The organism is Parathalassolituus penaei (assembly GCF_026626885.1).
Classification (GTDB): Bacteria; Pseudomonadota; Gammaproteobacteria; order Pseudomonadales; family Oceanobacteraceae; genus Oceanobacter; species Oceanobacter penaei.
The window spans coordinates 1-57,252 of record NZ_JAPNOA010000027.1 but is presented as its reverse complement, the minus strand read 5'-3'; the positions used below and the strand labels follow the sequence as shown (position 1 = coordinate 57,252).

The following is a 57,252-nucleotide window of genomic DNA, read 5'->3' as shown; positions in this document are numbered from 1 at the left end:
ACACCAGCAGACTGGTCAATCCCAGCGCGCTGTTAAGGCCGCGGATCAACTTGACAATCATCCCCATCGAAATCGGGTCGAGACCGGTAAACGGTTCGTCGTACATGATGAGTTCCGGGTCCATGGCGATGGAGCGCGCCAGCGCCACACGGCGGGCCATACCACCGGACAGTTCGGCCGGATTGAGATCACGCGCACCACGCAAACCAACCGCTTCCAGTTTCATTAATACCAGATCACGGATCACGGACTCCGGCAGCGACGTGTGTACGCGCAGCGGGAAAGCAACATTGTCAAAAACGGATAAATCCGTAAACAGCGCACCGGTCTGGAACAACATGCCCATCTTCTGCTTGCGCAGTTCAAACAGCTGTTGACGGCGCAGTTTGCCGATCTCCTGACCGTCGACCACGATGGTTCCGGAATCCGGAGTCAACTGGCCGCCGATCAGACGCAACAGTGTAGTTTTGCCGGTGCCACTGGGACCCATAATGGCGGTCACCTTGCCACGCGGAAAATCAACGCTGAGGTTGTTATAAATAAGGCGGTCTCCCCGACTGAAAGTCAGGTTACGCACGGATACATAAGGCTGGTCAGTTGCCATGCAAACGTCCTTTGCGGGACCAGAAAATTTCGGCGTAGCATAACGGATCGGCGAATGATAACCAACGCAGCAGCTCACAAGCCGCTCGACGGTCACAAAACGCATTGTTCCGATTGCGCATCCATCCCCCTTGGGTACAATGCCCGCTCACTTACGCAAACCACAGGAATACTATGCTTTCAGCACTGTTTGCGGTTGTTATCGGACTGATGGTTCTGGTCTGGAGCGCCGACAAGTTTGTCCTGGGTGCCGCGGCCACGGCTCGCCGCCTCGGCATGTCTCCTTTGCTGGTCGGTCTCACGATTGTGTCGATTGGTACGTCTGCCCCTGAACTCTTTGTATCTGCCGTTGCGGCCCTTGACGGTGTCGGCAACCTGGCCATCGGTAACGCGGTTGGCTCCAACATCACCAACATTGGCCTGGTACTGGGTGTTACCGCCCTGATTGCACCAATTCCACTGCAACAAAAACTGCTGCGCAAGGAACTGCCTTTAATGCTGCTGGTGACCGTTCTCGCCAGCCTGACGCTGGTGGATCTGGAGTTGACCCTGATGGATGCCATATTCCTGATGATTGGCATGGTGGTCGCCATGTACATCCTGTTCCAGGAATCTGACGATGCAGGCGAAGCACTGGTCGATGAAGACGAAGCCGCAGCGATTGAATCGCTCTCCTCCCAAATGGCCATGATGTGGCTGGTCGTAGGCCTGCTGGCACTGATGGCCAGTTCCAAGGCACTGGTCTGGGGAGCTACGATTATTGCGCAGAGTTATGGCGTCAGTGATCTGGTGATTGGCCTCACCATTGTTGCGATTGGCACCAGCCTGCCAGAACTGGCGGCCTCTGTTGCTTCGGCCATCAAGGGACATCACGAGATTGCTATTGGCAACGTGATTGGTTCCAATATTTTCAACCTGCTGATGGTCATGCCAATTCCAGGTCTGCTGGCCGGCATCAAGGTTGAACCCCTCGCGCTTTATCGCGACGTTCCGGTGATGATTGCCTTCACGGCAGCTCTGCTGGTTCTGTTTATCCTCAGTCGCAAGAGAGGCCAACTCGGACGTGGCAGCGGTATTTTGCTGTTAGGTTCGTTTGTTGGTTACCTGCTGTCCCTGTTTTTATTGGCTAATGAATAAGATGAGCATCAATTTCGACTTTGATTTTTTGGGTTCAGCCCATCGCACCATCCGTCTGGAGCAGGAAGCTATTGGCGGTCTTGTCAGCCATTTTACCGAAGACTTTAGCCACGCCTGTAGCCTGATTCTGAACTGCAAGGGCCGTGTTGTCGTAACCGGCATGGGCAAGTCCGGTCACATCGGTAACAAAATCGCAGCAACCCTCGCCAGCACCGGCACTCCGGCGTTTTATGTACACCCGGGTGAAGCCAGCCACGGTGACATGGGGATGATTACCCGTGATGACGTAGTGATTGCCCTGAGTAACTCCGGCGCCACCAACGAAGTGACCAGTCTGCTGCCACTGCTGAAACGTATGGCTACCCCACTGATCAGCATCACCGGCAACCCGGAATCACCGCTGGCCAAAGCAGCCGAAGCGCACCTGAACGCCGCCGTTGCCCAGGAAGCGTGCCCGCTGGATCTCGCTCCAACCTCCTCTACTACCGCCGCTCTGGTACTGGGTGATGCGTTGGCAATTGCCCTGCTGGAAGCACGTGGTTTTACCGCAGAAGACTTCGCCTTCTCTCATCCGGGTGGCAGCCTCGGCCGTCGCCTGTTGCTGAAAGTGGAAGATATCATGCACACCGGCAGCCAGATTCCGGTTGTCAGCGAACAGACCAGTCTGTCCCGCGCGCTGCTGGAAATGACATCCAAGGGGCTAGGCATGACCACTATCCAGAACGCGGCCGGCGAACTACGCGGTATTTTTACCGACGGCGACCTGCGTCGTGCCATCGACCATGGTATCGATATTCACACCGCCTCTATGGGTGAACTGATGAACCCCGGATGCAAAACAGTGGATCAGAACACCCTGGCGGCAGAAGCTCTGAGCATGATGGAAAGCAGCAAGATCAACGCTCTGGTTGTTCAGGAAGAAGGCCGCACGGTTGGCGTGGTCACCATGCACGACATGCTGCGTGCAGGCGTGATCTGATGCGCAAACGCTGGTTACTGTTACTGCTGGCCGTCCTGTTTGCTACAGCACTGCTGATGGTCGAACGGTATACCGGCGAACTGGGCATCAGTGTCGGCTCCGTCAGTAACGCGGAGCCCGACTATTACGGCCAACAGCTGCAGCATCGCCGCTACGATGTCAGCGGTCGATTACAACAGACCCTGTTATCCCAGGGGTCGAGCCACAATCCCCATACTCGCCAGACCCATCTCGAACAACCGGTTATCCTCACCCGGGATGACCAGCAGCAGACCTGGCGGGTCAGTGCTGCCGATGGCTACATCGGTGATGGCAACAGTCTGATTGAGCTTGCCGGTGGCGTTCTGGTCGATTCCCAACCCACCCGCGCCAACCAGCAGTTTCTGACCATCAGCACCGAACGCCTGATGTATTCTCCCGACGATACCACGGCGTGGTCAGATGTTCCGGTTCATCTCAACAGCAACAGCGGCAACTCCGATGCTGGCGGCATGAAACTGGACCTCAATCGTCAGCGCCTTGAGCTGACCGGAAAAGTGAGTACCCGATATGCAAAACCCTGAACGTCTCCTCACCACCCTCTTGTTATTACTGGCCAGCAGCTTCACCCAAGCGCTGCAGGACGACTGGCAACAGGAAATGATTATCCAGTCCAACAGCGCCGAACTGGATCGCAAAAGCGGAATGGTCGTGTACGAAGGCAAGGTACAACTGACCCAGGGCACGCTGAAAATCGAGGCCGACCGTCTGGTTCTGATGTTTGAAGGCAAACACCTGCAGCAAGCGATTGCCAACGGCAACCCGGCCAACTACGAGCAAAAAGTCAGCAAGGACAAACCGGTGACAAGGGCCTCTGCAGAACGCATCGACTACTTTGCTACCAGCCGAGAGGTCGCCTTTACAGGAAATGCGGAACTGCGCCAGGACAGCAACCTGTTCAGTGGTGAAGTGATTCGTTACAACATCAACACCGAAACCGTCACTGCACGAGGTGCAGAAAGCACCACGCCAGGCAAGCAGGAAGAACCGAAACAGCGCATCCGGGTCGTCATCCAGCCCGATGACGCCGGCCCAGCGGAGTAAATCGGTATGAAAATTCTGCGCGCCCAGCATCTGGCCAAAAGTTACAACGGCCGAGCAGTCGTCAAGGATGTATCACTGGAAGTCCACAGCGGCCAGATTGTCGGCCTGCTTGGCCCCAACGGTGCAGGCAAAACCACCTGTTTTTATATGATTGTGAATCTGGTGCAGGCCGACAAGGGCCGCATCAGCATCAATGATGAAGACATTTCCCATCTGCCCATGCATGGCCGCGCCCGCCGCGGCATTGGTTATCTGCCACAGGAAGCCTCGATTTTTCGCAAGCTGAGCGTCGAAGACAACATCATGGCGATTCTGGAAACCCGCTCCGACCTCAACCGGCAGGAGCGCCAACAGGCTCTGGAAGACTTGCTGGATGAGTTTCATATCCAGCACATCCGCAAAAGCGCCGGCATGGCGCTGTCCGGTGGTGAACGCCGACGGGTCGAGATTGCCCGGGCACTGGCGGCAGAACCCGCATTTATCCTGCTTGATGAACCCTTTGCCGGTGTTGACCCGATCTCGGTATCCGACATCATGGACATTATCCGTCAGCTCAAGGCGCGCGACATTGGCGTACTGATCACCGACCACAATGTCCGCGAAACCCTCGCCATTTGCGAAAAAGCCTATATTGTTGGTGGAGGCCACATCATTGCAGAAGGTGATGCCGAAACGGTGCTGGCCAACGAACAGGTTCGTGCGGTATACCTTGGCCAGGACTTCCGACTTTGATTGTCGGCTTGTTCTGGCGCTATGATGCAGGACAAGCAAACAATAACAGTTTTACGAAAGGGGCATTTGCAGGCGACACGCCTTCCGTATAATGCACAGTTCATGCCGACAACCTATGACGTATAACGCTGTATGAAAGCATCGCTTCAGTTAAAGATGGGTCAGCAACTGACCATGACCCCTCAGTTGCAACAGGCTATCCGGTTACTTCAGCTCTCTACTCTGGATTTGCAACAGGAAATCCAGGAAGCGCTGGATTCCAATCCCATGCTGGAAGCCGAAGATCCAGATTACGAAGAATATGGCGAAAATAGCGTTCATCAGGATCTGAGCATCAACACCGACGTGTCGACGACGACCGACCATGACGAAACCCAGGAACTGGGTGATCAATGGTCCGACGACAAGATGCCGGATGAACTCCCTCTCGACAGTCAGTGGGATGACACATTCCAGACCACCGCAGGAGTCAGCAGCGGCAGCGGCGCTTCCGGTGACGACGACTACGATTACGACTCCCGTCACGCCACCACCGATGACCTCCAGGGTCATCTCGAATGGCAACTCAACCTGACACCGATGACTGACACCGATCGCGAGATCGCCATCATGCTGATTGATGGTGTTGATCAGGACGGTTACCTGCACACCACCATCGAAGACGTTCTGGGCTCCATGGATCCTGAGCTCGGTGTTGAAGAAGACGAAGTCCGCGCCGTACTCAAGCGCCTGCAACAATTCGACCCGGCCGGTGTATTTGCCCGCGACCTTCGAGAATGTCTGCTGCTGCAACTCAACCAGTTGCCAACCAACACCCCCTGGCTAGAAGAAGCCAAACTGGTAATTGGTGAACACATTATCCTGCTAGGCAACAAGGATTACCCAACCCTGATGCGCAAGGCCCGCCTGAAAGAGGAAGACCTCAAGGCCGTGCTGCGACTGATCAAGGAACTCAACCCTAAGCCGGGCGCAGGCATCAGTGCCGAACAGCCGGAATACGTAGTGCCGGATGTCATCGTCCGCAACGTGCGTGATGAATGGCGGGTTGAACTGAACCCGGAGATTGCGCCCAAACTGCGCGTCAATGCCGACTATGCCTCGCTCGTTCGTCGCTCCGACAGCAGCGCCGACAACGCCTTCCTGAAAGACCACCTGCAGGAAGCACGCTGGTTCATCAAGAGCCTGCAGAGCCGTAACGAAACCCTTTTGAAAGTCGCCACCAAGATTGTTGAATACCAGATCGAGTTCTTCGAAGAAGGCGAAGAAGCCATGAAGCCGTTGGTATTACATGACATCGCCGAAGCCGTTGGTATGCATGAATCGACCATTTCACGGGTGACCACCCAGAAATACATGCATACCCCGCGTGGCATTTTTGAACTCAAATACTTTTTCTCCAGTCACGTCAGCACGGATGCCGGCGGAGAATGCTCATCCACCGCTATTCGTGCCATGATCAAGAAACTGGTATCAGAGGAGAACCCACGCAAGCCGCTCAGCGACAACAAGATCGCCAGTCTGCTGGGAGACAAGGGCATTCAGGTTGCCCGTCGTACCGTTGCCAAATATCGGGAAGCCATGCTGATTCCGCCATCCAACGAGCGTAAACAGCTGGTCTGATTATCATGAGGGCAGAGAGCCCGGAGGAGTTGTTATGAATATTAATATCAGTGGCCACCACGTCGAAATCACCGAATCCATGGAAGCTTATGTTCTGGAAAAGATGACCCGTCTGGAACGTCACGCCGAGTCTATTACCTCCGCCCAGATTACCCTGACCGTAGAGAAAGAACGCAACATGGCCGAAGCTACTATCCATGTTAGCGGTACCGACCTGCACGCCACCGCCGAAAGCGACAACATGTACGCCGCCATTGACCAGATGGCGGACAAGCTGGACCGTCAGGTCCTGAAGCACAAGGAAAAACTGGTAGCACGCCACCACGGTCAAGGTTGATCTCATGAGTATAGAAGTCGCCGACATTCTGAGCCCGGCCCGGACACTGTCCGCGGTCAACGTCACCAGCAAGAAAAAACTGCTGGAGTTGCTGGCATCGGTAGTAGCCGAAGAAGTTGAAGGCAGTTCTGCTGACGACATCTTCGACCGCCTGCTGGGACGAGAACGCCTGGGAAGTACCGGTATCGGTTCCGGTATCGCCATTCCACATTGCCGCCTGCGTCAATGTGAACAGGCTGTCGGCGTACTGCTGCACCTGCAGGAGTCCATCGACTTTGACGCCATCGACCACAAGCCAGTGGATCTGGTCTTTGCCCTGCTGGTGCCAGAAGAAGCAACCGGTGACCATCTGCAGATTCTGGCCACCCTGGCCCGAAACTTCAGTGACAGCGACTACTGTAGTCGCCTGCGCGAAGCGCTCGGAGACGAGCAGCTCTACGTTCAGGCAATCAAGAGCGTTCAATAACGCCCGAGGAGACGACAGTATGAGACTAGTCGTAATCAGTGGTCGTTCCGGTTCCGGAAAATCCAGTGCGCTGGCCGTACTGGAAGATCTCGGTTTTTACTGTATCGACAACCTGCCAGTAGATTTGTTATCCGCCCTGTCATCACTACCTTACGCTGCCGAAAAACGCACCCGGGTAGCCGTCAGTGTCGACGTACGCAACCTGCCAGACAATATCGAGCAGCTCACCGCCGTCCTCAACGATTTGCCTCGCCAGTATCAGCAGCTGGACATTGTTTTTCTCGACGCTACCGAAGAAGTACTGCTACAGCGCTTCAGCTCGACCCGGCGTAAACACCCGCTCACCAACGCAGAAGTATCTCTGGCGGAAGCAATTGAGCGCGAGACCCACTTGCTGGAACCCATCGCCAATCTGGCCGACCTGACGTTGGATACCACACGAATATCCGTTCACGAACTACGCAGTCTTATCAAACTGCGAGTGGCGGGGAAAAACAGCCCCGACATGGCCGTCCTGTTCCAGTCGTTTGGTTTCAAACAGGGAATCCCGCTGGATGCCGACTTCGTCTACGATGTTCGCAACCTGCCGAACCCTTATTGGGATCATCAGCTTCGCCACCTGACCGGTCAGGACGAGGCTGTTATTGAATTTCTTGGCAAACAGCCAGAGGTAAACGCCATGTTTGCCGACATCTGCCAGTATCTGGAGCGCTGGTTGCCCGAGTTCGAAAAAAATAACCGCAGCTACCTCACCGTCGCCATCGGTTGCACCGGTGGTCAGCACCGCTCGGTTTACTTGTCGGAACGTCTTGCTAAAGCTTTCCGCGGCCATTTCACCAATGTTCAGGTTCGCCACCGCGAACTGCGCTGCTCATCCGGCAGCAATTAATCACCCCCCTCCGGGCTGGAGAATAAAAACAGCATGATCAGCGTAGAGATCACCATCATTAACAAACTGGGTCTGCATGCCCGTGCCGCAGCCAAACTGGTTACATTGGCCTCTGCCTATGGCAGTGTTATCCGCATCGGTTATCCAAACCGTATGGTCGATAGCAAAAGCATCATGGCCGTAATGATGCTGGCAGCCGCCAAAGGCACTGCACTGCAATTACAGGCCGAAGGTGATGATGAAGCTGCAGCTGTCGAAGCCATCTCCGATCTGATCAATCGTCGTTTTGACGAAGAAGAATAATCCCATCCGGTCATTTACCGGCCTGAAATCCACCTGAAAAATCAGGCACATGGCGCAACACTGCGGGCGCATTCGTGGTATCTGCTGATAAATCAGGCTATGATTGCGCTGAATCAATTCCAGTACCCAGCATCGTTAACAGCAGTCCGGGAATCCGATGGCAGAACCCAGCGAAAAGGCCAGAGCCAAACTTTTAAGCCTCAATGAAGCGCTGGAATCCGGTGCCATCAGCCGCGTGCGCCGGATCATCAACTCGGGTCTGGCACCTGTTGACGTTGCCCACCTGATCGAGTCCTCACCGCCGCGCGACCGTAAACTCCTGTGGGATCTGGTCGACAAGGAAATCGAAGGTGAGGTACTGCAATACCTCAGCGATGATATCCAGAGCCAGTTCCTGAGCGACATGAGTGCGGCCGAAGTAGCCGACATGACTGCCGATCTGGATGCCGACGATGTCGCCGACATGCTGCAGCAGCTGCCGGAACGGGTGATTCAGGAAGTTCTCGACTCCATGGATCACCAGGATCGTTCGCGCCTGGAAGCCATTCTCGGTTACCCCGAGGACAGTGCCGGTGGTCTGATGAACACCGACACCATCACCATCCGCCCCGACATCACCCTCGACGTAGTGCTGCGTTACCTGCGCCGTCACCAGTCACTGCCAGACATGACGGATAACCTGCTGGTGGTGAATCGTCAGAGCGAATTTATTGGTGTATTACCCATTCGCAAACTGCTGGTGAGTGATCCGCAACAAACCGTACGTGAAGTGATGTCGACCGGTGGTGTCACCGTGATTCAGGCCACCCAGCATGAAACGGAAGTTGCGAAACTGTTTGAACGCCACGATCTGGTATCGGCACCAGTGGTTGATGCCAATGGCATCCTGCTCGGCCGTATCACCATCGACGACGTGGTAGACGTAATCCGTGAGACCGCTGACCACTCCCTGATGAGTATGGCTGGTCTGGACGAAGACGAAGATACCTTTGCTCCGGCGCTTAAAACCGCACGCCGACGTGCCGTCTGGCTGGGCATTAACCTGATCACCGCCTTTATTGCCTCAGCGGTGATTGGCATGTTCGACAAAACCATCCAGCAGGTAGTGGCATTGGCGGTTCTGATGCCCATTGTTGCCAGCATGGGCGGGATTGCAGGCAGCCAGGTATTAACCCTGGTGATTCGCGGTCAGGCGCTTGGACACCTGAGCAGTGCCAACTTTACCTGGTTATTCAATCGCGAGCTGATTGTCGCTGCTCTGAATGGCGTGCTCTGGGCTATCGTTATTGCGATCATTACCTGGTTATGGTTTGGCGACGAAATGATTGCGGTGATAATAGCGGCTGCGATCATCATTAACCTGATGGCCGCGGCAGTAACCGGTGCTGCATTACCCCAGATTCTGAAATCCCAGGGCATTGATCCGGCTTTGGCCGGCGGGGTGATTCTCACCACCGTGACCGACGTGGTCGGCTTTATGTCATTCCTTGGCCTGGCGACCCTGTTTTACCTCTGATTTTCCGGCTGTCATGCGTGGCAGCCTTACCTGTGAGTTTGACAATGAAACACTACGAAGACGATTACCAGGATGATGAAGTCAGCAAGTCCGCGGTGAAACGCGAGATGGAACGCTGGCAGAAACTGGGTGAACGCCTGACGGAACTGAACCAGTCCGTTTGGGCGCAGATGCCAATTTCTGAAACCCTGCGTGTCGCTCTGGAAGAAAACAAACGCCACAAGCAACACGGTGCCCGTCGTCGTCACCTGCAGTACATAGGTCGTCTGATGCGCGACGAAAACGTCGACGCGATTCAGGAAAAACTGGATCTGATGGACCCATCCAGCGAAGCCTATGGCCGCCGTCAACGTCAGTTTGAACTGTGGCGTACTCGCCTGGTAAACGAACCGGATTCACTCAACGAATATATCGAGCTGAACCCGGAAGTAGATCGTCAGCAGTTACGCAACCTGGTGCGTAATGCCCAGAAAGAAGTGGCGGGTGAAAACGGTCGTCCTGGCACAGCCTTCAAGAAACTGTTCCAGTTCATCAAGGGCGAAGCGTCGGAAGACTGAGCCCCGCTGGGAGACTCATCATCAAGAGTGGCAACCGTCATGCGGTTGCCGATTCCTTACGCAGGTGTTTCATCAAGGCACCAATCAGCGAATGATTACGGTGTTGCACCAGTTTCACCGGCTCCGCAACACGGTTAACCCGAGTCACCAGTCCTGCGGACCAGGCTGCCGAATAAAAACGCAGCACCTCACATTCGTTAATCCCCAGAATTTTACCCGCCAGAGCAATCGACGTTGGACGTGCAGAAAACAGCGCCGCCAGACGAAAGGTATTACGTGATGCCGGCACCCGGGTCAGGTTTGGCCAATGCTGCAGACGCACCACGTCATCACGACGACAACCCATATGCATACAATTACGCTCTTCTGTGTATGAATTGAATGCCAGAGTCCAGAGCAGATCTTCCAGATTGCGACCACTCTCCGCCGACAACAATTTCAGCGATGAATCACCGGCATCCAGACGCTGCCAGTCACACTGACCTTCCAGTACCAGCTCATGCAATGTCGGCAGCAGATTATCGGGATCAAAATAACGACCGATATCGCCGCGAATTACCAGCCGCTTGCTAGCGCATACAAGTGCGGCACACTGATGCGACTCCGCCAACCCGCGAATCCGCTGAACCAGATTTTCGCTGGCAGCAAGGTGCTGGGTACGCATAAACGATACGATTGAAGCCATGATAATCTCCTGCTGATGAAGGTGTTGTCCCACCACCCTGCATCCGCTTGCCGCTCTGCCCTGTAACCGCCTTCAGGCCCAGAGAGAAAACGACTGCTGACAAAATTCTGAGGATGCGTATGTGGTTAACGTTTCGGTACACTGACCGGACCGGGCTTTATGTAGGAATGTCCTACAATCCATACGCAATAAATAATACTCCATAATAATGAACGCTCACACCCGCCGAATAACCTGTTCTATTACTGAACTGTCGTGCAATTCATAAAAATAGAAAAAACCACACGGTTTCAATTGGATAGAAAGCCAGCGCGCTATTAGTCAAAAAGTATCAAGACCAGTATTCCGACTAACGGCGTAGAGACAACGACCGCCATCAATCATGGTGCCGCCAAAATGAGAAATAAATCACAAATTACTGCCATATCAATATCGGCCGAAAATAAATAAAATCGCCAGGCACAAAGTCCTGGCGATTTAAAAAAGACACCGAAATCAATCGAAAACAATCAGCCCTTGTCGGCCAGCAGCAGAACACCAGCTCCAGTATTGGAGATCGGCGCGTGGTAATGCTTGTGCAGCACATCCACTTCTTCCGACAGCGCACCGCGCATCACCAGCCACATGATCACTTCGATACCTTCAGTACCGGCCTTTTCCATGATCTCGGAATTGGATTGGGCGCACAGCCATTCCGGATTATTGATTACAGCTTCCATACACTGAATGTCGTAAGCCACATCAATCAGACCAGAACGCTCACCCTGCAGCTGGTGAGACAGACCACCGGTGCCGATAATCACCACTTTCATATCTTCCGGGTAAGACTCAACAGCTTTACGCAGGGCCTGACCCACCTGGAAACAACGACGAGCACTGGTCAGCGGATGCTGAACGGTATTCACCGCAAATGGCATGGTCTTGACCGGCCACTCTGGCAGATGACGCCAGAACAGGCCCATCGGCACGGTAAAACCGTGGTCGACCTTCATTTCCTGACAGGTGCACATATCCACACCCTGGTTGATCAGGCTTTCTGCCACGTGCCAGGAGAACGGCGCGTCCCCCTTGAACGATGGCATGATCGGAATGCCCCAGCCTTCATCCGCGTTCTGATACTCATCAGAGCACCCCATTGCAAAGGTTGGCACCTGATTCAGGAAGAAATTCAGGCCATGGTCGTTGTAAACGATGATTGCCATGTCCGGCTGAACTTCATCCAGCCATTTTTTGACTGGTTCATAACCGTCGAAGAAACGCTTCCAGTACGGATCATTTTCCAGCTTGCTGGCCATGGCATTGCCGATAGCCGGGATGTGAGAGGTAGTGATACCACCGATGATCTTAGCCATGCCAGAAACCCCCTGCCTGTTTCAGTTGTTCTTCGAAACCCGCTGCGTTATCCAGCAGCAGTTGTTTGAATTCCGGAGTGGTGATGCCGTGGAATTTTGCACCCGCATCCTGCACATTCAGACCATGGAACACCGCAATCTTGGCCAGGTAATACACATTACCGCCCAGATGCATCAGCTTCAGGAAGTCACCCGCCAGCACCGCCTCACGCTGCTCATCACTCAGCTCATACTTGCGGCAATAAGCGTCCATATCGGCCGCAAACTCATCACGGTTTGCCTTGTCGATAAAGGAATAGGCCATACGATTCAGGTTGTAACCGGCATGTGAGCGCTTGCCATCAAACACATAAGTGCCGGGTATCTTGTCATAATCATGGGCTTGCCAGTTCATGCCAGTTACCTCTGTTGTTGTTCTGTGAGGCCATTCTTGCCGGTTTCTGCCAACTGAAGAATGGAATAAACCCGGCACAAATTGCACTTTTCGCAGATCCACTCAAAAGCCTATTATTCCCTGACTCAGATCAAGAGATGGCAATATGACACGGCAGTCCGATAATGCAGGCCCACGTACAGCAACCCCCGGTAACCAGGTTCCAGTCGTACATCAGTACGGAGACAACAGCCTCGGCTTCGGGACCGACCAGCTTCATTGCGAACGCCTGAGCGTGCGCAGCCGCCAGCATCAGTTCAAGATTCGCCCACACCGACATCGCGGATTAACCCAGATATTTCTGGTCAGTCACGGCAGTGGCCAGGCGGTGGTCGATGGTCGTCAGACCAACGTGCAGGCACCTGCAGCCCTGGTGATTGCCGAATTATGTGTGCATGACTTTATCTGGTCGGAAGATGTTGAAGGCTACGTACTGTCGATATCACATGGCTTGCTGGAGCAACTCAGCATGGAACAGGCTGCCAGCGTGTTCTTGCATACCCGGGTTCTGCAAGATGCCACTGCAGTACAGGAACTGGCGCTGCTACTGAAACAGCTGCATGACGAATACAGCACCCCACCAGACGAGTTACGAGCACAGGCACTGCTTAACTGGGTGCGTCTGAGTGCGATCCGGCTCTATCGTCAGGCACGAGAGGTCACAGAGGCACCAGGCAACGACACCTCACGGGGGCTGCAATGGTTGCAACGTTTTACCAGCCTGATTAACCGGGACTATGCCTTGCAACGAACCGTCGAAGACTACGCATCTGAGCTGGGCATATCCGCCGCCCACCTGAATGCTATCTGTCAGACACACACGCGTCGTAACGCCCTGTCGCTGGTACATGAGCGGGTAATTGTCGAAGCCTGTCGTTATCTGAACTACACGGTTCAACCGGTCAGCAGCATTGCCTATCAACTGGGTTACAGCGACCCGGCATACTTCACACGATTTTTTCGACGGCAGATGGGAGTATCACCGCGTGAATATCGTAATAGCAGTGACAGCGGGCATATGCCCGCTGTCATTGAGGAAGGGATTAAAGACGGAGCAATTACCAGCAACCGCTCATAGTCCCGGTAATGGAGCCATTAGCCTCCAGACCTTTGGCCCCGGCGTTGTTGTAAGTGAGAATCCCGCACTGGGTATCTTTCAGCGGCGTTGCCTTGAGGGTATAACTCTGGGCCACAATTGTTGAGCTGAAGGTGTAATACTCTTTCAGATCAGTCTGACATCCGAGTGCAGGCATGGCGCCAGCGTAACTGGAAGCTCCCGCATAACGACGCTCCAGTGACTGCCCGGTTTCCAGCAAACAGCCTTCTGCTGCTGAACGGTTGGTTTTGACCATCTGGTTTTGATAACCAGGAATCGCCACCCCGAATAAAACCGACACAATCACCACTGTAATCATCAGCTCCACCAGGGTAAAACCCCGGTGGAGCTGGAATGGTTTCCGATTACTCATACTGCTTTCCTTAACCAGAGATATAGTCACATTTATTCGTCCAACAGCTCGCGCCAACCAGAAATACCATTTTCGCCCTTGGTAAAAGTAAACGGATCGTCCAATCCCAGATTGGTAACACCGGATTTATCGATATTTCTCTCACTATGCCCTTCCAGAGTCACCTCACCACCAATAATGGTGATACTTGGTTTATAGGCTTTACCTGTTCCCACCAACACGTTATCCGTTACCGGAGTTTTGGTGTGCAGGGTGTTATATGGGAAATAACCTTTATCCAGACGGTACAGGTAGTAATAGGCGTTACAGACCTGCTCTGTTCCAGACGTTTCTTCCACCTGTACCGGCAGGAACACCACACTCTCAGCAATCTCTACCTGATCGGTGATTGTGGCCAGCGTTGGCAGCTTCTGAATATGCTCACTTTTTGGTGTAAACAGGGTTTCCTTGGTGTAAGTGCCGGAATCACTCCAGGAACCGGACTCACCGACCCGGCTGATCCAGCGTGATGCCCAGGTGCTGGAATTCGGCAAGCGGAAGGTTTTCAAACGGGTGGTCGTCTGCGCCGTTACATAATCGTAGCCCCCCAGCGTCGCGGTTTGCAGGTATTTCACCGGGTCCGCAACCGTACTGGTGGTGCCCATATTGCCAACGGTCACCTTGGAGGGGCTGTTAATCAAACTACCACCGGATGCAATTTTGTATTCATAGACATTACCGTCGGCATCCCCCACATACATGGTTAAATTCTGTACCCGGTTTTTGCCAGAGGTATCAAAGGATTCCAGAACAATTGGCGCTGCGGTTAATGTACCGGTTGCCAATGTGTACTGCTTGGCAGTCGCACCGGATGTCAAAGCACGAACATTAACGGTGTTGGTGCCGGTCAGATACAGTGCGTAATAGGTACTACCCACCTGGAAGATAACCGGACGATGTGGAACAGAACCAGCTGCAGAGTCAGCCCATAGATTGGTAAGCGTTCCACTACTGCTAACATTCAATGCATAGTGAATGCTCCCTCCCTTGGCCGAACCCACCACATAGGCGTTTTTGGTACCGCCGGAGGTATATTCCTGAACTGCAATCTGACCTTCCATCGCATGGCTTTTATAAAAAGTACCGTAATCCTTCAAACTCGCAACCAGATCACCAGGCATAAAGCCCCATTTCAGCTCACCAGTCGTGGAATCAACGGAATACAGAAAACCATCATCGGTATGGAACATCACCTGTCCGAGATTCTCGGCAATCACTGGCTGGGTGCTGTACGGCCGACCAATCATGGTATTCGGGTCACGCTTGCCCAGGAAGGTAGCCGTATAAGACGGATTCAGGGTATAGCTGATGATCTCGGCGGACGTTGGTGACGTCGATCCGAATGCTGCGCTATCCAATAAAGCGAACTTCGTAAGAGCACCAGAGCTATTGATGGAATACAAACGATCGGTACGTTGGGCAACCGTCATCAAGGTACCGGCATCCCATTGCGCCGTCGTTTCCGTAGTGCCATCCGCTTTCAGCTTGAATGCCATCAGATGGCCACCGTAATAGGAATAGGAACCGTCATCCTTCAGATAATAATCAGTCTGATACGGCACATACACCAGATTACCAGACGTGGTTTCACGTGGCACGGCCGGAGCAGCCAGGCTGTAGGTGCCTTTCTTGATAACTTCAGTAGTAACGCTAGAGGTGGAATACAGACTCGAGAAAATGCCAGTGTCCTTATAGATAATATCCATCGGATCACTGCTGGATCCGCCGTTTTGCAGCAAGATATTCTTGGCCAATGCTTCACCAATAAAAGTGGCATTGTTGTTGCCCATAGTCAGGGTACCCTTTTGGACATAAATACCTGCAGCCATACTCACACGGTCATTCAGAGTAAAGTCACTACTCAGAACATAGATATAAAGACGTTCAGGATGCTCAGCATCAGCCGTTGTATTCAGAACACCAGAAGATGGGCAAGAAGATACGTTAATGCAACTTCCATTAAGGTTGTTCATACTCATATTGTCGACATAAAGCTTGACCTTGCCAGTGCCATCACCACCACTGGATGCCACTTTTATAACAAACTTGCTGGTTGTTTCGAGCGTGCCGATGTAATACGTGCCAGGTTCAAAGGTTACCGTTGCGTTATCAGCAGACAAACGAAGCTTGCTAATTCTATAAGGACTGGCAGCAGAGTCATATTTAAAGTAGACCTCATTACCAGTATTCACATCAACCAGTTCGTACCCATAAAGATCCTGATATGCTGTATCAGACTTGGAAAGGTACACTTTCTTACTGGTCAAAGCATCGTTGGTTAATGTCAACCTAGTTGACCCATAAACAGGAAATGTTCCCCAGTCCGAATTAAGGTGCGAATCATAAACGATATAATCACTACCTTTCTGATTATTATCACAACCATTCCCGGTGCCATTTTTACACCAACGATATTTTGAGCTGCTTGAAGAGTCCTTTAACGCATACGAATGTTCAACGCTGCTACTGGTGAATTTAATCACACCCCCACTATTAGCGTAAGTAACCTTTGCGGCATTGGCAGATGGGCCAGTGTATGACATGGGTGACAAAGCATTCAGGTATTCGCCGGTCTCAGCAACCTTGCCACCGGAAGACGTCGAACAGCCAGTACCACGAGTGGTATATTTACCTGTCTGGGCATTAATGACCGTGCTATTACCACCAAACAGAATGGCACAGTTGGACTCGCCGTTAGACTGAACCGTAATAGTACCGTCCTTGAGTACCCCCAAAGCCCCCGGCATTGGCCCACTGGCTGCCACCAAGGTGTCACAGGCCCCAGCCAGAACCTGTAACGGAAATACCACTGCCATTAAAAAAGCTGTGAATTTATATACCATCTGTTTATAACGCATATCGCTCTTCTCCCTTACAGCAACGCGTTGAATGTCGCTTGCAAGCGAACACGGGTATTAGGCTGTGCACCGTAACCAATTACGGTGATAGTGAACCGCTCAACATGCAGAGGCTCACCAGCACTACCAATACTATTGGAATAACCTTCCGGGCTGACGTCGGCATAACATGGGCTGGTTTCATCCACCTCACTGTCATAACCGATCATATAACGTGGAACCTGACTCAGACCGAGTTGTTTTAACGGTGCGTTTTCAGCCGATGTCAGAGCAATCGAATCGGAATTATCCCAGGTCGCTACACCAGTAAGCCATGGCAATGAGGTTGAACAGTCACCACCGTTACCACCACCAGAGCTGATGGTCAGGGTTTTGTAATACCAGGGATAAGCCTTGTTGCCAAAATAGGTAGCGTAGTTACCGTTTGATACCATTTCCGAAACTTTTGCCTCAGCCACTTTCAGGGCATATTCAGCCGCCTGGAACGCACGGTTACGGTCTTCAGCGTTGGCCGCCATCCGGATTTCCAGAGTCGAACTCTTGATCCCGGAAATACCCAGCAAGGTCAGGATCACCAGCATCACCAGGCTGATAATCAAGGCCGAACCCTGCATCAATGAACGATTTGTTTTCATGTCACAGGTCCTTATTGCAAACGACCACGAATGGCCACCACAAAGCTGACTTCGCGGTACATTCGTTTGTCGGTCGGCGTTATGGTTTTGCCGTTAAAGGTGTAGGAAGAAATACTATCTACCACGTTGTCATCGATACTGCGCACCAGCAGATTGATACGAGCGCTGATCGCATCCGACCATTCAGCACCAATCGAACCATCGGTAATCTGGGTCGGGGTGTAATAACCTTCCGGTAAACCGTCATCATTGGTATCCACACCAAAGGTCAGCTGCATATCCTGGATGCCTTCAACCACTTCAATGGTGTCAGAGCTACCCTGATCGGTGGCGCGCTGGAACAACGCCGATTCACCATTGGCGTTGGTGCCGATGTAATAGGCAATCGTGCGAGTCTTGATAACCGTGGCACCAGCCTGGAACGGATAAATAAAGTTTTTGGTCTGGTTGCCCGGCGTGCCGGTACCGGTGTTGTGAACCACGTTATCGGAACCGGAGTTACCATTGCCTGAAAAGTTGGTGATCTGGAAAATGGATGCCGTACGGCAATCGGTTACCACTACAATGTCATCCACTCCCATTGGCGGAGGATCAATAGAGGTTACTTTCAAGGAGGCCGACGGGTTGTCCAGTTCGGTTTCCAGTTTGGCACCGACACCATAAGTTCCGCGCACCACCAGTGCATCCGTACCGGATTTAACCACCCCCGATAGCGCAGCAGGCAGATTATTGCCGTTATCGTAAGCTTCCAGCGGCTGGGCAAAGTTAAAGTCGAAATCAGTAGAGTTAAGCATGTTCTGCACGGTAGTTACGTTGGCCAGACAGGAATAACCCGATCCCGCCATTCGCACTTCACGGGCGATATAGTCATAGGCAATACGCACGTTTTCCTGAATTTCGGCCAGGGCATCACCGGTGATATAGGTACGTTTATTACTCTGGAATACCGAAACCACACCGGCAATCAATACCAGGCTGATGACCATACTGATCATCAACTCGATCATCGAGAATCCCGACTGTTTTGCGCGCGCAGACCACTTGTCAGAAAACACTGTCATGTCCTTATTTCCTTCACAGAGTGGACGCGAGGGTGATGGAGGTAACCTTGTCCTTGTCATCCACCACTCCGTCCTCATTGACATCTTCAGTGACCGAGTTATCAAACCACTGGACGATCACCGTACAGTTGCCGTTTGAGTCGCAGTCCACTGAACCATCGCCAGATGGCAGCAGGCTGGTAAGGTTGGCAACCCAGTCCTTAAGATCGGTGTCAGCCATGCTGTTACCGGTTGAGAATTTGCGCGTGCCCATCGACATGTCGTATTTCCCAGCAATCGCGGCATCACTATTGGCACGGATCCGTTCGAGGATGTCATAGGCCAGAATACTGCCCTGCGAGCGCAGATAAGCGCCGCGGTTCTCCTGCAGCGAGCGTGCCTGCAAGGCCGCCATTCCCAGCAAGCCAACCGACAGCACCACCACGGATACCATCACTTCAACCATACTGAAACCGCGCTGAAGACGGTTTTGCCCCAGAGCAACTGAGCGTTTCATGAGAGTTCTCACTGGCAAGTTACCGTGCTGGAATCCACGCGGGTGCGACCACCGGTAGTCATGGAAATCACCCTGGCATTAGGCGATACACCGCTGGCCACCGTACAAATGGTGACGGTGCCGGCATCACTTTGCAGTGCGCCATCGGCCTTATAGCGAATAGAGGTCGCCAGTGCGGTATTACCGGCGATACGAATATTACCCTTGGCGGCTTCACCAACAGCGAATACTGCTTCAGTACCGTCAGTGGCCAATTTGCCATCGGAGTTGGCATCGTTGAAGGCAATCCAGCCGGAAGTCCAGGAACTGGCATTGCAGGAAGTACCGTTACTGCTCGGGCATAGCATGGTTTGCATGTTGCGTTTGACTGCTTCCATACGCACCGATGCCAGCTGGCCGTTGACACGATTGGTTTCGGTAATCAGGGCATTGCTTTCAATAAAGGTACGGAGTGCCGGAGCACCAACAGCAATCAAAATGGAGAAGACCCCAAGAGCTGTCATCAGCTCAATCAGAGTAAAGCCGCGACAGCGGTTCAAGATCCGATAATTGTGGGTCGGTATTGCAATCATGATGCGTTCATCCATTTACGGTGTGATCAGGTTCAATCTATGCAGAGATTGTGTCGGGGTCGGATTGTCGGATCAACGGACCTGCATCACAGAACAGTCATAAGGCGGAAAAACTGGGATAAACGGGCGTTGCACAATTGTTACCGAATGTGATTTACAACTGATTATTTACGTTCTATTGATATATATCAAAATCAGCCAGCTAATAGAAAACAGCTTTTACTGTCATCACAAATGCTGATTTTCTGTCGACTCTCGAATCTCCTATAGTCAATTCAGAGGGTCCAAGGAGCACCTGTGATGACAACTCTGAATAGTCCATCCGAAAGCTGGTTCAGCATCATTAGAGCCACTGCGTTTGAACATCCACGCACCAGCATTGCCCTTGCGGCCGCTCTGGTGCTGACCATTATTCTGTTACTACAGGGTATGTTGCATTCACTGGCCAGCAGCACCGACGGCTTTAGTCGTTACGCACTGCTGGGCGGCACTGCCGGCTTTCTCGCCACCACACTGGGCGCTGCTCCGGCTCTCTTTCTGCGTGGCATTCGCCAGTCTACGGAAGACGTCATGCTGGGGTTTGCCGCTGGCATGATGCTGGCAGCCTCCTGTTTTTCACTGATTCTGCCCGGGCTAGATTCCGGTGAAGCCATCACCGGCTCGGCTGTTGGCGGAGCCGCACTGGTGGTTCTGGGAATGGCCTTTGGTGTGGCGTTGATGTTGGGGATTGATAACCTGACGCCCCACGAACACACCAATACCGGCCCTTGTGGCCCCGGCCATGAACGCTGTGATCGCGCCTGGTTGTTTGTGCTGGCGATTGCCATTCACAACCTGCCGGAAGGTATGGCAGTTGGGGTCAGTTTTGCTCAGGGCGATATGAGTGTTGGCCTGCCGCTGGCCACTGCAATTGCCCTGCAGGATATTCCCGAAGGTCTGGCGGTAGCCCTGACCCTGCGAGCGGTTGGTATGTCCCCGATGTTAGCCGTGGTCGTTGCAGGAGCCAGTGGATTGCTGGAGCCTGTTGGTGCCCTGTTGGGGGCTGGTCTGGCCGGTGGATGGCTGTTCGCCTACCCGATCGGGCTGGGTCTTGCCGCGGGCGCCATGCTGTTTGTGGTGTCTCACGAAGTGATTCCGGAAACCCATCGCAATGGCCACCAGACACTGGCAACCCTGGGATTGATGGCCGGATTCTGTCTGATGATGGTGCTGGATACCACACTGGGATAAATCCCCAACTGCCGAAACCAACTTGCAATGCTGACCTGTCGCAACACAAGCGAGATCCAATCAGCCTATAAATAGAAAATACTCTCACCTGCAAATGAGACTTTCGATAACAACGACACCAGAACCTGTTCTGACCAGAGGAATTCGACCATGACCAAACCCATGAGTATCAATATCGGTATCAGCGACGAGCACCGCGAACAGATTGCCGACGGGCTGGGCCGTTTGCTGGCCGATACCTACACCCTGTATCTGACCACTCACAACTTCCACTGGAACGTCACCGGGCCAATGTTCAACAGCCTGCACGACATGTTTATGGTGCAGTACACAGAACTCTGGAATGCCGTTGACCCGATTGCTGAACGTATTCGCTCGCTGGGCCATAAAGCCCCAGGCTCCTATTCACAGTTTGGCAAACTGACATCGCTGCCAGATGCGCCGGAAGTGCCGCCCAAGGCACTGGAAATGGTGGCGATCCTGGCTCAGGGCCACGAAGCCACTGCCCGTACAGCACGCAGTCTGTTCCAGCTGGTTGACGAAGCCAGTGATGAGCCAACCGCTGATCTGCTGACCCAGCGTATTACCGTACACGAGCAAACCGCCTGGATGCTGCGTTCCTTGCTGGAAGAATAACGCTACCCGCTTTATGGCCCACGGCTCCGTTTATCCCGGCATACCCCGGCATAACGGAGCTGCAACAGGCCAAACCCGCGACGTTGGGATTCACACTTGTGCAGCGCATGCAGTTGCACACTCTTCTCGTACAACTTTTGTACATTTTTTAGCAATTAGCTACGTTCTGATATACAGCCCAAACGGCAGCATTGCTGTCACCTGCACGCCATCCTTCACGCCGTCCTTCACGCCATCCTTCGCGCTCACGCATCCTGCAGCGTACGTGCCTTGGCGGCTATCCAGAGGCTGATCGGCCACTATTAACAATTCCCTTATTTTCCACATGTCTTACCCGACCATAACCGTCGACCATTGCCCGCCCACCTTGCAAACAGGCCATCTGCTTCTAGCGTAAATAAAGAATGCGGCGTTATGGCCGACACAAGGTCTGGCTCCCTGAGCCGTCCCTCAAATTTGATCGACCTGCCCCGGTACTCCGTTCGCCGCCGCAGATTATCCAACCCCGGCAAGCACGAGAGTTTGGCCACCGCTTGCTGATGGAGAACGTTATGGCACTTGTCAAAAAAACAGTGATGGCTCCACGTCAGAGCACCTCCAAAACCACCACCCAGATCAACCGGGAGGCGGAGCAACAGCGCAAACGCGCCCGTACACTGGCCAAACAGCAACAGGCGGCAGAACGGATCGCCGCGGCCTCTGGCGAACTGTCGTCGGGCATTTCCGAATCATCGGCGGCGGCAGAAGAACTCAACCGTGCCGCGACCCAGATCGCCGCGGGTGCCGAAGAAGGCAGCGCCGCCGCCCAGCAATCTCTGGTGGCGTTCCAGCAAGTCACACACGCGATCCAGCGCCAGCTCAATAATGCCGAAGCCAACCGCGAACACTGCACCAACCTGTCCATGCTGGCCAACGCCACCTCACGCGATATCGAGCGTCTGGTGCAGAAAGTTGGCGAGTCAGCGCGCCGTCAGGAGCAATCGGTACTGCTGGTTTCGGAGCTGGAAAAACAGGCCACCCGCATTGGCGACATCGTCAAAGCCGTGGTCAAGATCGCCGATCAGACCAACCTGTTGGCCCTGAACGCTGCCATCGAAGCGGCACGTGCCGGTAAACACGGCAAAGGATTTGCAGTGGTTGCCGATGAGGTTCGCACCCTCGCCGAAACCTCCGAACAAAGTGCCAACGAAATCCAGTCGCTGGTCTCTACCATCCAGAAAGAAGTGCTGTGTATCGCCGAAGGCATCAGGAACGCCTCCAGTATCGTGGAAGGAGAGGTACGCAAAGGCCAGACCATCAGCGAGCAACTTGACGTGATCCGCGAGGAAATGAGCGATGTGATTCATGGCTCCGAAGAAATCTCCTCGGGTGCCGAACAATCCTCCCGCGCTGCTAGCGAAGCCCTTAAAGGCATGGAAGATATTGCTGCAGCCTCGGAAGAACAATCATCTGCTGCGGTTGAAGCCGCGCGCCTGGTGAATGAACAGGCCCAGGCTCTGACCGAATGTGAAGTCGCGGCCCAGACCCTGTTTGATCTGTCGGAAGAACTGCGCAGCTCCACTGAACTGACCAAAAGCGCCGAGGAAGTCGCCTCCTGTGCCGAAGAACTGTCCTCGGTTGTACAGGTCATCAGTCAGGCTGCACATCAGGTTATGACTGGTATTGAGCAGATTCGCAGAGGCGCTCAATCCACCGCCGCGGCTACTGAAGAATCCTCAGCCGCCATTATCCAGATCGAAAAAGGTCTGGATGTCTCGCAGGCGCGCGCGCGCCAGAGTCGCGACATGGTGACACGTATTCGCGAAACCCTGCGCGGCAACAAGGGCTCGGTTGATGAACTGATCAATGGCATCCGCTTGTCCGTAACCAACACCAACAATAGCGTCAAACAGGTGCGGGAACTGGAAAAACTGTCACGCCGGATAGACAAGATTGTTGAATCCATCGCCACCGTCTCCATCCAGACCAACATGCTGGCCGTCAGCGGTTCTATTGAAGCCGCCCGTGCCGGTGAATCCGGCAAGGGATTTGTGGTGGTCGCTACCGATATCCGCAACCTCGCCCGTGATTCCGCCGAAAATGCCGAGCAAATCAAGGAGCTGGTGCGTTCTATTCAAGAGCAAATCCGACTGGTTAGTGACGATCTCAGCAACATCGCCGCAGAAGCCTCAGAAGAAGCGATACGAGCTAACGAGTCCACTCGCAATCTGCTTGCCATCGATAAGGACATCGAATCGGTGGAACGCGGTGCCGATGACATTCTGTCGGCGGCCACCGAAATCGCCGCCGCCATCCTGCAAATCAAACGTGGTGCAGAACAGATTGCCTCCGGAGCCCAACAGTCTGAACACGCCGCCGACGAGGCGGCGGCGGCGGCCGAACAACAATGCCAGGGCGCCGAAGAGCTGGCCTCCGCCATTGAAGAAATCGCCTGTCTGGCGGATGAATTGCAAAGCGCCTGAGAACACACCCGATGCCAACCGAGCTGCTGAACAATTACGAATACCAGGAGGACGATGACCTCGCGTTACGTCTTCACGTGGTGTTTAACCTGGGGCCTGAAGCCTGGGCCCTGCCCATGGCGGCTGTCCGGGAAATCGTACGGGTTCCGGCGGTTACCCGAGTGCCCCGCTCCCCCTCCAGCCTGCTGGGCCTGGCCAATCTGCGCGGTAATGTCATCCCAGTATTCTCCCTGCGACGCCTGATGGGACTGGAAGACATCAACGACCAGGATTGCAATCGGGCGATAGTGCTGGAAGGTGATGAACCCATGGCACTGGTCGTCGATCGTATCAGCCGGGTCAGCATGATTGATCAGCTCGAACCCCTTACCAGCCACCAGCAACAGGCCGATCATCTGATTGCAGGCGCCTGCCGCCTGTGTGCCGGTTTTCCGCTGGTGATGGTGCTGGATCACACCAGCCTGCTGGGGTTATGCCACAGTTACCAGAGCGCGCCTCACGAAAGCCGACTGTCAAATCCCGATAGCAGCAACAACGACCAGGCCCAGAACGACGATGCCGACCAGGACCTGTGCCAGTTTGTGTGCTGCCGGATTGCCCATCAGGAATTCGCCATTCCGATCGAGCAGATCCGTCGCATTATTGAACCCGGCACAGGTATCAGCAGCCTGCCCAACAGCCCGCTGGGGATTCTCGGTGCGCTGAATGTGGGTGATGAAACCCTGATGTTGTTGCACATGGCCGAGCTGTTCCGCCTGCCTCGCGAGCCCTTTCCAGAACGTGCTCGCATTCTGATTACCGACTATCCCGGCCGTGGTTATGGCCTGCTGGTTGATCAGGTCATTGGTGTGCTGCGCCTGCATGCCAACCAGATTCGCAGCATCGGCAACATCATGAGTGGCGACCGCGATATGGCGCAATTCTCCGGGCTGTGCCAACTGCAACAGGGCAAACGCCTGATCGCCATCATCGACCTGCAACGTTTGCTGCTACTGCATGGACTGCCCGTCAACGACTCACAACATCTGTCGGCGCCGGAACGGCAAGCGTTGGACATGGATGCCGACAACAATGATAACGACTCCGACCTTGTGCACATGGTGGTCTATCGCCTTGGCAACGAAGAGTTCGCCTCGCCGGTGAGTTGTATCCATGAAATCGTCCGTATGCCGGAGCGTTTGCAACCGGTGCCAACGGCTCGCCAACAGGTCGATGGCCTGATGAACCTGCGTGGCAATATTCTGCCGGTAGCTGACCTCCGTACCCGGCTCGGTATGGCGCGTGGCGAAAGCAACGACCGCCAACGCATTCTGGTGTTTTCTGATCAGAATGAGCGCTCAGGCTTTGTAGTTGATCAAGTAACTGAAATTCTCACAATCCCCCGGCAACCACTGGCCGACGAAAACACTGCCAGAAACCAACACAACAAAGTGATTAATTTACCAGCTAGCGGTCGGCTGATTCAGGTGATTACTCCTGATCGATTGTTATCTCAACACCTCCAGCACGGAGCCTCCTTATGAGTGGAGCAGCCATGACCCGATTGCTGATCGTTGATGACTCTGCCCTTATGCGGCAGCTGATCACTCATATCTTTAGCACCCAGGACGACTTTGAGATTCATACTGCCCGTAACGGTGTAGAAGCAGTCTCCAAGAATCGTCTGGTCCAGCCCGACGTGATTACCCTCGACATCAACATGCCAGAAATGGACGGACTTGATGCGCTGGCGCTGATCATGGCGGAGCGTCCGGTACCGGTGGTGATGCTGTCCTCCCTGACACGACAGGGTGCCTTGGCCACTTTCGAAGCCCTGAATCTGGGGGCAGTTGATTTTATTGCCAAACCCGATGGCACCATTTCCCTCAGTCTGGGAGAAGTCGAAAGCGAACTGATTGCCAAGGTCAAAGCGGCCAGCCGTGCGCGCTTGCGCAAGTTCACCGATCCCAACAAACAGTTTCGCCACCACAAGCTGCCCGACCGCAGTCCGCCACCCGCCACCCAGGAGGTCTCCACCACGTCGTTGGGTGGTCGCCAGTACAGCAGTAACAATCCGTTGGTGCTGATTGGAGTCTCCACCGGAGGGCCACGGACACTGGAAGAAATTCTGCCGCAGATGCCGGCCAATTTTCCGTTCCCGATTGTGGTCGCCCAACACATGCCGGCCAACTTTACCCGTTCACTGGCGGAGCGCCTGAATCGTTATTGCCAGATGGAAGTACTGGAAGCCAATGCCGAACAACCGTTGCTACCCGGCCATATTTACATCGCCGCAGGCAACAAGGATGTGGTGTTGGCCAACCAGAATGGCGGCATGGTCATCAAACCGGTGGCGGAAAGCCCCGATTATACCTGGCACCCATCGGTGGAACGGCTGGCCCAATCGGCACTGCAGTACTGTCAGCCTCGCCGGATCATGGCCGTGATGCTCACCGGTATGGGCCGCGATGGCTCGGAGGCTTATACCAAACTGTTCAACTCGGGAGCCGAAACCATCGCCGAATCAGAAGATACGGCTGTGGTGTTTGGAATGCCTGATGCACTGATTCGGGCCGGAGGCGCCAGCCACGTATTACCCGCCAACGCCATTGCCGAACGTATCGTGCAGTGGTCCAAAACCCAGAAGGCACGATAACCATGGCGCTGTTACAGAAGTCTGGCCAACCACGTCCGGCACCGGATGATCCAACAGGGCGAATACTGGATGTCGAAGCGCTCGAACGCTGTCTGCATGATCCGTCAGCGGATATCCGACGCCGTGCTGCAGCCGACCTTGCCAGTTGTCAGCAGGCCACCCAATGGTTGTTAACCCAGCTCCAGCAGGAAACCATCCCGTCGGTACGGCAGGTCATTATCACCAGCCTGACCCGCATCAATACCACGGAAGCCGTGCAAGGGCTGGCAACCTGCCTGCGGGCCGAGGATGCACGCCTGCGTAACGACGCCATTGAAGCCATGAAACAGATGCCGGATGCCATGGCACCGGTTATCGAAGAGCTGTTACAGGATCAGGACCCGGATATCCGCATTTTTGCGGTTAATATTCTCGAATCACTGTGCCATGAACAGGTAGAAAACTGGTTGCTCGACGTGATGGATAACGACGCCAGCATCAATGTTGTCTGCGCCGCCCTGGATATCATCGGAGAAGTGGGCACGGAAATCGCGCTGCCCGTATTGGAACGGACTGCCCGGCGCTTTAACGACGCCTACGTCGGTTTTGCCTGTGATCTGGCAATCCGTCGTATCGCCGACAGCCGACCAGCATCATGACAGCCATTATCAGCCAGGATGATTTTCTGGTCTTCCGTGAATACTTCTATCGCAAAACCGGCATCCGCTTTGAGTCCAGCAAACGCTATTTTGTCGACAAACGCCTGATCGACCGCATCACCGCCAACGACTGCGCCAGCTTCCGCGAATATTTCACCCGTTTGCGCTTTCAGGCCAATGGTGAGGAATTACAGCGCCTGACCAATCTGCTGACGGTAAACGAAACCTATTTCATGCGAGAGGAGTACCAATTCGATTGTCTGACCAGCCATATCCTGCCAGAACTCAGCGAACACCTGCCGACAGACAAGATCATCAACATCTGGTGCATCCCGTCGTCGTCAGGGGAGGAACCCTACTCCATCGCCATGCAGTTACTGGAGAATTGGCCAATGCTGCGTAACCGCGATGTGCGCCTGCTGGCTTCCGACATCAACACCCGCATGCTCGATATGGCCGAAGAAGGACTGTACAGCGAACGTTCCATACGCAACGTGCCGCCCACCTGGCGTGCCCGCTATTTCAGCCGGGTCGGCGATATGTACCAGATCTGCGATGAATTACGAGCCTGCGTTGAGTTCAGCCACGTCAACCTTGCCAACCCGGTTGAAGTGCGCCGCCAGCATGCCATCGACGTGGTGTTCTGCCGCAACCTGCTGATCTATTTCGACGACTTGTCGCGCAAGGAAGCCGCGGAATCCCTCTACGACGTTATGTCCCCCGGTGGTTTTATCTGCCTCGGGCATTCGGAATCCATGGGCCGTATTTCGCCACTATTCACCGTTCGCAAGTTTCCGGAAGCGATTGTCTACCAGAAGCCCTGGGAGGAATCATGAAACGAGTACTCATCATTGACGATGCCAGCACCATCCGCCTGTACAAACGCTGCATCCTGGAGAAACACGGCTATCTGGTTGAAGAGGCAGTAAACGGTATGGAGGGGCTGGAAAAGGCACTCGAAAGCCATTTCGATCTGTACATCGTCGACATCAACATGCCCAAACTGGATGGCTACGGCTTTTTACAGCGTATTCGTGCGGAAGACATCGACCAGCCTCCCGCCATGATGGTCTCAACCGAATCCGCCGCCCAGGACAAGGAAATTGCCTACCAGTCCGGTGCCAACCTGTATCTGGTAAAACCGGCCAAACCGGCCGAGCTGTTAACGTTTGTGCGTTTGTTGATGGGGGACCACCACTCATGAATCCGCTGTTGCAACAATTTCTTGCTGAAGGCCGGGATCAGCTGCAACAGATGAGTGAATCCCTGCTGGCACTGGAACGCGGCGAACAGAGCAGCGAACATATCAATGAGCTGTTCCGGCTGATGCACACCCTCAAGGGTGCCAGCAGCTTGTTCACCTTTCCGGAAATGACATCGGTCCTGCACATTGCCGAAGACCTGCTGACCGCCATTCGGGAACGGCCGGCCGCCCTTGGCCGCGACCTCACCGACCTGTTGCTGGAATGCCTCGACTTTACCAGCCTGCTGCTGGATGAAATCAACCAGCATGACCAGCCACTGGCCCACGGCGAACAATCCGGACAGCTGTGCCAACGTCTGCAGCAACAGCTGCAAAGCTGGAATACCAAGGTCGGGCAAAACGCACCACTGCAGACACAGGAACAGACAGCACAACCAGTACCAACACAGCAGCCTGCGACTACCGCCACCAGCCGTGCGACCAAACAGGCAGCAGAGCACAGCGATCAATCATCGCTGGCAGATCACCGCATTCTGCAAAGTATTCCCGAAGCGCTGCGGCAGCAGATTCTGATTGAATCCCTGCACGAACCTGAGCTGAACTACATTGTTTACCGCCCTCAGGCGCAGTGTTATTTCTCCGGTGAAGATCCGTTTTTCCTGGCCCGTCAGACCCCGTCCTGCATCTGGGGAACGGCCAGTGGCAGCTCACAGGATCTGGCCAATCTAGACCCCTATGATTGCCAGTTGGTGTTTCATGTGCTGAGCCGCGCCAGCGACATCGAACTGCAACAACACTTCCAGTACGTGGTTGAACAGATTGATGTTGCGCCGATTGATGCCCGCCAGCTGATCTTTCTGAGCAGCCAGGCCGACGATCAGCCACTGTCGCAGGAAACTCTCGACGGCCTGCACAGCCTTTATGTCAGCCGCAATGTCAGCGGCTTGCGCCAACGCCTCATCGACATCCTTGGCCAGATCAAAACCCAGACCACCACCGCCAGTGCCCTGCGCTGGCTGCAATGTGCCGCAAACCATGCCCCGGACTCACCGGTCATGGAACAGACATGGCAGCTGTTAACCCGTCATAGCCAGTATCAACCGACCCAACCCGGCACCATCCAGCACAACGATGTTAACGATGAGATGATGCAGCGTGGCATGCAGGAAGTACTGGCCACCCAACGCCATATTCTCGAACTCGACCACAACACCCCGTGGGCCAAAGGTCGACTCAAAGCCGCCGCCAACAGCCTGGCAAATATCATGGATGCCACCGGGCAGAGTGAGCAGAAACATCACCTGCGGCAGCTGCTGGATGAAAGCCTGCAAGACTTCAACACCCGTTCGATGATCAGCTGGATCGACAATTTGCTCGATCATCCGGTAGCGGCCGATCAGGAGCAGACCGCGGCGACCAGACGTGCCCCGATTACCAGTCAGCAAGCCCAGCAGCCGTCCAGCCCGTCAACAGTCAGCTCGCCAGCGCCTATTGCACAGGGATCCGGTCGACAACGCACCAACCCGCCAGCCCAGCCAACCACCCCGGCTCAGGCTCAGGTTGCCGCCAGCCGATCAGAACACAACGTCGCAGCAGAACACTCCGGTCGCGCGCGTATGGCCGACAACAACGAACCGGAACTCACACCACGCAGTGACAACAGTCCCCGCTATCTCAAGGTGGATCAGGAAAAAATCGACCGCCTGATGGGGCTGATTGGCGAAATGATTGTTGCCCGTAATCGCCTGCCCTTCCTCGCCGCCCGTATCGAACGTATGGAAGGTGGACGGGGAGACCCGGTGTTGCGGGAGCTGTCACGGGATATCAAGGAACAGCACAGCCTGATCAACCGGATTGCCGAAGAAATGCAGGACACCATCATGCAGATCCGCATGATGCCGTTTTCGTCCATTTCCATGCGCTTCCCGCGACTGGTACGCGACATCTCCAATCGTCTTGGCAAACAGGTACGGCTGGAAATGGAAGGTGAGGAAACCGAAGCCGACAAGAACATCATCGAGATTCTGGCCGAACCTCTGATCCACATCGTTCGCAACAGCCTCGATCACGGCCTCGAAACCCCGGAGCAACGCCTGCGCGCTGGCAAACCTGCCGAAGGCCAGCTGCTGATCCGCGCCTCGCAGGAGGTCGATCGGGTCCTGATCGAAGTCAACGATGACGGCCTAGGTATGGACCCCGATGTGCTGCGGGAAAAAGCCGTTGAAAAAGGCCTGATCGACAGTGCTACCGCCGTTCGCCTCAGCCGCCAGGAATGCCTGAATCTGATACTGCTACCGGGCTTCTCCACAGCCGACACCGTCACCGACCTGTCGGGCCGAGGGGTCGGGATGGATGCCGTGCGGCGTGCCATCGACAAGGTTAACGGCGGCATCACCATCAGCAGCGTCCCAGGTAAAGGCACCCGCATCCAGATCCGCCTGCCCATGTCGATTGCCGCTACCAGGGTGATGATGATCGAAACTGATGGCCAGCTGATGGGCATCCCTATGGATCAGGTTCAGGAAACCGTGCGCATCCCGCAATCCGCCATTCATCAGGTCCGTCAGCAGCAAACCACCGTTCTGCGTGAACAGATTTTGCCCCTGGTCGCGCTGAATGACCTCCTGCAATTGCCAATATCAACTAGGCTTAATGAAGATAACGAATACGCCGTCCTGGTGATTCGTAATGGCAGTGAACCGCTTGGCCTTCTGGTCGATAACTTCCGGGGTAGCACCGAAGTGATCCAGAAACCATTGGGCGGTTTGCTGGCGGGAGTAACCGCCTACACCGGCGCAGCGCTGATCGGTGATGGTTCAGTGGTCATGATCCTGAATCTGCGGGCCCTGTTATAACCCTGCCAGAGCCCTGGACTAGCGAGGAGATTTTATGCCCCACAAGCTGTTAAAGCGTCGGGCCGTACTGAGCGGGAACGTCGGCATCGAGGAAACCGATGAAATCCTGCAGTGGTTCCGCGACCGCGAGCAGGAAAAAACCGAATTGGATCTGTCCGACTGTGACCATTTGCACGCCGCCATTCTGCAAGTACTGATGATCGCGCGCCCTCGTCTGTCAGCCATGCCAGCGAATGCCAGCTTCGGAGAATGGGTAGGCAACAGCCTCAGCAGCGGATACGGAGACTGACCAATGGCCAAGTTTATTTACATCGTTGATGACTCACTCACTATGCTGATGAGCCTGCGTGGCACCCTTGAGCTGTCCGGATTTCAGGTTGAAACCGCCGATAACCCGCATGCCGCCCTGCAACGCCTGTCCAGTATCAAGCCGGACCTCATCATCACCGACATCAACATGCCACAGATGGACGGGCTGGAGCTGATTCAGGCCCTGCGCGCTGGCAGCCAGCGCTTTACGCCAATCCTGACCCTGACCACCGAAAGTCAGGGCGCCAAACGGGACGAGGCCAAACGCCTGGGGGCCACCGGTTGGCTGGTCAAACCCATCAGTTCCGCCGATCTGACCGCCGTCATCCGCAAGATCTTACCGGGAGCCTGATCATGCTGCGGACTACCGACCGATTCATCGCCGCGCTCCTCCGGAGGCATCATGAGTAGAAATCCTGTGCCATGGCGCTCATGGTTTTTCGTGTTGCTGACATTGCTGCTGTTGCTGGTTTATCTCACCCCGCAACTGCTGGGTCAGCATTCGTCCACCGCTCTGCTGGCATTGGGGCTTGTTGCCTGTGGCATATCCTTGTGGCCGCACCGCAACCATGCGCCGGTAAAAGTGGAAACGTCAGAATCGGACCAGCAAGACATTCTCGGTCTGCAGCAGACTCCGTCCGCATTGCAGGCATTGCTGACCAGCTTCAGTCCGTTTGCCAGCCTGCTCAATGCCCATCTCGGCACCACCACACGCATGGCCGAAAACGCCGCCACCAGCATTATGGAACGGGTGTTAAAAGTGAACGCCATGTCGGAGGAGTTCCTTGAGAACATGAATCGCTGCCAGGAAAGCACCCGCGAGATCCAGAAAGACGCCGAAGAAACCGTGGCCACCAGCCATCATCTGTTATCCGAAATGACCACCTATCGTGGCCAGCGCGAAGAGCGTCAACAACGCCAGTCGCAGGCCGTGCTGGATATTGCCGCCAAGGTGGAGTCGTTTACACCGCTGATTGAAATCATTCGCAATGTCACCCGCCAGACTAACCTGCTGGCATTAAACGCTGCGATTGAAGCCGCACGCGCCGGTGAAGCCGGCCGTGGTTTTGCGGTTGTCGCCGATGAGGTACGCACCCTGTCCAACCAGATTGAGGAAGCAGCTGCCCGTATTGAAGACAGTGTGCATCTGGTGTCCAGCACGGTGCAGCATCAAGTCACGTTACTCGATGAGGCCAACGCTCACACCCAAGATGAGATGATGTGGCTGGAAAATATCAACCAGTCCGTAGAATCATTGTCAGAGCAGTTCAAGATTTCGGTAAAAGCATTAGGCGATGTATCCAACACTACCTCAGATGCGGTCGGTTATGTGCGTAACTCAGTGTTGGCCATTCTCAGTCACAACCAGTTTCAGGACATTGCCCGGCAGCAAATCGAGCGGGTTCAGGAAGGGCTGTCACTGGCGGAAGAACGCTTTCGCACCATATCCAAAAGCATCAGCCATCACGATGCCGATGCGGATGCGGTTCCCGATCTTAATGATGTGATCGAATCACTGCGTCAGGGCTACACCATGAAGGAACAGGAAGATATTCATCGCTCACTGGTACAGGGCGAGGAAGTCGATTTTGGCAGTCTGCACGGTAAAGACAAGCTCCCGGATATCGAGCTGTTCTGAGTACTCTCTGTTCATGGATACCAGAAGCACAGGGAAAGAGAAGCAACGAAAAAACAGCAGCGACAAGAAACAGAGGAAAAACAGCAACAGAGAAGAGTGCCCGCCGCTGCAGTTCTGAGGATAACCACCTTACCCACAGTTCCACAGCAGCAGGCAAAACCGCAATTACGCTTCTTTTGGCAGCAGCAACTGCACACCAACGGCGGTGTTGGAGATTGGCGATACGTAGTTACGCAGCTTCTCTTCCACTTCACCCTTGATGCAACCACGCATGGCCAGCCACATGGCCAGTTCCACCATCTGCGCACCACCACGTTCGATCAGATCAACGTTGCTGAACTGCAGGATTTCCTCTGGATTGGAAACCAGCTTGTCCATACACCAGTTGTCGAAATCGGCGTTCAGAATACCGGCACGTGGGCCGTCGAGCTGGTGAGACAGACCACCAGTACCCAGCACCACCACTTTCTGCTCACTGTCCCAGCAACGGATCGCATCACCAATGGCCTGACCAAACGCATAGCTGCGGGATGGTTTTGGCATCGGATGACGTTCACAGTTGATGGAGATCGGAATGACCTTGATGCCCTGATAGGTAAAGTTCGGCCACAACAGGGTCAGCGGTACGGTCGCGCCATGGTCAACCTTGATGTCCTGACACACAGTCGGGTCAAAATCGTTTTCGATCAGGTGGTTAACAATGTGCCAGCTCAGCTCGGTTTCACCGGTGACCGGTGGAATCGGCTTGATGCCCCAGCCTTCATCGGCGTTCTGGTATTCCGGCGCACAACCGATGGCGAAGGTCGGCTTCTTGTCCAGCCACATTTCCAGACCGTGGTCGTTGTAGAACAGCACGGCGATATCCGGCTTTTCTTCACCCAGCCATTCACGGATTGGCGGGTAAATCGCAAACAGGTCACGGAAGTACGGTGTTTCTTCCAGTTGTTTGTCCATGGCAACGCCAATGGCCGGGATGTGAGAGGTAGTGATACCACCGATGATCTTAGCCATTGTTTTTGCCCCTGCCCTGACTCTCAAGATATGCCTGGAACTCTTCGGTCGTACGGCCGGATTGCATACCGCCGATTACCTGCATGTTCCAGCCGAAGATACCGGCGAATTTCGCCATGTAATAAATGCTGCCACCCAGCTCCAGCATGCGATTGATGTTGTGATCACGCACGGCCTGTTTCTGTTCTTCGGTCAGCTTGTACTTTTCCATGTAGGCTTCCGCGTCATCACGGAACGCCTGACGGTTTTCTTCGCTGTTGAAGGAGTAACACATCTTGTTGAATGAAAAGCCTTTGGTCGCCATCTCACCATCAAAGTGGTAAGTGCCTTCGACCGGCTTCATTTTGTAATCAGTCATTTCAGTCACCCTCGTGTTTTGGGGTCGATGTCGGACGTCTGAAGTCGGACGCTGGACGTCTGATGTTGGACGCCAGACGCAGCTGCAGGAGCATGCTTGCCCGCGAAACCTGTCGGTTCGGAAGCAAACCCGCTCCTGCGGTGAAAGAGTTCGCGTCAGACTTCCAGCGTCAGACGACAGGCCAATCAGGCCCAGTACAGACGCATCGGGTTGTCGACCAGCAGCTTCTGCTGCAGTTCGGCGGTTGGAGCGATCAGAGGAATCACGTCAACCAGCTTGCCGTCGTCCGGAACATGAGACTTCATGTTCGGGTGCGGCCAGTCGGTGCCCCACAGGCAACGATCCGGGAACTGTTCAACCAGGGTTTTCATGAACGGAACAACGTCGCTGTAGTCTGGCGCAGTCAGGGTCAGACGCTCTGGGCAAGTGGTCTTCACCCAGATCTTGTCGTTGTCTTTCATCAGCTGCACAAAACGCTGGAAGTCAGGGTGATCAACGCCCTTGGCAACGTCTGGACGACCCATGTGGTCAACCACAATGGTGGTATCCAGTTCGTTCAGGAACGGAATCAGACCTTCCAGGTCCTGGGCTTCGAAGTACACAATGATGTGCCAGCCCAGTGGTTTGATCTTTTCAGCAATCGACAGGAACACTTCTTTCGGAGTGGTATCCACCAGACGTTTAACGAAGTTGAAACGCACACCACGTACGCCCGCCTTGTCCATCGCCTGCAGCTCTTCAACGGTAATCGCCGGATCAACCACAGCGATACCACGAGCCAGTTCACCAGCGGCTTCCAGAGCATCCAGCAGCGCGGCGTTATCGGTGCCGTGGCAAGACGCCTGCACGATCACGTTACGCTCGAAGCCCAGGTAGTCACGCAGTTCGAACAGTTTTTCTTTTGGTGCATCACACGGAGTGTATTTACGCTTCGGGTGGTACGGGAATTTGTCGGCCGGACCAAACACATGGCAGTGGGCGTCTACAGCGCCAGCAGGTGCCTTGAATTCAGGTTTGGCAGGGCTAGGGTGAAATGGCAAGTAATCCGGATCCATCATGGCGACGATACCTGTTAATAATTTTAGTTATAAATAAACACAGCGGTCCCCCACGAGACCGCTGCCAGCGGGTTATTCGTTCGGATGAACGAACACTTCGCCGTCAAACAGTTTGCGAGCCGTACGCAGCAGCGCTGCGGTGCCCACCTGACCATCCGCTTCCATGTTGAGAATCACGGTCATTTCACCAATCGGGTGTTCCACCGACAGGGTGATACGTTCACCAGACTCAACATTGGCAACCGCAGCCGCTGGCGAACCAGGCAATACAGCGGCCGTGGCCACACTCACCGCGCCCAACACACCAATCGAGGCGTGGCAGCGGTGCGGAATAAACGTACGGGTCGACAATGCACCACCGTTGGTGGCGGCGCTGACCATGGTCATCTTGGGAACGGACTTCTCTTTGACGTCACCCAGATTCATCAGCGGGCCTGCCTGCAGACGAATGGATTCCAGCTTCGCACGCAGCTCGGCATTGGCTTCCAGTTCCTCGCGGGATTCAGTCCCCGTGATACCCATGTCAGAAGCGCGCATGATCACCACCGGCATGCCGTTGTCGATCAGGGTCACTTCCACACCATCAATCACATCTACCACGTTGCCGGACGGCAACAGGGAACCACAGCTGGAACCCGCGGTATCTGCGAAGGTCACCGGAATGGAGGAAGAAGAGCCCGGCACGCCATCAATTTTGGCCTTGCCGACGTAGCTCACCTTGCCATTCGGGGTTGGAACACGAGCGGTTGCGATCTGCCCGGTGTTCACCATAAAAATCCGGACGTCGGTTTCATCACCGCTCGCCGCTACCAGACCACGCTCAATCGCAAACGGGCCTACGCCTGCCAGGATGTTGCCGCAGTTCTGCGCGTCAGTAACGATGGCCTGATCCACGAATACCTGCAGGAACAGGTAGTCGACATCAGCATCGTCACGGTCGGATTTACTCACGACCGCCACTTTGGCTGTGAGCGGGTCAGCCCCGCCCAAACCATCGATCTGACGCGGGTCAGGTGAACCCATAACCCGCAGCAGAAACGCATCTCTCACAGCCGTGTCGGCCGGGAGGTCTTGCGCCAGGAAGTAGCCCCCTTTTGAGGTGCCACCTCGCATCCACATGCAACGAATGCCCGACTCGGCCGGGTCAAAAGTCGCTGCATCAAACATATTTCAGACCTTTCTCTTCCAGGCGCGGACGCATGTTGTAGATGTCCAGACCCAGTTCACCGTTGGCCAGACGCACACGCTTGGACTCTTCCAGCTCCATACGCTTGCGAGACGCTTCCAGAACGGCAGCGGCGGCTTCGCGACGTACCACGACCACGCCGTCATCGTCAGCAACGATTACGTCGCCTGGGTAAACCAGCGCGTCAGCACATACCAGCGGGGTGTTTACGGAACCAACGGTTTCCTTGATGGTGCCTTCGGCAGAAACGGCCTTGGACCAAACCGGGAAATCCATCTTGCGCAGGTCGCGGGTATCACGCACGCCACCGTCGATGATCAGACCCACAACACCACGAGCCTGGGCAGAAGTCGCCAGCAGGTCACCGAAGAAGCCGTGGTTGGATGGAGAGGTTGGAGCGAATACCAGGATGTCGCCTTTCTGGCACTGTTCAATGGCCACGTGCATCATCCAGTTGTCACCGGCAGCGCCGGAGATGGTGATGGCAGAACCGGCAACACACTTGTCTTGCTGGATCGGGCGCATGTAGTGAGCCAGCAGACCGATACGGCCCTGGGCTTCGTGAATAGTGGCAACGCCACACTGAGCCAGGCCATCAACGATTTCCTGGTCTACACGGGCAATGTTCTGAACAACGACTGTTTCTTTCATGACGTAAGGTCTCCGGAATCTCAGGCTGGCACTTTCAGGCGGCTGAATACGCGACGGATGTTGTGTTCGAAGATGTCTTCTTTCTGAGCCTGGGTCAGCGCAGTGTTGGCATCGATGTAACGCTTGGTGTCATCGAAGTAGAAGCCAGTCTCAGGGTCGATACCACGTACCGCACCGATCATTTCAGACGCGAACAGGATGTTCTTGGTCGGAATGATATCGAGCAGCAGGTCGATACCACGCTGGTGGTAAACACAGGTGTCGAAGTACACGTTGTTCAGTACACGCTCGGCCAGATCAAAGCCCTGGTCCTGAGCCAGACCACGGAAACGACCCCAGTGGTAAGGAACCGCGCCGCCGCCATGAGGAATGATGATCTTCAGGGTCGGGAAGTCCTTGAACACGTCGGACATCATCAGCTGCTGGAAGCCGGTGGTGTCAGCGCCCAGGTAGTGGGAGCCAGTGGTGTGGAAGCAGTCATTGCAGGAAGCAGACACGTGAACCATCGCAGGGATGTCGTATTCACACATCTTTTCGTAAATCGGGTAGAAAGAACGATCGCCCAGAGAGGCACCGTTCCACTTGCCGCCACTTGGGTCCGGGTTCAGGTTGATACCGATGAAGCCCATCTGTTCAACAGTACGTACGATTTCAGCAACCGACTTCGCAGGGTCTACGCCTGGAGACTGTGGCAGCTGGGCAACCGGTACGAAGTTCTGAGGGAACAGGTCACATACACGACGGATCAGGTCGTTCTGGTTTTCAGTCCAGAAACGGCTGGTGTGTTCGTTACCAACATGGTGACCCATCCAGCTTGCGCGTGGAGAGAAGATAGTCAGGTCAGTACCACGATCCTGCTGCAGTTTCAGCTGGTTGTTGGCAATGGATTCACGGATTTCGTCGTCAGAAACAACGAAACCATCCTTGGCGCCGACAAACAGCGGGTCTGCTTTTACGGCTGCTTTCTGGGCATCGCGCCAGGCGCCAACGCCTGGAGGAGTGGTGGTGTAGTGGCCATGGCAATCGATAATCATTGTTCTTTACTCACTGTCTGGACCGCGATGCGGCAGTTGCGGTGGAGCGCCAGGATCCGGCGGTTCGCCAAAAATAAAATTCTGTTATTGGAATAAACGGGTACGCGCAAAGCAGCCGAACGGGGGAGAAATCCGCTCAGACCGCTGCGCTCTACCACAGATCCTCCGGCAGGATCGCTGCCCCCGAGGATCTTTTTCCCGACCACTGACTGTAGTTCAGTGCCATCAGGAGTTGTTGTCATGGTAGGAATTGGTGCCCTGAACTGGCTATTTCAATTTCACTGTTACATTATTGGTTTTTGCGATAGGACCTATCGTCAGCCCCCCGACAACACCAGAAGAATCAAGCCTATGCAATTTCAGATTCCCAATCTGCGTCACCTGCGCGTCTTTCTTGAAGTCGCCGATAACAAAAGCATAAGCAAAGCCGCGCCACGGGTGTTTCTGTCGCAGCCGGCCATTACCCAGGCGCTGGCCCGTCTTGAAGAAACGCTGGAAACCGAGCTGTTTGAACGCCGCGCCGAAGGCATGTACCCCACCACTGCCGGTGAAGTCTGGTACAACCGGGTCAGCCGTTGTATGAACTATCTGTTGCAGGGCACCCGTGATGCGCTGCGCACCAGCAACAACCGCCAGCACAGCGCCCAGCAGCTGGTGGCACTCTTTACCACCACCCAGCTGCGTGCCCTGATTGCCGTTACAGAGGCGCAGAACTTCAGCATCGCCAGCCGTCAGGTCGGGGTATCCCAGTCATCGTTACATCGTGCCGCCCGTGAACTTGAACAGCTGTTACAGGTGCCGCTGTTTGAGAAAACCAGCACCGGGATCAGTTCAACCAAGGCCGCCCAATCCCTGGCACGCGCCACCAAACTGGGATTCTCGGAGTTACACCAGGGGTATTCAGAAATAAGTGCGCTGCAGTTTCGGGATGTTGGACGAATTGTACTGGGCAGTATGCCGCTGGCACGTACCTCGATCCTGCCGGACGCAATCATCCGCTTCAGCGAAATCCACCCGAACATCCGCATCAATGTGGTCGATGCCCCTTACGATGACCTGCTGCATCACCTGCGCCACGGCGATCTCGACTTCCTGATTGGTGCCCTGCGCTTTCCGCCACCGGCCGATGACATCGTTCAGGAGGAACTGCTGTCACCACCGCTGGCCGTCATCGCCCGCCCCGGCCATCCGTTAACCCAGATGTCGGATATCAGCCTGGAAACCCTGGCCCAATATCCATGGGTCGTGCCACGCACCGGCACCCCGACCCGCTCATCCTTTGATAACCTGTTCGAAAAAGCCGGGCTGCAGCTGCCACGCCAGCTGGTGGAAACCAGCTCGCAAATCCTGATCCGCGAACTGCTGCGAGGCAGTGATCGTCTGACCCTGATTTCCACTCACCAGATTGAACACGAGCTGGATCTGGGCATTCTGGCAGTGATGCCGGTAAACCTTGAACATACCCGCCGGGCGATTGGTATTACCCTGCGCAGGAACTGGCAAGCCACCCCGAGTCAGACCCTGTTTCTGAACATTTTGCGCCAGCGTGCCGAAGCCATTCTCGATACCTGATCCCGGAAACGGACATATCCAACACCATAATCAATACCGGGACGAATCTGCGACCAAAGGAGCGCCCCGGTACTATTTCTGCACCCGATACTCAAAATCGTCAGAAAAAGTCTATCCTGATACGGATTAAATGCCATTTTCGATATAACAGTGGGATTTTTTTTCCTGCATACCGGCACAAATTGTCCTCCGACAGCACCCCATACAAACCGGACACTCACAAACCTATACCAAAAACGAATAGCGGGGCCGGTTATTCAATTATCCAGCCCCCAGCCCCTTTGCTAGATTGATCTGGCGAACTTGGTCGTTTTGAGTTTTGTGTTTTTGTTACCCGTATCTGTTGTTGCAAGGGACGCGTCCACAAGATGCCACCCGGCAGCAACAGTACGGGGTTTTTTTGCAACTCGAATCCGCCACCCGGACTGTGACCACAGTAGGGTCAGGACCTGATCAGCGCTGAGTCCCCACGGCTCAATCTCTCTCTTGTGAGGTTTCAGCGGTGGTCAGGTCCTGACCTTATTGGTTCATATCCGGATCTGACGAGCCCGCCAAAGAGGCTCGCTTTAAACCCATCAGGAGAAGAAGAATGAGACTTTGTGTTGTTGGCGCCGCCGGTGCATTCGGTATCAAGCACCTGGATGCCATTGCCAATATCCCTGAAGCAACAGTGACCTCTGTTGTTGGCACCAAGCCTGACGTTATCAAAGCCCTGGCAGAAGAACGTGGCATTCCACACTACTGCACCGACCTGGCAGAAGCACTGGCACGCGACGACGTTGACGGTGTGATTCTGGCCACTCCAACCCAGATGCACGCATCCCAGGCCATCCAGTGTCTGGAAGCCGGCAAGCATGTGATGGTTGAAATCCCGATGGCTGACAACATCGAAGACGCTCGCAAACTGGTTGAAGTACAACAGCGTACTGGTCTGGTTGCCATGTCTGGTCAGACCCGTCGTTTCAACCCGTCTCACCAGTGGATCCACAACAAGGTCCAGGCTGGCGAGCTGAAAATCCAGCAGATGGATGTTCAGACCTATTTCTTCCGTCGTACCAACACCAACGCCAAGGGTCAGGCCCGTTCCTGGACCGACCACCTGCTGTGGCACCACGCTTGCCACACCGTTGACCTGTTCCAGTACCAAACTGGCGAAACCACCAGCAAGGTACAGGCGCTGCAAGGCCCGATCCACCCGGATCTGGGCATTGCCATGGACATGTCGATCGGCATGAAAGTACCAGGCGGCGCGATCTGCACCCTGTCCCTGTCGTTCAACAACGATGGTCCATTCGGTACCTTCTTCCGCTACATCTGCGATAACGGCACCTACCTGGCCCGTTACGACGACCTGTACGACGGCAAGGAAAACAAGATCGACCTGACCGGTGTTGCCGTATCCGACAACGGTATTGAACTGCAGGACCGCGAGTTCATTGCCGCTGTTATCGAAGGCCGTGAGCCAAACTCCAGCGTTGCCCAGGTTCTTCCAGCAATGGAAACCCTGCACCAGCTGGAGCAGCTGCTCAACGCTGAGTAATCGTGGGTTAGCCGGTGCCAGCACCGGATGACTGCGACCAAAGCCGGCCCTGACTCCCCTCAGGGCCGGTTTTTCTGTTTATGGAACCGGAGGGAAACAGATGACCCACGCCCTGAAAACCACCTTCAGCCAACCGGGCATCGGCCTGGGCTGCATGAACCTGTCTCACGCCTATGGCATTCCGCTGCAGGAAGATGACGCCATCAAGGCCCTGCACGCCGCCTTTGATATGGGCTACCGCCATTTTGATACCGCCACCCTGTACGGTGGTGGCAAAAACGAATTGCTGCTGGGCAAGGCGCTCAAGCACCTGCGCAGTGACCTGTTCCTCGCCAGCAAATGTGGCATGGCGATTGGCGAACAGAGTGGCAAGAAAGAAATCGACGGCCGTCCAGCGACCCTGAAAAAACAATGTGAAGCCAGCCTGCGTCGTCTGCAAACCGACTACCTCGACCTCTATTACCTGCACCGCCTTGATCCGATGGTGCCGATCGAAGACAGCGTTGGCGCCCTCGCCGAGCTGGTAAAAGAAGGCAAGATCGGTGCAATTGGTCTGTCAGAAATCTCTGCCAGCACCCTGCGCAAGGCCCATGCGGTACACCCGATTGCGGCCGTACAAACCGAATACTCCCTGTGGACCCGTAACGCCGAAATTGCCGTACTGGACACCTGTAAGGAACTGGGCACTGCGTTTGTGGCGTTCAGCCCGGTCGCACGTGGTTTCCTTGCCAATTCCCTGCACGACGTCAGCACCCTCGACGCCAAGGACATCCGTAACAACATGCCGCGTTTTTATGCGGATACCTATCCGAAAAACCTGGAGTTGTTACCGGCCTACCTGGCGATTGCCGCCGACGTTGGCTGCACTCCGGCGCAACTGGCATTGGCCTGGCTGCAAGCACAAGGCGATCACATTGTGCCAATTCCGGGTACCCGCAGCGTTGATCACATGCGCGACAATCTGGGCGCCGATGGCCTGACACTGAGTGCCGACGTACTGGCAAAACTGGATCAGATCATCAACCGCCACACCGTGCATGGCCCGCGTTACAACGCGATCCAGCAGGCCGAGATTGATACCGAAGAGTTTCAGGACTGATCTGCCAATCGAGCCACAGCAATGCCCGGCGTTGCTGTGATTCCAACGAACCAACAATAATTCTAAAAGCGTATGAACACACTCAAAGCCGCCTCTACTGGCAATCGTCGTTACCAGAGCATCTCCCGCTACACCCTTTACAGTGAAGCGCCGTCCGCCAGCGACCCTGAGTTTGTGCATATTGAGGATATTCCGAGTCGTGCCCGCCTGTTCGACTGGGCCATCAATATCCACACCCACCCCAACATGTTCCAGCTGATCTACGTGCAGAAAGGCAAGGTCCGTATTCATATCGACGGTATCGAAGAAAGCCGTCAGGGCCCTTGTATCATCGGCATTCCGGCCGGTGTGGTGCATGGTTTTGAGTTTGAGCGCGATGCCACCAACGGCTGTGTGATCACCGTGGCGCAGCTGCTGATGCTGGACGAACAGTTCGCCCGTAACTTCCCGTATCGCAAGGAGCTGCTGGAAAACCCACAGATCCTCACCTTTGACCTCAACGACGACCGTGAAGATCTGGAATTCATCAACCAGAGCGTGCTGCAGCTGACCCGTGAGTACCAGCAGGATGCCAACGGCAAACGCTCGATGTTTTCCTGGCTGCTGTTTGCCCTGCTGCTGAAACTCGGCCGCCGGGTCGAAGCCAACCAGCCCGCCCAGACAGAAGACCTGCACAGCGAACGTTTCCGCAAGCTAAACCAGCTGATTGAACAGCATTACCGTCGGCACCTGCCGGTCGAACAATACGCAGAGTGGCTCAACACCACCCCGGCCAGCCTCAGCCGCACCTGCAAACAGGTGGCCGACAAGAACATCACCGACCTGCTGTACGACCGTCTGATTCTGGAAGCCCAGCGTTCACTGATTTATTCCTCGGTGCCGGTTTCCCTGATCGCCTACGATCTCGGCTTCACCGACCCCGCTTATTTCTCACGCTTTTTCCGCCGCCGTGTCGGGGTATCCCCTACCGCGTTCCGCGAACTGCGTGATGGCACCGTTGCCAGCGAGCAGCCCCTGTTACGGCTGGCCGGAAATCACTGAGCCATTCCCCAAGCTCTGCGCAACAGTCCCATCCGCCACACGCCGACCAGCACGATAGACCCGTCATAATTGGCGGGTTATAACGGTCGGCAATCGGGAAAAGGAGCCTCAGGGGTTCATATGAAGACACTGCAACAGACCATCGCTGGTCGTGACTACCAACACCAGCTGCACGCCGGTAACGACAACAACCTGCCACTGATGCTGGTCTACAGCACCTGGGCCGGTATCACCCACTTTGAACAGACCATCGCCAGCCGCCTGAATGTGCTGGGTTACGATGTGCTGCTGGTCGACCTGTTCAGCCAGCAAGTGCCACTGAATACCTTAGAAGAACGTCGTGCCGCGCTGGGCGAACTGATGGCCGACATGAATCACCTGCAGCAACATCTGCAAGCCATCGAAAGTTTCATCGAAGCGGAAGTCGGTAAGGACTACAGCAGCCTGATCAGCAGTGGTTACTGCTTTGGCGGCCTGTGTTCATTGTTGAGTGGTTTCCTGTTCAAACGCATCAGCGCCAGCGTCAGTTTCCATGCCCTGCTGAAGCTGCCGGAAAGCCTGACGCCAGCCAATCCGGACGTGCGTTTGCTGGTATTGAATGGTTTCCGCGACCCGATGGTCAGCGCCGAAGAACGGGCCCGCACCGAAGCCCACTTTGATCGTTTGGGTCTCGACTGGACCATGATCAACTACGGCCGAGCCATGCACTCCTTCGCCCTGCCACACGTTAACATGCCAGAAAACGGCACCTGTCACGATGCCGCCACCGATCGCCGTTCCTGGCAGGTATTCGTCGATTTTATTCAGGAAGCCTGAGGTCCTTTTGGTTCAGGAGGAATGAGGTAGTGCTGATCAGTTAAGGACTTTTAAACAGCCTGATCATTGATTTCCGAATTTGCCCAGCGCAGCTGGCTGCTTAATGCCCATCTGGGCGAGCCGGGATTCACCGCAACGGCCGACCCAGCCGGGGCATGGATGCCCCGCCAGGCCCGTTGGCACAGGGATGTGCCATCGGGCCGGGGTCGAAACGCCGTTGTCGGTGAATACCGGAAACACGAGCCCAGCAGGGCTAAGCAGGGGGAGGCCCGCCCGGCCGGGGGACAAGGTCCCCCATAAGGGCAGACGGTAGAGCCAATTAACAAGCCGAGCAGATCGTGATCATCCGCTGCGGTAACAAAGAGTAAGAATGCCGACGGGTGCTTAACGGATCGGCAGTAGAGGAATGAGGTCCTGTTATTCAGGAAACCTGCGGGCCTTGCCAGGCCTGACTGTTGAATAACAGCAAGCTCTGAACCAGCTCGGTAGTCTCGGCGCGCACGCCAGACTGCCGACACCAGTGCACCACCGGCCCACAAATATCATCAATCTCCATGGCCCGGCCCTTTTCGCGGTCAACCAGCATGGAGGTCTTGATGGCATCAAATTCCGAAATCAATTTGAACATGGCATCAACATCGTCCTTGCTGATAGCAACTCCGGCCGCATTGGCGGCGCGTCCGGTTTCTTCCATCAGGCGATACACAGTGGGCCCCAGAACAGGGTCCGAGGTTAACTGGCGGGTATTAAGTCCGGTCAGTGCCGACAGAGGATTCACACCGTTATTGATCACCAGCTTCCGCCATAACGCCCGCTCGATATGATCCGTGATCGCAGCAGGAATGCCCGCAGCGACCAGCTCTGCCACTACCGGCAATAACGCTTCGGCCAGATGCGGATTGCGCTCAGTATCCGGCCAGGCACCCATTTCGATCTGCGCCACACCGGTGGCTTCCACCACACCCGGCGCCAGAATATGGCCACCAATACGAACCGCCAGTCCCCCCACGGTGCGTTGCTGACCCACCACGGCGGCAATGTGCGCTTCGTTATCCACACCGTTCTGGATCGACAACACCGGCACCGGCGCGGTTAACAACCAGTCTTGCAGACTGGCCATCATCGGCGCTGTCGCACTGGCCTTGGCGGCGACCATCACCAGATCAAACTCCGCCAGATCCCGGCCTGCAACCTCATCCAGCGCCAACGCCGTTACCGCACCGTGAAAGGAGAATTGTGGGTGAGTCACCGACAAACCCCGCTCCTGCATGGCATACAAATGTTCACCACGCGCGACCAGCACCACCTGATGCCCGGCCGCCAACAAGCGGGCTCCGTAATAACAGCCGATACCACCAGCACCCAGAATCAGAAATTTCATACCAGTCCCTGTTTATGACCGTAACAGACCCACCATGGTTATCTGTCAGACAGCCGTCAGCAAGTTCGCTGACGGGCTTTTTGAATCCCGAAATCGGGAGTATGACACGCGTACTGAACGCTCCAGGAAGGGCGCAGAGCTACTGGTCAGCCGCGCAGCTGGCAGCGCTGCACAAATGTCCGGATCAACTGGCCCGAAATAGAAATCTCGCCAGGGATTTCCGGCAGATCGTCGTACCGGAACCAGCGGGCATCAGCGATTTCATCCTGATCGATACAAATCTCACCGGACTCATATTCGGCAAAAAAGCCCACCATCATCTGTCCCGGAAACGGCCAGCTCTGGCTGCCAAAATATTCCAGATTACCCACCTTGATACCCACCTCCTCCATTACCTCGCGGCGCAGGGCACTTTCGAGGGATTCTCCGGCTTCAACAAAACCGGCCAACGAGCTGTAAAACGCCGTGGCATAACGGGTGTGATGGGCCAGCAGGCAATATTCACCACGGGTGACCACGGTGATGATACAAGGAGAAATACGGGGAAAATCGAGACGTCCGCAGGAGTCACAATGCATGGCGTGTTCTTTGGGATGTAAGGCCATGCGCGAACCACAACGGCCACAAAAGCTGTGATCCCGCGCCCACTGCTGCAGCTGTAACGCCCGTGAGACAAGATCAAACTCGGCACCACCAAAGTTTCGCATCAACCAGCGCGGTGCTACCCAGCTGTGATCCGGGACTTCCGGCTCACCTTCCACCTGCAGGGCAAAACAGGCATGGGAATTGTTGGCGATGCCGAGGAACTGCGCACCTTCGTGCTCCAGCGCCAGCGCTTCGAGTTGTTCTGCCGCCAGCAAGCCCAACAATTCAGCACTGGACCCCAACAGTTTTCCTTCACTGACCAGAACATAACAATGCGGCAGATCCGGCACCTGATGGTGCAATTCAAAACTGAGGATACGTTGCATGATGGCCTCACCCTGAGCGGCAAACGGCCAACGACTATCCCACAGGTGTCAGAGGTCTGCCAGCGTCGATAACGGACTATAGCGTTGCAGGAATCGTGAATTCACCTGCATCAGTGTAGCCATTTGTCGCCAAGCGCGCCGATATCAGACAGATTAATGCCGTGCTCACAAATCACCTGGAGCACAACCGCCCACCGTCAACCGGCTGAAAAAATCAGAAACTGACTAAAAAACCCTCATGCTGGCTAAAAAACCGACAAACAGCAGGCTCAAGGACTTCTTTTTTAAAAAATTTTCAGATTTTTTTTAAAAAGTGCTTGCCAAAAAAAATGGCCGGTGTAAGATGCGTCGCATTGAAGGTTGTTACCCACACAAACTTCGATGTAGAGCAGTAACGCACAGTGCGTCGTTGACTGGTCTGATGCTGGGGAGTCGCCAAGCGGTAAGGCAACGGGTTTTGATCCCGTCATTCGTAGGTTCGATCCCTACCTCCTCAGCCACTAAATTCCTTCCGATAACACCGAATGCAGAGCTGCATTGCGGCGTTTTTTTATTTTCTCCGCAAAACCAAAAACATCAACCCCGCCGAAGCAGGGTTGTGTATTCTTGTGCCGCAAGGCTCAGTCAGATTTTTCTAAACAGCGCTGAGCGCGGCTGGTCACTGGCACCGTCAGCCTTGGTGAAAAACCGCTCCATGTGAATATCTCGCTCGAACAACCGCCCTTGCATCAGAGTGGTAATGGCAGCGTCGATCATCGGTGGAGGACCACACAGATACGCTTTGTGCCCTTCGAACTTGCCGTTGAAATGCGCCTTCACCGCATCGTGCACAAAACCGGTAAAACCCTGCCAGTTATCTCCCGCCTCCGGTGCATTTAACGCCGGAATGTAGTGGAAGTTGTCGTGCTCAGCTGCCAGCTGTTCAAACAACTCACGGTTATAAAGTTCACTGACATTACGCGCTCCCTGGAACAGGTACATCTGCCGTGTATCCCCTTCTTCCAGCAACTCCAGCAGCATGGCCTGCGGACTCGAAAGCCCGGAACCACCAGCGATAAAAATCACATCCTTGCTGTCCGACTTGCGGGTAAAGAACTGACCATAAGGCCCGGACACCGCCAGTGAATCCCCCACTGCCAATTCCTGATGCAACCAGCCGGTGGCAGCCCCACCCGGCACCAGTCGCACATGCAATTCAAGCTCACCCGCCTGTGAGGGTGGATTGGCAATCGAAAACGCCCGACTGCCTTCCACACCCGGCACATTGATATTCACGTACTGGCCCGCCTGAAATGCCATCTCCCGATCGAGACGGAAACGGATGCCCTTGATGGTGGGTGACAGATTGGTAATGGCGATCACTTCGGCGTTAAAGTCCTGCACCGGATGACCGGCAAAGTCGTCGTCCACATCGATATCGGCTTCGATCACCAGATCCGACTCTGGTTTGGCACAACAGGCCAGAATCTTGCCCTCGTCACGCTCCATATCCATCAGCGCAAAAGGTGAGGCATCACCGATATCAACATCCCCTTCCAGCACCTGGCATTTGCAAGTCGCACAGGTGCCGTGACCACAGGCAAACGGTAACCACACCCCCTGGCGCAGCGCTGCGTCCAGAATGGTCTGGCCCTCTTCAACCTCGATCACATCACCTGTGGGTTCAATGGTTACCTGATAACTCATCGTTTATACCCCCGCTCCCATAAACCCTTTCAGTTCCGGCGTTTGCAGACGCAGCAACGATTTATGGCCAATGCCCTGCTCGGCCAGACCTTTCTGCAGATCCGGCACAAACGGCTGGCCGTCCAGCAACCATTGGGCACGATCCCAATTGATTTCGGCCCATTCCGGGTGAATACCAAATGAACCGGCCATCACCTGATCACGCAGCGCCACAAACGGCATCGCCGGTGGCAGCGGCCAGGCAAACGGCGCCGGGAACATCAGATGACCATCCCAACCGGCAAACACCAGCTGGTTGCCGTGGAAGTTTTCGAGTTTGTCTTTGATCTCACCGGTATAGTCCGGAGTAATGGCACGTACAGGCATGTTGTTATTCTCTTTTGCTGTGGTCGGACGCTGTGTTTCGGTTTGGGTCGGACGTCAGACGTCGGACGCTTTCTCGTTCCCACGCTCCGTGTGGGAATGCCGGGGCTGTGATGCAAAAGCGCATCGGCTACCACGCAGGAGCGTGGGAGCCAGAGGTCCAGCGCCAGTCTCCCGACGCCAGACTCCCGACCTCTTTCTCGTTTTCTCGTTCCCACGCTCGCGTGGGAATGCCGGAGCGGCTGATAGCATCAGACGTCCGACCAATGATCAGCCCTGCTTTTTCCATTCATTCCAGCGCTGTTCGTCTGGTGATCCCTTCATATCGAGGTTGTCGGCGCCGAGGTTGAAGTGGTAGTAGTCGCGCAGGATGTCCGGCACGTCGGGGCCACCGCAGTTGCCCATATAAATCTGGTGGGCTGGCAGCCAGCTCTGTACGTATTTCTCCGGCTCTTCCTCGAAAATGTGCTGACAGCCATCGGAGCAGAAGTGGTACTTGTCGCCCTTGTATTCGCTGACGCGGTAGGCGATTTGCCCCGGCTCACTCATTTCGGTGAACAGCATTGGAATCTGACAGGTGTTACAGAGCTGCGGCAGGGCGTTGTTGTAGATACGCTTGCCTTCGCTCTCCAGCTTTTTGGCCAGCTCCCAACGCGGGCGGTAATACTTGTCGAAGGTGTCCGGGTATTTCTCGCTGAGCCAATCCAGTTCCGCGTCGGTTGGAATCCAGGTGTGGAAACCGGCGGCGTGACCGTAGGTGTAGAAGGTCCACCAGGCCTGGTGCGATACGTGTTCTTTTTCTTTCTCAACGATGTCGGCGTACTGCGGCATACGGATGCCATAACGGGCGAGGTCCTTGAACAGCGCACCACCGGCTTCTTCGAAATAGACTTCCCAGGCTTCTTTCCAGCTCATCACCTTGTTGGGCAGCATGTAGTCCATCATCATGCCGACAATCGACAGCAGGCGGCAGCCGCGCCAGAACCACTTGTCGATCCACTTCTGCACAATCGCCACGTTGCCTTCGTCCTGCTCCAGCAGGAACTTGATCACCTCAAGACCCAGCGTCATATGGCGCGCTTCATCCGACTGCGCTGAGAAACCGAAGGTTACCGTTGCCATGTCGCCGTTATGGGCTGCACCGGACATAAACGGCACAAACACCAGGTTGGTGAGCACGTATTCAAAGCTGAAGGAAATCGCCACCAGGAACTCGAACGGGCCAGAGGTACGGGCATCATCAAAGAACGACTTTGGCACCGACAGATACCAGACGCGGTCGTGCATGTGGGTCCAGTCATGGAAGCCGTCGAAGTACTTGTTGTACTGGCTCATGGCGTGCACCTGGGTCTGCACGTGGCGCAGCTCATCGATGGACTGCATCTGGCAGGCCACCCGCGCACCCACACCACCAAACTGGCGACCAACATGGGCAAAGCCCTGATAAGCCTGATATTCCAGCGGTGAAATACCGGTCAGGAACAGTTTGATGGCGTTGATGTAACGCGGATCAGAGACGTTCAGGTGGCCATTGTGCTGGGACGACGCATCAAAAATGGCGTACAGCTTCTTCTCTTTTTCAGCCTGGTATTTCCAGTAGGCATCCATGGTCAGGCGGAACGGGTCTTCCCACTTCGACCAGTCGTTGATCTTGATGCCTTCGAAGTCTTCATACGGAAACGCTTTCTTGCGGTCTTCGTAGGAGAACTCCCAGTCGAGGTCACGGGTTAACAGCTTGTACTTGTCTTTCAGATTCAGTTTTTTGGCTGCCATGATTGGCTCCTGTTTTTATTTTTAAAGTCGGGCGTCGGGCGTCGGGCGTCGGGTGTCGGGCGTCGGGCGTCGGGCGTCGGGCGTCGGGCGTCGGGCGTCGGGCGTCGGGCGTCGGGCGTCGGCAAGGCTCCAGACGCCAGTCTCCCGACACCAGTCCTGTTAAATCGCCCAGCTCAGCTCCAGACGCTCGTCGTCTTCATCAACATTGCCGCCGAGGGTAATCAGGTTCAGGTGCAGTTCCTGCACGTCCCACTGGCGTCCCAGTTTTTCTTCGACGGTGTCGCGGTTCACCACCATGCGCCCCTCGGCTTCCAGACGAATCAGGGCAGGCTGATAATTGATGGTGACTTGCGGGTTGTCGGCTTCGACGGCTTCAACGATGTAACGGGAGATGTCGTTGTCTTGCAGAATCAGATACACCTTGGACATGAGAGAATTCCTTCAGATACCGGCCTTGGCGGCGCGTTTGTCGAGTGCAGCCAGAGCTGCGTCCAGAGAAGCCGAACCAGCGGCCAGTTCATTGGCCAGAGGTGCCAACGCTTCCGCCGCACAGCCACGCCAACGGTGCAGCCACTGACTAACGAGCGTGCGGTTAGCCTCGGATTCCGCCGCCACCACTTTCAGAACCGCATCCGCCCAGCGGCTGGTATCGGCGTACCAGTCACGCATGAACTCGGTCAGCATGGCGACGTCCTGCGCGCCCTGTTCGGCCAGCCACTGGTCGTACTGCACGTACACCAGTTCCTGCACCAGGGTGTCGATCACCAGGTCTTGCGCCACAAAGGTTTCAAACCAGTCTTCCACCACCAGGGTTTTCTCGCAGAGAGCACGCATGCCCTGCCACAGCGGATCGTTCATCCACAGCTGTTTGGCTTCCGCCAGCGACTCACCGGTGTTGCCATCGAGAATCAGGCCAATACGCGACAGGTACTGGGCAATGCCGAGACGGTCCATGCCATCAAACAGCAGCGCCTGGGTAATCGCCGTGCCATAGCCGTAAGCACTGCCATAAACGTTGTTGAGGTTGGCGGTGTGCTCAACATGGCGCAGCGGAATCAGATGACGAATCAGGCTGGCCTTGATGGCATCCGGCAGATGACGGGCCAGATCGCGTTTTTCGAAAAACGCATAGTTGTTCTCGGCCTGCTCCTGCATGCGGGCACGTTGCTGCACGTAGGCGCCGTAGTAGTACTGGCGCGGGTCTTTCAGCTCGTACCAGTCGGCCATCACCACCGCCGTGCGGGAGCGGTCGTTCAGCTCCTTGTCGGGCTGCCATAACGGCCGATAGTGAAAGTTGGTTTCGGCCTGCACGTCATAAGTGGCTTCCTGATAACGACTGGCCGGTTTGTTGCCAAAACGCCGCTCCAGGTTGGCGAAGGTGAGCCGCACCGGCTCCAGGGTGGAGGTCTTGATCTCGATAGTCATGCTGATACTTCCTGTTGTTATTGTTGTGGCCGGGGTCAGCCTCAGGCACTGCGGGAATGGTTGTGGGCCATCAGGGTGTCTTCACCGTAACGCCATTTCTCAAGCTCACGGTCGACCGCGGCCATTTGTTCAGCGCTCATTTCCACCACCTGGTTATTACGGCAAAAAACCGCAAATACCGCCGGTGGCATAATCAGCTCAACAAACAGCGATGGATCACCAATAGCAAAATCGAATTCAACAAAACGGGCATTTTCCGGACTGCGTATCCGGATATAACGGGTCGTATTATCAGCAGCAGCTGATGTAACGACAGAGATATTCTGCGACATGGTATTTGCCTTTTTATTGTTATCGCCAATCCCATATCAGCAGAATACATGCCAGAAAAATGTATCCATGCGCGCCATAAAAAACCGCTATTCCGGGGCTTGCCGGATAATCACCTGATCAAATCGTGAGGTTGCACTTTATGCCTTATTATTTGCTCAGGCAGACGGTGCTGGACGTCGGCCAGGAATAGGGAAATAATCGTTCACCCGATTCAGATCATAAAAATAACAATCATGAATACAGCTCCGACCACCCTGCCACCGTTGCCGGATGCCGGTGACCTGATTTCCCAGATTCGTTTCTGCCATGAGCAAGGCGAAATCTGGCTCCAGGAAGACCGCATGTTGCTGATCCACGCCGGTGACATGGGCATACTGCGCGACGAACTCATCACCGCCATGGGCATTGAACGCGCCCGGGGTTTCCTGATGCGCTTCGGCTACCAGGCCGGTCAACGCGATGCCGAAGTAGCACGGCGGGTGCGTGGCCATATGGACCCGATACAGGCGTTTCTGGCCGGTGTGCAGTTACACGCCATCGAAGGCATCGTGCAGGTGATCCCCAAGGTGGTGCGCATCAACGCCGAACAGCAGGATTTTTATGGCGAGTTTGAATGGCATGGCTCCTACGAAGTCGACCAGCACCGGCAGCGCCACGGCAGTAGCGACTTCCCGGTATGCTGGACCTTGCTCGGCTACGCCAGCGGTTACACCTCGGCGTTTCTTGGCTTTCCGATTCTCTATAAAGAAGTGCAGTGCTGCGCCATGGGCCACGACCATTGCGCCATCGTTGGCAAACCCCTGAACCAGTGGGAAGACGCCGACCAGATGCAGCGTTTCCTGCAACCGGATCATCTCGCCGAGGAACTGATGTCGCTGCAACGCCAGGTCAGCTGCCTGAAAGCCCGCTTTCGGGATACCGAACTGGATGCCGACCTGCTCACCAACTCGGTTGGCCGCTCCGAAGCGTTTCGTCAGGTCTGCCAGCTGATTCGCAAGGCCAGCCAGAGCCGCGCCACTGTGCTGTTGCTGGGAGAGACCGGGGTTGGCAAGGAAGTGGTAGCGCGAGGTTTACACCATGCATCCGACCGCGCCAGCAAACCCTTTATTGCGGTGAATTGTGCCTGTATCCCGCCGGATCTCATCGAGGCCGAGCTGTTTGGTGTCGAAAAAGGTGCTTTTACCGGTGCCACGGTCAGCCGCGAAGGCCGCTTTGAGCGCGCCAACGGTGGTACCATTTTTCTGGATGAAGTGATTGAACTGTCGCCACGCGCCCAAGCCACCCTGCTGCGAGTGCTGCAGGAAAGTGAGCTGGAACGGGTGGGCGATAACCGCACCCGCAGTATTGATGTGCGCGTGGTCGCCGCCACTAACGAAAATCTCGAACAGGCCGTGCGCGAAGGCCGCTTCCGCGCCGACCTGTTTTTCCGCCTGAATGTGTTCCCGGTGCGTATTCCGCCGCTGCGCGAACGTAGCGACGACATTCCGCTGCTGGTTGAACACTTCCTGCGCAAATATCAGGACCTCTACGGCAAACGGGTGAATGGCCTGTCCGACCGCGCCACCCAGGCGCTGATCCGCTACAAGTGGCCGGGCAATATCCGCGAGCTGGAAAACATGATCGAACGCGGGGTGATTCTGGCCGACAACGGCACCACCATTGAACTCTGCAACCTGTTCCCATCGCTGATGGAGCCATCCCACCCGCTCAATGTGATTGGCCAGAACGGCACACTGGCGGCGAGCAGCACAGATCTGATCTGCCGCCAGAGCCATGCCCGCGAGTTGTTACGCAAGGGCATCAGCCTCGACGACATGGAAAAACAGATGATTGAAGAAGCCATGGCGCAGTCGGATAACAACATCACCCACGCCGCACGGCTGCTGGGTCTGACCCGCCCGGCACTGGCCTATCGGCTGAAAAAACTGGAAGAACCGCCGCAAACCGAATAACCGCTCTCTGCCCTACCGGGCCAATATTTCGCTCTGTATTCCAGGCCTGTTTTATTCAGGCCTTTTTCATTAACGATCACGTTGAATTCCGCCCCGAATACATCCATGTAATTGCAGTATATAAAAACCCCAATAAAAAAACGGCACTGCTGAACCCAGCAATGCCGTTATAAATCCGGAATCGGGAAAACGATATTCCGGGATCAGAGCACCAGAACAATCCGATATTCACTCGCTAATATCGGATTGCAGTCTCCAGCATAAATACGGAAAACCGTACTCAGCAGATTTTGGTAAAAACCGATTATCAGGTCACCACAGTCAGGAAAGACTCGTGCAGTTTGCGCTGGGCAAAATCCAGACCGCCGCCTTCACCCAGACCTTCAAATGTCCAGGTCAATACTTCGTGATCAGGATATACGGTATAACCACCCATAAAGGTTTCGAAACGGTTACCGGACGGGTCCCATGCATAAATGGTCGCACCCTGGGTAATGCCGTGACGGGTCGGACCAATGTCCACCGGCACCGAGTTCATCGACATAATGTCGGCGGCGCGCAGCACCTTGTCCCAGCTAGAGAGCAGGAACGACAGATGGTGCAGCTTGCCCGGCTCCGGATATTCCACAAACGCAATGTCGTGAACCTTGTTGGAGCAGGTCAGCCAGATGCCCATGTTGGCATCACCTTCCGGCGTCAGGGAACGTTCGACCAGCTGGAAGCCCAGCACTTTCTCGAAAATTTCCTGCACCTTGGCCACGTTTGGACCGTACAGCAGGCAGTGGTCGAGACGCAGTGGGGCGATGCCTTTTTCAGCCGCCGCATTCCACGGATTCGGGTTTACATGGCCAAGGCCATTACCCACGCGGGTCTTTTCCGCGTACAGCTCAATCTGGTGACCCGATGGCAGGGTAAAACGCACACGCTCACCGGTTTCCAGCATTTCGCCAGCCGGGATACGTTCGGTCGGCAGACCGTACTCACGCAGACGACCATCCAGACGATCCAGAGTCGCCTTGTCGAGCACCTTGAACGCGAAGAAATCCAGACCCGCCGAATCGGCTTCACGCAGCACCAGGCTGCTGTGGTCATGTTCTTCCCAGCACTTCAGATAAACACGGCCCTGATCATCACGGCCAGTTTCCTGCATGCCCAGTACATCACGGTAGTGATGAATACCTTCTTCCAGATTCAGAACCCGCAGCTGGGCGTGTCCGGGACGGATAACACCTGTCATAGCCATGGAAAATTCCCCCTGTTGTTATTGTTCACTCGGGTTGGTCGGTGGTGTGCAGCGAAGCCTTTGCTTCGTTGATGTATCCACGGTATCGCAGCGTTCTGATACTCGTCTAATACTATTGACCCCGGAACCTGATACCCATAAGGTATCGAAATCACGAATAATAAGCGGGGCTTGGATCCATGGAATTACGTCAGGTTCGCTACTTCATTGCCGTTGCTGAAGAAGGCAACATTGGTCGCGCCGCCCTCAAATTGCACATATCGCAACCCCCGCTTACCCGCCAGATCCAGCAGCTGGAAGAAGACCTTGGCGTGCAACTCTTTGTTCGCACACCGAAAGGAGTCGAGCTGACCCAGGCCGGCCATCTGTTCCTGGAAGAAGCCCGCAACATCCGCTCGGTGGTATCCCTGGCGACCGAACGCACCCAACGGGCCGGACGTGGCCAACTCGGTCGTCTCGACGTCGCAATTTTCGGCTCCGCCATCCTCGACAGCATTCCCAAGCTGCTGCTGCAGTTCCGCAACCAGTACCCGGACGTTAACGTGGTGCTGCACAACATGGAAAAAGGCAAACAGATCGAAGCCCTGCGCCAGCGGCGCATCAACGTCGCCTTTAACCGCATGCTCGCGCCCCTGCCCGACATCATCAGCGAACGCATTGCCACCGAAGAGTTGTACATCGCGGTGAACCGCAATTCGGAACTGGCCGATCACGACAGCCTGCCGTTCCGCACCCTCGAAACCGAAGGCCTGATTGCCTTCCCCAACAGCGGCCGCCCCAACTTCGTCGATAAAATCCTGAACATCTGTCAGGAACATGGCTTCCTGCCCAATATCGTTCAGGAGGTCGGAGACGCCGTCACCAGCGTCGCCCTCGTCGCCAGTGGCTTTGGCATCTCGATCGTGCCGCGCTCCGCCACCAAACTGCAGTTACCAGGGGTGATCTACAAACCCATCTCCGACCTGCCAACCCAGGCACGGGTCGACCTCAGCTGTATTTACCTGCGCGACCATGACTCACCGATACTGCAATCGTTTCTGGCGTGTATTCGTGAAGCGGATTTGCAGGGCTGAGGGCTGAGGTCTGAGGTCTGAGGTCTGAGGTCTGAGGTCTGAGGTCTGAGGTCTGAGGTCTGAGGTCTGATAGAGTGATTTAAGAATGCTCTATCTGGCACAGCTAAAGAGGAGTTTGATAGCGAACAGGCTCCCGCTGTGTCAGCATAGTTGTCCGATGAGTTTTTCACGTTAAAACGAACAGTGGGCGGCCAGGAACTGACCATGGCCCGTTATTCCATTGAACGTCGCGAAGCCGTTCTGAATAAGCTTTTGC

At 55.1% G+C, this 57,252-nt stretch carries 57 protein-coding genes and 1 tRNA gene (1 of these 58 only partly in view); 33 read left to right on the top strand and 25 right to left on the bottom strand.

Annotated elements, in window-relative coordinates; translation table 11 throughout:
- A protein-coding gene (locus tag OUO13_RS10145) for an ABC transporter ATP-binding protein (RefSeq protein ID WP_283173770.1) crosses the window boundary here: on the bottom strand, positions 1 to 604 show its 5' portion. 209 nt of this gene lie to the left of the window's left edge; only the first 604 of its 813 coding nucleotides appear in the window; the start codon lies at positions 602 to 604; the stop codon falls past the left edge of the window.
- A 173-nt stretch (positions 605 to 777) separates the two neighbouring features.
- Here OUO13_RS10145 and OUO13_RS10140 point away from each other — a divergent pair, with 173 nt between their 5' ends.
- From OUO13_RS10140 to yjgA, 12 genes are all read left to right on the top strand, one after another.
- Complete coding sequence (locus OUO13_RS10140; RefSeq protein ID WP_283173769.1) at positions 778 to 1,740, top strand: calcium/sodium antiporter; 963 nt, start codon at positions 778 to 780, stop codon at positions 1,738 to 1,740.
- A gap of 1 nt (position 1,741) precedes the next feature.
- Positions 1,742 to 2,719, top strand: coding sequence for a KpsF/GutQ family sugar-phosphate isomerase (locus tag OUO13_RS10135; RefSeq protein WP_283173768.1), 978 nt, complete (start codon positions 1,742 to 1,744; stop codon positions 2,717 to 2,719).
- Positions 2,719 to 3,282: an LPS export ABC transporter periplasmic protein LptC gene (gene lptC, locus OUO13_RS10130; protein WP_283173767.1), complete on the top strand. Its 564-nt coding sequence runs from the start codon at positions 2,719 to 2,721 to the stop codon at positions 3,280 to 3,282. Before OUO13_RS10135 ends, lptC begins: the two co-directional genes overlap by 1 nt.
- On the top strand, positions 3,269 to 3,802 hold the full coding sequence (gene lptA / locus OUO13_RS10125; RefSeq protein WP_283173766.1) for a lipopolysaccharide transport periplasmic protein LptA: 534 nt from the start codon (positions 3,269 to 3,271) through the stop codon (positions 3,800 to 3,802). Before lptC ends, lptA begins: the two co-directional genes overlap by 14 nt.
- 6 nt (positions 3,803 to 3,808) lie before the next feature.
- Positions 3,809 to 4,534 (top strand): LPS export ABC transporter ATP-binding protein, encoded by a 726-nt coding sequence (lptB, locus tag OUO13_RS10120; RefSeq protein WP_283173765.1) that lies wholly within the window; start codon positions 3,809 to 3,811, stop codon positions 4,532 to 4,534.
- A gap of 132 nt (positions 4,535 to 4,666) precedes the next feature.
- Complete coding sequence (locus OUO13_RS10115) at positions 4,667 to 6,154, top strand: RNA polymerase factor sigma-54 (RefSeq protein WP_283173764.1); 1,488 nt, start codon at positions 4,667 to 4,669, stop codon at positions 6,152 to 6,154.
- A 34-nt stretch (positions 6,155 to 6,188) separates the two neighbouring features.
- Positions 6,189 to 6,491, top strand: coding sequence for a ribosome hibernation-promoting factor, HPF/YfiA family (gene hpf, locus OUO13_RS10110; protein WP_283173763.1), 303 nt, complete (start codon positions 6,189 to 6,191; stop codon positions 6,489 to 6,491).
- A gap of 4 nt (positions 6,492 to 6,495) precedes the next feature.
- Positions 6,496 to 6,957, top strand: coding sequence for a PTS IIA-like nitrogen regulatory protein PtsN (ptsN, locus tag OUO13_RS10105; protein WP_283173762.1), 462 nt, complete (start codon positions 6,496 to 6,498; stop codon positions 6,955 to 6,957).
- A gap of 19 nt (positions 6,958 to 6,976) precedes the next feature.
- A complete protein-coding gene (rapZ, locus tag OUO13_RS10100) occupies positions 6,977 to 7,846 on the top strand; it encodes an RNase adapter RapZ (RefSeq protein ID WP_283173761.1) in 870 nt (289 codons plus the stop codon).
- Positions 7,847 to 7,879: 33 nt separating this feature from the next.
- The gene (locus OUO13_RS10095) at positions 7,880 to 8,149 is read left to right on the top strand and encodes an HPr family phosphocarrier protein (protein WP_283173760.1); all 270 of its coding nucleotides are present in this window, start codon (positions 7,880 to 7,882) and stop codon (positions 8,147 to 8,149) included.
- 157 nt (positions 8,150 to 8,306) lie between these two features.
- Positions 8,307 to 9,665: a magnesium transporter gene (gene mgtE / locus OUO13_RS10090; protein ID WP_283173759.1), complete on the top strand. Its 1,359-nt coding sequence runs from the start codon at positions 8,307 to 8,309 to the stop codon at positions 9,663 to 9,665.
- 44 nt (positions 9,666 to 9,709) lie between these two features.
- Positions 9,710 to 10,222, top strand: coding sequence for a ribosome biogenesis factor YjgA (yjgA, locus tag OUO13_RS10085; protein WP_283173758.1), 513 nt, complete (start codon positions 9,710 to 9,712; stop codon positions 10,220 to 10,222).
- 37 nt (positions 10,223 to 10,259) lie between these two features.
- On the opposite strand, the gene OUO13_RS10080 is transcribed toward yjgA, so the two are convergent.
- The 3 genes from OUO13_RS10080 to OUO13_RS10070 form a co-directional block, all read right to left on the bottom strand.
- The gene (locus tag OUO13_RS10080; RefSeq protein ID WP_283173757.1) at positions 10,260 to 10,907 is read right to left on the bottom strand and encodes a hypothetical protein; all 648 of its coding nucleotides are present in this window, start codon (positions 10,905 to 10,907) and stop codon (positions 10,260 to 10,262) included.
- A gap of 509 nt (positions 10,908 to 11,416) precedes the next feature.
- Entirely contained in the window at positions 11,417 to 12,259 is an 843-nt protein-coding gene (locus OUO13_RS10075) for a class III extradiol dioxygenase family protein (protein WP_283173756.1), read from the bottom strand.
- Positions 12,252 to 12,653 (bottom strand): protocatechuate 3,4-dioxygenase, encoded by a 402-nt coding sequence (locus tag OUO13_RS10070; protein WP_283173755.1) that lies wholly within the window; start codon positions 12,651 to 12,653, stop codon positions 12,252 to 12,254. The genes OUO13_RS10075 and OUO13_RS10070 overlap by 8 nt, the downstream gene beginning before the upstream one ends.
- Before the next feature lie 145 nt (positions 12,654 to 12,798).
- Here OUO13_RS10070 and OUO13_RS10065 point away from each other — a divergent pair, with 145 nt between their 5' ends.
- Positions 12,799 to 13,770 carry a helix-turn-helix domain-containing protein gene (locus OUO13_RS10065; protein WP_283173754.1) on the top strand — a complete coding sequence of 324 codons (972 nt, stop codon included), beginning with the start codon at positions 12,799 to 12,801 and terminating at the stop codon, positions 13,768 to 13,770.
- Here OUO13_RS10065 and OUO13_RS10060 read toward each other — a convergent pair.
- The 6 genes from OUO13_RS10060 to OUO13_RS10035 are packed head-to-tail and all read right to left on the bottom strand — an operon-like array spanning position 13,751 to position 19,822.
- Complete coding sequence (locus OUO13_RS10060; RefSeq protein WP_283173753.1) at positions 13,751 to 14,161, bottom strand: type IV pilin protein; 411 nt, start codon at positions 14,159 to 14,161, stop codon at positions 13,751 to 13,753. The genes OUO13_RS10065 and OUO13_RS10060 overlap by 20 nt on opposite strands.
- Positions 14,162 to 14,193: 32 nt before the next feature.
- A complete protein-coding gene (locus OUO13_RS10055) occupies positions 14,194 to 17,058 on the bottom strand; it encodes a pilus assembly protein (protein WP_283173752.1) in 2,865 nt (954 codons plus the stop codon).
- Positions 17,059 to 17,072: 14 nt separating this feature from the next.
- The gene (locus OUO13_RS10050) at positions 17,073 to 17,693 is read right to left on the bottom strand and encodes a pilus assembly PilX family protein (RefSeq protein WP_283173751.1); all 621 of its coding nucleotides are present in this window, start codon (positions 17,691 to 17,693) and stop codon (positions 17,073 to 17,075) included.
- Between the two features lie 11 nt (positions 17,694 to 17,704).
- The gene (locus OUO13_RS10045; protein WP_283173750.1) at positions 17,705 to 18,754 is read right to left on the bottom strand and encodes a PilW family protein; all 1,050 of its coding nucleotides are present in this window, start codon (positions 18,752 to 18,754) and stop codon (positions 17,705 to 17,707) included.
- A 13-nt stretch (positions 18,755 to 18,767) separates the two neighbouring features.
- Positions 18,768 to 19,250: a type IV pilus modification protein PilV gene (gene pilV, locus OUO13_RS10040; protein ID WP_283173749.1), complete on the bottom strand. Its 483-nt coding sequence runs from the start codon at positions 19,248 to 19,250 to the stop codon at positions 18,768 to 18,770.
- A gap of 8 nt (positions 19,251 to 19,258) precedes the next feature.
- A complete protein-coding gene (locus tag OUO13_RS10035; RefSeq protein WP_283173748.1) occupies positions 19,259 to 19,822 on the bottom strand; it encodes a GspH/FimT family pseudopilin in 564 nt (187 codons plus the stop codon).
- 300 nt (positions 19,823 to 20,122) lie between these two features.
- Here OUO13_RS10035 and OUO13_RS10030 point away from each other — a divergent pair, with 300 nt between their 5' ends.
- The 12 genes from OUO13_RS10030 (at position 20,123) to OUO13_RS09975 (ending at position 33,430) form a co-directional block, all read left to right on the top strand.
- Complete coding sequence (locus OUO13_RS10030) at positions 20,123 to 21,052, top strand: ZIP family metal transporter (RefSeq protein ID WP_283173747.1); 930 nt, start codon at positions 20,123 to 20,125, stop codon at positions 21,050 to 21,052.
- A 150-nt stretch (positions 21,053 to 21,202) separates the two neighbouring features.
- Positions 21,203 to 21,688, top strand: a complete 486-nt coding sequence (locus tag OUO13_RS10025) for a Dps family protein (protein ID WP_283173746.1) — start codon at positions 21,203 to 21,205, stop codon at positions 21,686 to 21,688.
- A gap of 551 nt (positions 21,689 to 22,239) precedes the next feature.
- On the top strand, positions 22,240 to 24,150 hold the full coding sequence (locus OUO13_RS10020) for a methyl-accepting chemotaxis protein (RefSeq protein ID WP_283173745.1): 1,911 nt from the start codon (positions 22,240 to 22,242) through the stop codon (positions 24,148 to 24,150).
- Between the two features lie 11 nt (positions 24,151 to 24,161).
- Entirely contained in the window at positions 24,162 to 25,673 is a 1,512-nt protein-coding gene (locus OUO13_RS10015; protein WP_283173744.1) for a chemotaxis protein CheW, read from the top strand.
- Positions 25,670 to 26,785, top strand: a complete 1,116-nt coding sequence (locus OUO13_RS10010; protein ID WP_283173743.1) for a protein-glutamate methylesterase/protein-glutamine glutaminase — start codon at positions 25,670 to 25,672, stop codon at positions 26,783 to 26,785. Before OUO13_RS10015 ends, OUO13_RS10010 begins: the two co-directional genes overlap by 4 nt.
- Positions 26,786 to 26,787: 2 nt before the next feature.
- Positions 26,788 to 27,423: a HEAT repeat domain-containing protein gene (locus OUO13_RS10005; RefSeq protein WP_283173742.1), complete on the top strand. Its 636-nt coding sequence runs from the start codon at positions 26,788 to 26,790 to the stop codon at positions 27,421 to 27,423.
- Positions 27,420 to 28,259: a CheR family methyltransferase gene (locus OUO13_RS10000; protein ID WP_283173741.1), complete on the top strand. Its 840-nt coding sequence runs from the start codon at positions 27,420 to 27,422 to the stop codon at positions 28,257 to 28,259. Before OUO13_RS10005 ends, OUO13_RS10000 begins: the two co-directional genes overlap by 4 nt.
- Entirely contained in the window at positions 28,256 to 28,627 is a 372-nt protein-coding gene (locus OUO13_RS09995) for a response regulator transcription factor (protein WP_283173740.1), read from the top strand. Before OUO13_RS10000 ends, OUO13_RS09995 begins: the two co-directional genes overlap by 4 nt.
- Positions 28,624 to 31,482: a chemotaxis protein CheA gene (locus OUO13_RS09990; RefSeq protein ID WP_283173739.1), complete on the top strand. Its 2,859-nt coding sequence runs from the start codon at positions 28,624 to 28,626 to the stop codon at positions 31,480 to 31,482. The genes OUO13_RS09995 and OUO13_RS09990 overlap by 4 nt, the downstream gene beginning before the upstream one ends.
- A 34-nt stretch (positions 31,483 to 31,516) precedes the next feature.
- Complete coding sequence (locus OUO13_RS09985) at positions 31,517 to 31,771, top strand: hypothetical protein (protein WP_283173738.1); 255 nt, start codon at positions 31,517 to 31,519, stop codon at positions 31,769 to 31,771.
- A 3-nt stretch (positions 31,772 to 31,774) separates the two neighbouring features.
- The gene (locus tag OUO13_RS09980) at positions 31,775 to 32,143 is read left to right on the top strand and encodes a response regulator (RefSeq protein WP_283173737.1); all 369 of its coding nucleotides are present in this window, start codon (positions 31,775 to 31,777) and stop codon (positions 32,141 to 32,143) included.
- Positions 32,144 to 32,194: 51 nt separating this feature from the next.
- Positions 32,195 to 33,430, top strand: a complete 1,236-nt coding sequence (locus tag OUO13_RS09975) for a methyl-accepting chemotaxis protein (protein WP_283173736.1) — start codon at positions 32,195 to 32,197, stop codon at positions 33,428 to 33,430.
- A 165-nt stretch (positions 33,431 to 33,595) separates the two neighbouring features.
- Here the strand turns inward: OUO13_RS09975 and OUO13_RS09970 are convergent, their stop codons facing one another.
- The 6 genes from OUO13_RS09970 to OUO13_RS09945 form a co-directional block, all read right to left on the bottom strand.
- Positions 33,596 to 34,441, bottom strand: a complete 846-nt coding sequence (locus tag OUO13_RS09970; protein WP_283173735.1) for a class III extradiol dioxygenase family protein — start codon at positions 34,439 to 34,441, stop codon at positions 33,596 to 33,598.
- Complete coding sequence (locus OUO13_RS09965) at positions 34,434 to 34,799, bottom strand: protocatechuate 3,4-dioxygenase (protein WP_283173734.1); 366 nt, start codon at positions 34,797 to 34,799, stop codon at positions 34,434 to 34,436. The genes OUO13_RS09970 and OUO13_RS09965 overlap by 8 nt, the downstream gene beginning before the upstream one ends.
- Before the next feature lie 185 nt (positions 34,800 to 34,984).
- Complete coding sequence (locus OUO13_RS09960) at positions 34,985 to 35,857, bottom strand: amidohydrolase family protein (protein ID WP_283173733.1); 873 nt, start codon at positions 35,855 to 35,857, stop codon at positions 34,985 to 34,987.
- Between the two features lie 72 nt (positions 35,858 to 35,929).
- A complete protein-coding gene (locus OUO13_RS09955) occupies positions 35,930 to 36,976 on the bottom strand; it encodes a 4-oxalomesaconate tautomerase (protein WP_346429349.1) in 1,047 nt (348 codons plus the stop codon).
- 40 nt (positions 36,977 to 37,016) lie between these two features.
- Positions 37,017 to 37,694 carry a 4-carboxy-4-hydroxy-2-oxoadipate aldolase/oxaloacetate decarboxylase gene (locus tag OUO13_RS09950; RefSeq protein ID WP_283173731.1) on the bottom strand — a complete coding sequence of 226 codons (678 nt, stop codon included), beginning with the start codon at positions 37,692 to 37,694 and terminating at the stop codon, positions 37,017 to 37,019.
- A 20-nt stretch (positions 37,695 to 37,714) separates the two neighbouring features.
- Complete coding sequence (locus OUO13_RS09945) at positions 37,715 to 38,728, bottom strand: amidohydrolase family protein (RefSeq protein ID WP_283173730.1); 1,014 nt, start codon at positions 38,726 to 38,728, stop codon at positions 37,715 to 37,717.
- A gap of 351 nt (positions 38,729 to 39,079) precedes the next feature.
- Here OUO13_RS09945 and OUO13_RS09940 point away from each other — a divergent pair, with 351 nt between their 5' ends.
- The 5 genes from OUO13_RS09940 (at position 39,080) to OUO13_RS09920 (ending at position 44,796) form a co-directional block, all read left to right on the top strand.
- The gene (locus OUO13_RS09940; protein ID WP_283173729.1) at positions 39,080 to 40,300 is read left to right on the top strand and encodes a LysR family transcriptional regulator; all 1,221 of its coding nucleotides are present in this window, start codon (positions 39,080 to 39,082) and stop codon (positions 40,298 to 40,300) included.
- Between the two features lie 589 nt (positions 40,301 to 40,889).
- The gene (locus OUO13_RS09935) at positions 40,890 to 41,840 is read left to right on the top strand and encodes a Gfo/Idh/MocA family oxidoreductase (protein WP_283173728.1); all 951 of its coding nucleotides are present in this window, start codon (positions 40,890 to 40,892) and stop codon (positions 41,838 to 41,840) included.
- 100 nt (positions 41,841 to 41,940) lie between these two features.
- Positions 41,941 to 42,939, top strand: a complete 999-nt coding sequence (locus tag OUO13_RS09930) for an aldo/keto reductase (RefSeq protein WP_283173727.1) — start codon at positions 41,941 to 41,943, stop codon at positions 42,937 to 42,939.
- Positions 42,940 to 43,011: 72 nt separating this feature from the next.
- Positions 43,012 to 43,980, top strand: coding sequence for a helix-turn-helix domain-containing protein (locus OUO13_RS09925; RefSeq protein ID WP_283173726.1), 969 nt, complete (start codon positions 43,012 to 43,014; stop codon positions 43,978 to 43,980).
- A gap of 120 nt (positions 43,981 to 44,100) precedes the next feature.
- Complete coding sequence (locus tag OUO13_RS09920; protein WP_283173725.1) at positions 44,101 to 44,796, top strand: dienelactone hydrolase family protein; 696 nt, start codon at positions 44,101 to 44,103, stop codon at positions 44,794 to 44,796.
- Between the two features lie 421 nt (positions 44,797 to 45,217).
- On the opposite strand, the gene OUO13_RS09915 is transcribed toward OUO13_RS09920, so the two are convergent.
- Entirely contained in the window at positions 45,218 to 46,177 is a 960-nt protein-coding gene (locus tag OUO13_RS09915; RefSeq protein WP_283173724.1) for a ketopantoate reductase family protein, read from the bottom strand.
- 146 nt (positions 46,178 to 46,323) lie between these two features.
- On the bottom strand, positions 46,324 to 47,148 hold the full coding sequence (gene nudC / locus OUO13_RS09910; RefSeq protein ID WP_283173723.1) for an NAD(+) diphosphatase: 825 nt from the start codon (positions 47,146 to 47,148) through the stop codon (positions 46,324 to 46,326).
- 425 nt (positions 47,149 to 47,573) lie between these two features.
- Here nudC and OUO13_RS09905 point away from each other — a divergent pair.
- Positions 47,574 to 47,648, top strand: a tRNA-Gln gene (locus tag OUO13_RS09905).
- 124 nt (positions 47,649 to 47,772) lie between these two features.
- Here OUO13_RS09905 and OUO13_RS09900 read toward each other — a convergent pair.
- The 6 genes from OUO13_RS09900 to OUO13_RS09875 all read right to left on the bottom strand — a co-directional run bounded on the left by OUO13_RS09900 (position 47,773) and on the right by OUO13_RS09875 (position 52,727).
- Positions 47,773 to 48,834: an NADH:ubiquinone reductase (Na(+)-transporting) subunit F gene (locus OUO13_RS09900; RefSeq protein ID WP_283173722.1), complete on the bottom strand. Its 1,062-nt coding sequence runs from the start codon at positions 48,832 to 48,834 to the stop codon at positions 47,773 to 47,775.
- 3 nt (positions 48,835 to 48,837) lie between these two features.
- Positions 48,838 to 49,200, bottom strand: a complete 363-nt coding sequence (locus OUO13_RS09895; protein WP_283173721.1) for a phenol hydroxylase subunit P4 — start codon at positions 49,198 to 49,200, stop codon at positions 48,838 to 48,840.
- A gap of 267 nt (positions 49,201 to 49,467) precedes the next feature.
- Entirely contained in the window at positions 49,468 to 50,970 is a 1,503-nt protein-coding gene (locus OUO13_RS09890; protein WP_283173720.1) for an aromatic/alkene/methane monooxygenase hydroxylase/oxygenase subunit alpha, read from the bottom strand.
- 159 nt (positions 50,971 to 51,129) lie between these two features.
- Entirely contained in the window at positions 51,130 to 51,399 is a 270-nt protein-coding gene (locus OUO13_RS09885) for an MmoB/DmpM family protein (RefSeq protein ID WP_283173719.1), read from the bottom strand.
- 12 nt (positions 51,400 to 51,411) lie between these two features.
- Positions 51,412 to 52,395, bottom strand: a complete 984-nt coding sequence (locus OUO13_RS09880) for an aromatic/alkene monooxygenase hydroxylase subunit beta (protein WP_283173718.1) — start codon at positions 52,393 to 52,395, stop codon at positions 51,412 to 51,414.
- Between the two features lie 41 nt (positions 52,396 to 52,436).
- A complete protein-coding gene (locus OUO13_RS09875; protein WP_283173717.1) occupies positions 52,437 to 52,727 on the bottom strand; it encodes a phenol hydroxylase subunit in 291 nt (96 codons plus the stop codon).
- Positions 52,728 to 52,961: 234 nt separating this feature from the next.
- On the opposite strand from OUO13_RS09875, the gene OUO13_RS09870 reads away from it, so the two are divergent.
- Positions 52,962 to 54,680, top strand: a complete 1,719-nt coding sequence (locus OUO13_RS09870; protein ID WP_283173716.1) for a sigma-54-dependent Fis family transcriptional regulator — start codon at positions 52,962 to 52,964, stop codon at positions 54,678 to 54,680.
- 307 nt (positions 54,681 to 54,987) lie between these two features.
- Here OUO13_RS09870 and OUO13_RS09865 read toward each other — a convergent pair whose 3' ends face one another.
- The gene (locus OUO13_RS09865; protein WP_283173715.1) at positions 54,988 to 55,923 is read right to left on the bottom strand and encodes a catechol 2,3-dioxygenase; all 936 of its coding nucleotides are present in this window, start codon (positions 55,921 to 55,923) and stop codon (positions 54,988 to 54,990) included.
- A gap of 179 nt (positions 55,924 to 56,102) precedes the next feature.
- On the opposite strand from OUO13_RS09865, the gene OUO13_RS09860 reads away from it, so the two are divergent.
- Positions 56,103 to 56,996 carry a LysR family transcriptional regulator gene (locus OUO13_RS09860; protein WP_283173714.1) on the top strand — a complete coding sequence of 298 codons (894 nt, stop codon included), beginning with the start codon at positions 56,103 to 56,105 and terminating at the stop codon, positions 56,994 to 56,996.
- Positions 56,997 to 57,252: the final 256 nt, after the last annotated feature.

Coding starts and splice junctions, on each gene's coding strand:
- OUO13_RS10140 (WP_283173769.1), top strand. CDS start 778: ATGCTTTCAGCACTGTTTGCGGTTGTTATCGGACTGATGGTTCTGGTC.
- OUO13_RS10135 (WP_283173768.1), top strand. CDS start 1,742: ATGAGCATCAATTTCGACTTTGATTTTTTGGGTTCAGCCCATCGCACC.
- lptC (WP_283173767.1), top strand. CDS start 2,719: ATGCGCAAACGCTGGTTACTGTTACTGCTGGCCGTCCTGTTTGCTACA.
- lptA (WP_283173766.1), top strand. CDS start 3,269: ATGCAAAACCCTGAACGTCTCCTCACCACCCTCTTGTTATTACTGGCC.
- lptB (WP_283173765.1), top strand. CDS start 3,809: ATGAAAATTCTGCGCGCCCAGCATCTGGCCAAAAGTTACAACGGCCGA.
- OUO13_RS10115 (WP_283173764.1), top strand. CDS start 4,667: ATGAAAGCATCGCTTCAGTTAAAGATGGGTCAGCAACTGACCATGACC.
- hpf (WP_283173763.1), top strand. CDS start 6,189: ATGAATATTAATATCAGTGGCCACCACGTCGAAATCACCGAATCCATG.
- ptsN (WP_283173762.1), top strand. CDS start 6,496: ATGAGTATAGAAGTCGCCGACATTCTGAGCCCGGCCCGGACACTGTCC.
- rapZ (WP_283173761.1), top strand. CDS start 6,977: ATGAGACTAGTCGTAATCAGTGGTCGTTCCGGTTCCGGAAAATCCAGT.
- OUO13_RS10095 (WP_283173760.1), top strand. CDS start 7,880: ATGATCAGCGTAGAGATCACCATCATTAACAAACTGGGTCTGCATGCC.
- mgtE (WP_283173759.1), top strand. CDS start 8,307: ATGGCAGAACCCAGCGAAAAGGCCAGAGCCAAACTTTTAAGCCTCAAT.
- yjgA (WP_283173758.1), top strand. CDS start 9,710: ATGAAACACTACGAAGACGATTACCAGGATGATGAAGTCAGCAAGTCC.
- OUO13_RS10080 (WP_283173757.1), bottom strand. CDS start 10,907: ATGGCTTCAATCGTATCGTTTATGCGTACCCAGCACCTTGCTGCCAGC.
- OUO13_RS10075 (WP_283173756.1), bottom strand. CDS start 12,259: ATGGCTAAGATCATCGGTGGTATCACTACCTCTCACATCCCGGCTATC.
- OUO13_RS10070 (WP_283173755.1), bottom strand. CDS start 12,653: ATGAACTGGCAAGCCCATGATTATGACAAGATACCCGGCACTTATGTG.
- OUO13_RS10065 (WP_283173754.1), top strand. CDS start 12,799: ATGACACGGCAGTCCGATAATGCAGGCCCACGTACAGCAACCCCCGGT.
- OUO13_RS10060 (WP_283173753.1), bottom strand. CDS start 14,161: ATGAGTAATCGGAAACCATTCCAGCTCCACCGGGGTTTTACCCTGGTG.
- OUO13_RS10055 (WP_283173752.1), bottom strand. CDS start 17,058: ATGCGTTATAAACAGATGGTATATAAATTCACAGCTTTTTTAATGGCA.
- OUO13_RS10050 (WP_283173751.1), bottom strand. CDS start 17,693: ATGAAAACAAATCGTTCATTGATGCAGGGTTCGGCCTTGATTATCAGC.
- OUO13_RS10045 (WP_283173750.1), bottom strand. CDS start 18,754: ATGACAGTGTTTTCTGACAAGTGGTCTGCGCGCGCAAAACAGTCGGGA.
- pilV (WP_283173749.1), bottom strand. CDS start 19,250: ATGAAACGCTCAGTTGCTCTGGGGCAAAACCGTCTTCAGCGCGGTTTC.
- OUO13_RS10035 (WP_283173748.1), bottom strand. CDS start 19,822: ATGATTGCAATACCGACCCACAATTATCGGATCTTGAACCGCTGTCGC.
- OUO13_RS10030 (WP_283173747.1), top strand. CDS start 20,123: ATGACAACTCTGAATAGTCCATCCGAAAGCTGGTTCAGCATCATTAGA.
- OUO13_RS10025 (WP_283173746.1), top strand. CDS start 21,203: ATGACCAAACCCATGAGTATCAATATCGGTATCAGCGACGAGCACCGC.
- OUO13_RS10020 (WP_283173745.1), top strand. CDS start 22,240: ATGGCACTTGTCAAAAAAACAGTGATGGCTCCACGTCAGAGCACCTCC.
- OUO13_RS10015 (WP_283173744.1), top strand. CDS start 24,162: ATGCCAACCGAGCTGCTGAACAATTACGAATACCAGGAGGACGATGAC.
- OUO13_RS10010 (WP_283173743.1), top strand. CDS start 25,670: ATGAGTGGAGCAGCCATGACCCGATTGCTGATCGTTGATGACTCTGCC.
- OUO13_RS10005 (WP_283173742.1), top strand. CDS start 26,788: ATGGCGCTGTTACAGAAGTCTGGCCAACCACGTCCGGCACCGGATGAT.
- OUO13_RS10000 (WP_283173741.1), top strand. CDS start 27,420: ATGACAGCCATTATCAGCCAGGATGATTTTCTGGTCTTCCGTGAATAC.
- OUO13_RS09995 (WP_283173740.1), top strand. CDS start 28,256: ATGAAACGAGTACTCATCATTGACGATGCCAGCACCATCCGCCTGTAC.
- OUO13_RS09990 (WP_283173739.1), top strand. CDS start 28,624: ATGAATCCGCTGTTGCAACAATTTCTTGCTGAAGGCCGGGATCAGCTG.
- OUO13_RS09985 (WP_283173738.1), top strand. CDS start 31,517: ATGCCCCACAAGCTGTTAAAGCGTCGGGCCGTACTGAGCGGGAACGTC.
- OUO13_RS09980 (WP_283173737.1), top strand. CDS start 31,775: ATGGCCAAGTTTATTTACATCGTTGATGACTCACTCACTATGCTGATG.
- OUO13_RS09975 (WP_283173736.1), top strand. CDS start 32,195: ATGAGTAGAAATCCTGTGCCATGGCGCTCATGGTTTTTCGTGTTGCTG.
- OUO13_RS09970 (WP_283173735.1), bottom strand. CDS start 34,441: ATGGCTAAGATCATCGGTGGTATCACTACCTCTCACATCCCGGCCATT.
- OUO13_RS09965 (WP_283173734.1), bottom strand. CDS start 34,799: ATGACTGATTACAAAATGAAGCCGGTCGAAGGCACTTACCACTTTGAT.
- OUO13_RS09960 (WP_283173733.1), bottom strand. CDS start 35,857: ATGATGGATCCGGATTACTTGCCATTTCACCCTAGCCCTGCCAAACCT.
- OUO13_RS09955 (WP_346429349.1), bottom strand. CDS start 36,976: ATGTGGATGCGAGGTGGCACCTCAAAAGGGGGCTACTTCCTGGCGCAA.
- OUO13_RS09950 (WP_283173731.1), bottom strand. CDS start 37,694: ATGAAAGAAACAGTCGTTGTTCAGAACATTGCCCGTGTAGACCAGGAA.
- OUO13_RS09945 (WP_283173730.1), bottom strand. CDS start 38,728: ATGATTATCGATTGCCATGGCCACTACACCACCACTCCTCCAGGCGTT.
- OUO13_RS09940 (WP_283173729.1), top strand. CDS start 39,080: ATGCAATTTCAGATTCCCAATCTGCGTCACCTGCGCGTCTTTCTTGAA.
- OUO13_RS09935 (WP_283173728.1), top strand. CDS start 40,890: ATGAGACTTTGTGTTGTTGGCGCCGCCGGTGCATTCGGTATCAAGCAC.
- OUO13_RS09930 (WP_283173727.1), top strand. CDS start 41,941: ATGACCCACGCCCTGAAAACCACCTTCAGCCAACCGGGCATCGGCCTG.
- OUO13_RS09925 (WP_283173726.1), top strand. CDS start 43,012: ATGAACACACTCAAAGCCGCCTCTACTGGCAATCGTCGTTACCAGAGC.
- OUO13_RS09920 (WP_283173725.1), top strand. CDS start 44,101: ATGAAGACACTGCAACAGACCATCGCTGGTCGTGACTACCAACACCAG.
- OUO13_RS09915 (WP_283173724.1), bottom strand. CDS start 46,177: ATGAAATTTCTGATTCTGGGTGCTGGTGGTATCGGCTGTTATTACGGA.
- nudC (WP_283173723.1), bottom strand. CDS start 47,148: ATGCAACGTATCCTCAGTTTTGAATTGCACCATCAGGTGCCGGATCTG.
- OUO13_RS09900 (WP_283173722.1), bottom strand. CDS start 48,834: ATGAGTTATCAGGTAACCATTGAACCCACAGGTGATGTGATCGAGGTT.
- OUO13_RS09895 (WP_283173721.1), bottom strand. CDS start 49,200: ATGCCTGTACGTGCCATTACTCCGGACTATACCGGTGAGATCAAAGAC.
- OUO13_RS09890 (WP_283173720.1), bottom strand. CDS start 50,970: ATGGCAGCCAAAAAACTGAATCTGAAAGACAAGTACAAGCTGTTAACC.
- OUO13_RS09885 (WP_283173719.1), bottom strand. CDS start 51,399: ATGTCCAAGGTGTATCTGATTCTGCAAGACAACGACATCTCCCGTTAC.
- OUO13_RS09880 (WP_283173718.1), bottom strand. CDS start 52,395: ATGACTATCGAGATCAAGACCTCCACCCTGGAGCCGGTGCGGCTCACC.
- OUO13_RS09875 (WP_283173717.1), bottom strand. CDS start 52,727: ATGTCGCAGAATATCTCTGTCGTTACATCAGCTGCTGCTGATAATACG.
- OUO13_RS09870 (WP_283173716.1), top strand. CDS start 52,962: ATGAATACAGCTCCGACCACCCTGCCACCGTTGCCGGATGCCGGTGAC.
- OUO13_RS09865 (WP_283173715.1), bottom strand. CDS start 55,923: ATGGCTATGACAGGTGTTATCCGTCCCGGACACGCCCAGCTGCGGGTT.
- OUO13_RS09860 (WP_283173714.1), top strand. CDS start 56,103: ATGGAATTACGTCAGGTTCGCTACTTCATTGCCGTTGCTGAAGAAGGC.